The sequence below is a fragment of the Ruegeria halocynthiae genome, from assembly GCF_900106805.1.
In the GTDB taxonomy this organism is placed as follows: domain Bacteria; phylum Pseudomonadota; class Alphaproteobacteria; order Rhodobacterales; family Rhodobacteraceae; genus Ruegeria; species Ruegeria halocynthiae.
Genome location: NZ_FNNP01000006.1, coordinates 1 through 55,135 on the forward strand (window position 1 = coordinate 1; position 55,135 = coordinate 55,135).

The 55,135-nt window shown below is 57.1% G+C and carries 59 protein-coding genes (1 of these 59 cut by a window edge); 38 read left to right on the plus strand and 21 right to left on the minus strand.

Annotated features, from left to right (window positions below; all coding sequences use genetic code 11):
* Nucleotides 1-245 precede the first annotated feature (245 nt).
* The 3 genes from BLU89_RS14700 (at nt 246) to BLU89_RS14710 (ending at nt 3,905) form a co-directional block, all read left to right on the plus strand.
* Nucleotides 246-1,400, plus strand: a complete 1,155-nt coding sequence (locus BLU89_RS14700; protein WP_074737606.1) for a phosphoserine transaminase — start codon at nt 246-248, stop codon at nt 1,398-1,400.
* Nucleotides 1,401-1,456: 56 nt separating this feature from the next.
* Nucleotides 1,457-3,052 (plus strand): phosphoglycerate dehydrogenase, encoded by a 1,596-nt coding sequence (gene serA / locus BLU89_RS14705; protein ID WP_074737607.1) that lies wholly within the window; start codon nt 1,457-1,459, stop codon nt 3,050-3,052.
* A 124-nt stretch (nt 3,053-3,176) separates the two neighbouring features.
* Nucleotides 3,177-3,905, plus strand: coding sequence for a metallophosphoesterase family protein (locus BLU89_RS14710; RefSeq protein WP_074737608.1), 729 nt, complete (start codon nt 3,177-3,179; stop codon nt 3,903-3,905).
* Between the two features lie 3 nt (nt 3,906-3,908).
* Here the strand turns inward: BLU89_RS14710 and BLU89_RS14715 are convergent, their stop codons facing one another.
* The 3 genes from BLU89_RS14715 to BLU89_RS14725 all read right to left on the minus strand — a co-directional run bounded on the left by BLU89_RS14715 (nt 3,909) and on the right by BLU89_RS14725 (nt 7,568).
* The gene (locus BLU89_RS14715) at nt 3,909-5,426 is read right to left on the minus strand and encodes a malonate--CoA ligase (RefSeq protein ID WP_074737609.1); all 1,518 of its coding nucleotides are present in this window, start codon (nt 5,424-5,426) and stop codon (nt 3,909-3,911) included.
* A gap of 78 nt (nt 5,427-5,504) precedes the next feature.
* A complete protein-coding gene (locus tag BLU89_RS14720; protein ID WP_074737610.1) occupies nt 5,505-6,209 on the minus strand; it encodes a histidine utilization transcriptional repressor HutC in 705 nt (234 codons plus the stop codon).
* Between the two features lie 3 nt (nt 6,210-6,212).
* Nucleotides 6,213-7,568 (minus strand): formimidoylglutamate deiminase, encoded by a 1,356-nt coding sequence (locus BLU89_RS14725; RefSeq protein WP_074737611.1) that lies wholly within the window; start codon nt 7,566-7,568, stop codon nt 6,213-6,215.
* Nucleotides 7,569-7,649: 81 nt separating this feature from the next.
* Here BLU89_RS14725 and hutI point away from each other — a divergent pair, with 81 nt between their 5' ends.
* The 8 genes from hutI to BLU89_RS14765 all read left to right on the plus strand — a co-directional run bounded on the left by hutI (nt 7,650) and on the right by BLU89_RS14765 (nt 14,939).
* Entirely contained in the window at nt 7,650-8,855 is a 1,206-nt protein-coding gene (gene hutI, locus BLU89_RS14730; protein WP_074737612.1) for an imidazolonepropionase, read from the plus strand.
* The gene (hutH, locus tag BLU89_RS14735; RefSeq protein WP_074737613.1) at nt 8,852-10,387 is read left to right on the plus strand and encodes a histidine ammonia-lyase; all 1,536 of its coding nucleotides are present in this window, start codon (nt 8,852-8,854) and stop codon (nt 10,385-10,387) included. The genes hutI and hutH overlap by 4 nt, the downstream gene beginning before the upstream one ends.
* Nucleotides 10,387-11,178, plus strand: a complete 792-nt coding sequence (gene hutG, locus BLU89_RS14740; protein WP_074737614.1) for an N-formylglutamate deformylase — start codon at nt 10,387-10,389, stop codon at nt 11,176-11,178. Before hutH ends, hutG begins: the two co-directional genes overlap by 1 nt.
* A gap of 2 nt (nt 11,179-11,180) precedes the next feature.
* A complete protein-coding gene (hutU, locus tag BLU89_RS14745; RefSeq protein ID WP_074737615.1) occupies nt 11,181-12,863 on the plus strand; it encodes a urocanate hydratase in 1,683 nt (560 codons plus the stop codon).
* A gap of 69 nt (nt 12,864-12,932) precedes the next feature.
* Nucleotides 12,933-13,811 carry a phosphoserine phosphatase SerB gene (gene serB, locus BLU89_RS14750; protein WP_074737616.1) on the plus strand — a complete coding sequence of 293 codons (879 nt, stop codon included), beginning with the start codon at nt 12,933-12,935 and terminating at the stop codon, nt 13,809-13,811.
* Nucleotides 13,812-13,850: 39 nt separating this feature from the next.
* Nucleotides 13,851-14,180 carry an ArsR/SmtB family transcription factor gene (locus tag BLU89_RS14755; protein WP_074737617.1) on the plus strand — a complete coding sequence of 110 codons (330 nt, stop codon included), beginning with the start codon at nt 13,851-13,853 and terminating at the stop codon, nt 14,178-14,180.
* Nucleotides 14,168-14,596 carry an SRPBCC family protein gene (locus BLU89_RS14760; protein WP_074737618.1) on the plus strand — a complete coding sequence of 143 codons (429 nt, stop codon included), beginning with the start codon at nt 14,168-14,170 and terminating at the stop codon, nt 14,594-14,596. The genes BLU89_RS14755 and BLU89_RS14760 overlap by 13 nt, the downstream gene beginning before the upstream one ends.
* Before the next feature lie 22 nt (nt 14,597-14,618).
* On the plus strand, nt 14,619-14,939 hold the full coding sequence (locus tag BLU89_RS14765; protein ID WP_074737619.1) for a YciI family protein: 321 nt from the start codon (nt 14,619-14,621) through the stop codon (nt 14,937-14,939).
* Between the two features lie 3 nt (nt 14,940-14,942).
* Here BLU89_RS14765 and BLU89_RS14770 read toward each other — a convergent pair whose 3' ends face one another.
* Nucleotides 14,943-15,941, minus strand: a complete 999-nt coding sequence (locus BLU89_RS14770; protein ID WP_074737776.1) for an asparaginase — start codon at nt 15,939-15,941, stop codon at nt 14,943-14,945.
* A 178-nt stretch (nt 15,942-16,119) separates the two neighbouring features.
* Between BLU89_RS14770 and BLU89_RS14775 the strand changes: the two genes are divergently transcribed.
* The 5 genes from BLU89_RS14775 to BLU89_RS14790 all read left to right on the plus strand — a co-directional run bounded on the left by BLU89_RS14775 (nt 16,120) and on the right by BLU89_RS14790 (nt 19,594).
* Nucleotides 16,120-16,653 carry an invasion associated locus B family protein gene (locus BLU89_RS14775; RefSeq protein WP_074737620.1) on the plus strand — a complete coding sequence of 178 codons (534 nt, stop codon included), beginning with the start codon at nt 16,120-16,122 and terminating at the stop codon, nt 16,651-16,653.
* A 175-nt stretch (nt 16,654-16,828) separates the two neighbouring features.
* Entirely contained in the window at nt 16,829-16,999 is a 171-nt protein-coding gene (locus BLU89_RS21575) for a hypothetical protein (protein ID WP_176797713.1), read from the plus strand.
* A 157-nt stretch (nt 17,000-17,156) separates the two neighbouring features.
* Nucleotides 17,157-17,477, plus strand: a complete 321-nt coding sequence (locus BLU89_RS14780; RefSeq protein ID WP_083347769.1) for a lysozyme inhibitor LprI family protein — start codon at nt 17,157-17,159, stop codon at nt 17,475-17,477.
* 77 nt (nt 17,478-17,554) lie between these two features.
* Entirely contained in the window at nt 17,555-18,742 is a 1,188-nt protein-coding gene (rlmN, locus tag BLU89_RS14785) for a dual-specificity RNA methyltransferase RlmN (protein WP_074737622.1), read from the plus strand.
* 228 nt (nt 18,743-18,970) lie between these two features.
* Nucleotides 18,971-19,594 (plus strand): cytochrome P460 family protein, encoded by a 624-nt coding sequence (locus BLU89_RS14790; RefSeq protein ID WP_074737623.1) that lies wholly within the window; start codon nt 18,971-18,973, stop codon nt 19,592-19,594.
* A gap of 3 nt (nt 19,595-19,597) precedes the next feature.
* On the opposite strand, the gene BLU89_RS14795 is transcribed toward BLU89_RS14790, so the two are convergent.
* From BLU89_RS14795 to BLU89_RS14805, 3 genes are all read right to left on the minus strand, one after another.
* Nucleotides 19,598-21,250: a U32 family peptidase gene (locus BLU89_RS14795; RefSeq protein ID WP_074737624.1), complete on the minus strand. Its 1,653-nt coding sequence runs from the start codon at nt 21,248-21,250 to the stop codon at nt 19,598-19,600.
* Nucleotides 21,251-21,313: 63 nt separating this feature from the next.
* The gene (locus BLU89_RS14800; protein WP_074737625.1) at nt 21,314-21,658 is read right to left on the minus strand and encodes a hypothetical protein; all 345 of its coding nucleotides are present in this window, start codon (nt 21,656-21,658) and stop codon (nt 21,314-21,316) included.
* Nucleotides 21,655-22,572, minus strand: a complete 918-nt coding sequence (locus BLU89_RS14805) for a DnaJ C-terminal domain-containing protein (protein WP_074737626.1) — start codon at nt 22,570-22,572, stop codon at nt 21,655-21,657. Before BLU89_RS14805 ends, BLU89_RS14800 begins: the two co-directional genes overlap by 4 nt.
* 161 nt (nt 22,573-22,733) lie before the next feature.
* On the opposite strand from BLU89_RS14805, the gene BLU89_RS14810 reads away from it, so the two are divergent.
* Nucleotides 22,734-23,123, plus strand: coding sequence for a hypothetical protein (locus BLU89_RS14810; RefSeq protein WP_074737627.1), 390 nt, complete (start codon nt 22,734-22,736; stop codon nt 23,121-23,123).
* Here BLU89_RS14810 and BLU89_RS14815 read toward each other — a convergent pair.
* Both BLU89_RS14815 and BLU89_RS14820 read right to left on the minus strand, forming a co-directional pair.
* Nucleotides 23,118-24,218, minus strand: coding sequence for a cystathionine gamma-lyase (locus tag BLU89_RS14815; protein WP_074737628.1), 1,101 nt, complete (start codon nt 24,216-24,218; stop codon nt 23,118-23,120). The genes BLU89_RS14810 and BLU89_RS14815 overlap by 6 nt on opposite strands.
* Before the next feature lie 3 nt (nt 24,219-24,221).
* Entirely contained in the window at nt 24,222-25,064 is an 843-nt protein-coding gene (locus tag BLU89_RS14820; protein ID WP_074737629.1) for an LOG family protein, read from the minus strand.
* Between the two features lie 78 nt (nt 25,065-25,142).
* Between BLU89_RS14820 and BLU89_RS14825 the strand changes: the two genes are divergently transcribed.
* The 5 genes from BLU89_RS14825 to dapD all read left to right on the plus strand — a co-directional run bounded on the left by BLU89_RS14825 (nt 25,143) and on the right by dapD (nt 29,284).
* Nucleotides 25,143-26,054 (plus strand): threonine/serine dehydratase, encoded by a 912-nt coding sequence (locus BLU89_RS14825; protein ID WP_074737630.1) that lies wholly within the window; start codon nt 25,143-25,145, stop codon nt 26,052-26,054.
* Nucleotides 26,055-26,098: 44 nt separating this feature from the next.
* Complete coding sequence (locus BLU89_RS14830; RefSeq protein ID WP_074737631.1) at nt 26,099-26,698, plus strand: GntR family transcriptional regulator; 600 nt, start codon at nt 26,099-26,101, stop codon at nt 26,696-26,698.
* A gap of 120 nt (nt 26,699-26,818) precedes the next feature.
* Nucleotides 26,819-27,406: a biotin transporter BioY gene (locus tag BLU89_RS14835; protein ID WP_074737632.1), complete on the plus strand. Its 588-nt coding sequence runs from the start codon at nt 26,819-26,821 to the stop codon at nt 27,404-27,406.
* Nucleotides 27,399-28,364: a biotin synthase BioB gene (bioB, locus tag BLU89_RS14840; RefSeq protein ID WP_074737633.1), complete on the plus strand. Its 966-nt coding sequence runs from the start codon at nt 27,399-27,401 to the stop codon at nt 28,362-28,364. The genes BLU89_RS14835 and bioB overlap by 8 nt, the downstream gene beginning before the upstream one ends.
* Nucleotides 28,365-28,456: 92 nt before the next feature.
* A complete protein-coding gene (gene dapD / locus BLU89_RS14845) occupies nt 28,457-29,284 on the plus strand; it encodes a 2,3,4,5-tetrahydropyridine-2,6-dicarboxylate N-succinyltransferase (protein ID WP_074737634.1) in 828 nt (275 codons plus the stop codon).
* Nucleotides 29,285-29,384: 100 nt separating this feature from the next.
* Here dapD and BLU89_RS14850 read toward each other — a convergent pair whose 3' ends face one another.
* On the minus strand, nt 29,385-30,227 hold the full coding sequence (locus tag BLU89_RS14850; RefSeq protein ID WP_074737635.1) for an isocitrate lyase/PEP mutase family protein: 843 nt from the start codon (nt 30,225-30,227) through the stop codon (nt 29,385-29,387).
* 168 nt (nt 30,228-30,395) lie between these two features.
* Between BLU89_RS14850 and BLU89_RS14855 the strand changes: the two genes are divergently transcribed.
* Entirely contained in the window at nt 30,396-30,740 is a 345-nt protein-coding gene (locus BLU89_RS14855) for a hypothetical protein (protein WP_074737636.1), read from the plus strand.
* Here the strand turns inward: BLU89_RS14855 and BLU89_RS14860 are convergent.
* Nucleotides 30,737-31,795: a transporter substrate-binding domain-containing protein gene (locus tag BLU89_RS14860; RefSeq protein WP_074737637.1), complete on the minus strand. Its 1,059-nt coding sequence runs from the start codon at nt 31,793-31,795 to the stop codon at nt 30,737-30,739. The genes BLU89_RS14855 and BLU89_RS14860 overlap by 4 nt on opposite strands.
* Before the next feature lie 207 nt (nt 31,796-32,002).
* Between BLU89_RS14860 and dapE the strand changes: the two genes are divergently transcribed.
* From dapE to rnr, 3 genes are read left to right on the plus strand one after another with little or no spacing between them, the layout of a single operon-like run.
* Nucleotides 32,003-33,142, plus strand: a complete 1,140-nt coding sequence (gene dapE / locus BLU89_RS14865; RefSeq protein ID WP_074737638.1) for a succinyl-diaminopimelate desuccinylase — start codon at nt 32,003-32,005, stop codon at nt 33,140-33,142.
* 3 nt (nt 33,143-33,145) lie between these two features.
* Nucleotides 33,146-33,721 carry a TIGR04282 family arsenosugar biosynthesis glycosyltransferase gene (locus tag BLU89_RS14870; RefSeq protein ID WP_074737639.1) on the plus strand — a complete coding sequence of 192 codons (576 nt, stop codon included), beginning with the start codon at nt 33,146-33,148 and terminating at the stop codon, nt 33,719-33,721.
* Nucleotides 33,722-33,779: 58 nt separating this feature from the next.
* Nucleotides 33,780-36,038, plus strand: a complete 2,259-nt coding sequence (rnr, locus tag BLU89_RS14875; protein WP_074737640.1) for a ribonuclease R — start codon at nt 33,780-33,782, stop codon at nt 36,036-36,038.
* Here the strand turns inward: rnr and BLU89_RS14880 are convergent.
* The gene (locus BLU89_RS14880) at nt 36,029-36,415 is read right to left on the minus strand and encodes a DUF1801 domain-containing protein (protein WP_074737641.1); all 387 of its coding nucleotides are present in this window, start codon (nt 36,413-36,415) and stop codon (nt 36,029-36,031) included. The two genes, rnr and BLU89_RS14880, sit on opposite strands and share 10 nt — an antisense overlap.
* Nucleotides 36,412-37,110, minus strand: coding sequence for a glutathione S-transferase family protein (locus BLU89_RS14885; RefSeq protein ID WP_074737777.1), 699 nt, complete (start codon nt 37,108-37,110; stop codon nt 36,412-36,414). The genes BLU89_RS14880 and BLU89_RS14885 overlap by 4 nt, the downstream gene beginning before the upstream one ends.
* 82 nt (nt 37,111-37,192) lie before the next feature.
* Here BLU89_RS14885 and BLU89_RS14890 point away from each other — a divergent pair, with 82 nt between their 5' ends.
* On the plus strand, nt 37,193-37,900 hold the full coding sequence (locus BLU89_RS14890; RefSeq protein WP_074737642.1) for a helix-turn-helix transcriptional regulator: 708 nt from the start codon (nt 37,193-37,195) through the stop codon (nt 37,898-37,900).
* Between the two features lie 69 nt (nt 37,901-37,969).
* Nucleotides 37,970-39,286, plus strand: a complete 1,317-nt coding sequence (locus tag BLU89_RS14895; RefSeq protein WP_074737643.1) for a lytic murein transglycosylase — start codon at nt 37,970-37,972, stop codon at nt 39,284-39,286.
* 423 nt (nt 39,287-39,709) lie between these two features.
* On the opposite strand, the gene BLU89_RS14900 is transcribed toward BLU89_RS14895, so the two are convergent.
* The 4 genes from BLU89_RS14900 to BLU89_RS14915 form a co-directional block, all read right to left on the minus strand.
* A complete protein-coding gene (locus tag BLU89_RS14900) occupies nt 39,710-40,393 on the minus strand; it encodes a GntR family transcriptional regulator (protein WP_074737644.1) in 684 nt (227 codons plus the stop codon).
* 390 nt (nt 40,394-40,783) lie between these two features.
* Nucleotides 40,784-41,584 (minus strand): aminoglycoside phosphotransferase family protein, encoded by an 801-nt coding sequence (locus tag BLU89_RS14905; RefSeq protein WP_245709764.1) that lies wholly within the window; start codon nt 41,582-41,584, stop codon nt 40,784-40,786.
* Between the two features lie 121 nt (nt 41,585-41,705).
* Nucleotides 41,706-42,371, minus strand: coding sequence for a flagellar hook capping FlgD N-terminal domain-containing protein (locus tag BLU89_RS14910; RefSeq protein ID WP_074737645.1), 666 nt, complete (start codon nt 42,369-42,371; stop codon nt 41,706-41,708).
* A gap of 3 nt (nt 42,372-42,374) precedes the next feature.
* The gene (locus BLU89_RS14915) at nt 42,375-43,598 is read right to left on the minus strand and encodes a flagellar hook-length control protein FliK (protein WP_074737646.1); all 1,224 of its coding nucleotides are present in this window, start codon (nt 43,596-43,598) and stop codon (nt 42,375-42,377) included.
* Nucleotides 43,599-43,711: 113 nt separating this feature from the next.
* On the opposite strand from BLU89_RS14915, the gene BLU89_RS14920 reads away from it, so the two are divergent.
* From BLU89_RS14920 to BLU89_RS14945, 6 genes are all read left to right on the plus strand, one after another.
* Nucleotides 43,712-43,984 (plus strand): rod-binding protein, encoded by a 273-nt coding sequence (locus tag BLU89_RS14920; RefSeq protein WP_074737647.1) that lies wholly within the window; start codon nt 43,712-43,714, stop codon nt 43,982-43,984.
* Nucleotides 43,977-44,324, plus strand: a complete 348-nt coding sequence (locus BLU89_RS14925; protein WP_074737648.1) for a flagellar biosynthesis protein FlgN — start codon at nt 43,977-43,979, stop codon at nt 44,322-44,324. Before BLU89_RS14920 ends, BLU89_RS14925 begins: the two co-directional genes overlap by 8 nt.
* 211 nt (nt 44,325-44,535) lie before the next feature.
* On the plus strand, nt 44,536-45,783 hold the full coding sequence (locus tag BLU89_RS14930) for a flagellin (protein ID WP_074737779.1): 1,248 nt from the start codon (nt 44,536-44,538) through the stop codon (nt 45,781-45,783).
* 75 nt (nt 45,784-45,858) lie between these two features.
* On the plus strand, nt 45,859-46,233 hold the full coding sequence (gene flaF, locus BLU89_RS14935; protein WP_074737649.1) for a flagellar biosynthesis regulator FlaF: 375 nt from the start codon (nt 45,859-45,861) through the stop codon (nt 46,231-46,233).
* Nucleotides 46,233-46,634 (plus strand): flagellar biosynthesis repressor FlbT, encoded by a 402-nt coding sequence (flbT, locus tag BLU89_RS14940; RefSeq protein WP_074737650.1) that lies wholly within the window; start codon nt 46,233-46,235, stop codon nt 46,632-46,634. Before flaF ends, flbT begins: the two co-directional genes overlap by 1 nt.
* Nucleotides 46,631-47,428: a DUF1217 domain-containing protein gene (locus BLU89_RS14945; RefSeq protein WP_074737651.1), complete on the plus strand. Its 798-nt coding sequence runs from the start codon at nt 46,631-46,633 to the stop codon at nt 47,426-47,428. The genes flbT and BLU89_RS14945 overlap by 4 nt, the downstream gene beginning before the upstream one ends.
* A 137-nt stretch (nt 47,429-47,565) precedes the next feature.
* On the opposite strand, the gene BLU89_RS14950 is transcribed toward BLU89_RS14945, so the two are convergent.
* The 3 genes from BLU89_RS14950 to BLU89_RS14960 form a co-directional block, all read right to left on the minus strand.
* Nucleotides 47,566-49,137 (minus strand): DUF427 domain-containing protein, encoded by a 1,572-nt coding sequence (locus tag BLU89_RS14950; RefSeq protein ID WP_074737652.1) that lies wholly within the window; start codon nt 49,135-49,137, stop codon nt 47,566-47,568.
* Nucleotides 49,138-49,227: 90 nt separating this feature from the next.
* A complete protein-coding gene (locus BLU89_RS14955) occupies nt 49,228-49,929 on the minus strand; it encodes a winged helix-turn-helix domain-containing protein (RefSeq protein WP_074737653.1) in 702 nt (233 codons plus the stop codon).
* Nucleotides 49,901-50,188, minus strand: coding sequence for a hypothetical protein (locus BLU89_RS14960; RefSeq protein WP_074737654.1), 288 nt, complete (start codon nt 50,186-50,188; stop codon nt 49,901-49,903). The genes BLU89_RS14955 and BLU89_RS14960 overlap by 29 nt, the downstream gene beginning before the upstream one ends.
* Nucleotides 50,189-50,363: 175 nt before the next feature.
* Here BLU89_RS14960 and BLU89_RS14965 point away from each other — a divergent pair, with 175 nt between their 5' ends.
* From BLU89_RS14965 to BLU89_RS14980, 4 genes are all read left to right on the plus strand, one after another.
* Nucleotides 50,364-50,843, plus strand: a complete 480-nt coding sequence (locus BLU89_RS14965) for a hypothetical protein (RefSeq protein WP_074737655.1) — start codon at nt 50,364-50,366, stop codon at nt 50,841-50,843.
* Nucleotides 50,844-50,953: 110 nt separating this feature from the next.
* Nucleotides 50,954-51,571 (plus strand): ribonuclease HII, encoded by a 618-nt coding sequence (locus BLU89_RS14970; RefSeq protein WP_074737656.1) that lies wholly within the window; start codon nt 50,954-50,956, stop codon nt 51,569-51,571.
* 105 nt (nt 51,572-51,676) lie between these two features.
* Nucleotides 51,677-52,780, plus strand: a complete 1,104-nt coding sequence (locus BLU89_RS14975) for a site-specific DNA-methyltransferase (protein WP_074737657.1) — start codon at nt 51,677-51,679, stop codon at nt 52,778-52,780.
* Between the two features lie 140 nt (nt 52,781-52,920).
* Nucleotides 52,921-54,303: an adenylate/guanylate cyclase domain-containing protein gene (locus BLU89_RS14980; protein WP_074737658.1), complete on the plus strand. Its 1,383-nt coding sequence runs from the start codon at nt 52,921-52,923 to the stop codon at nt 54,301-54,303.
* Nucleotides 54,304-54,387: 84 nt separating this feature from the next.
* Here BLU89_RS14980 and BLU89_RS14985 read toward each other — a convergent pair whose 3' ends face one another.
* On the minus strand, nt 54,388-55,135 hold the 3' portion of the coding sequence (locus BLU89_RS14985) for an alkane 1-monooxygenase (protein WP_074737659.1). It continues 389 nt past the right edge of the window; 748 of the gene's 1,137 nt are visible here — the last part of the coding sequence; its start codon lies off the right edge, out of view; the stop codon is at nt 54,388-54,390.

The following is a 55,135-nucleotide window of genomic DNA, read 5'->3' on the forward strand; positions in this document are numbered from 1 at the left end:
CACATGCCCGCCAATGTCAGAATACGAAGACGCAGCTGAATAAAACAAACCATCAAACCCCCCGCCAATCAGGCAGGGGGGTTTTTAGCCAATCGGAAACCTCTGTTCCAAATGGCATCCCCTTTCGATGTCGTTTTCCACTGTCAAAGCGTCTTTTGTGCTTGCTGCAGGTGCGAAGGCCCCGTACGCCTGCCCGTGGGACACCCCTCCCCAACGAGGGGCGTGTATCTGGAAGGGTAGTACACATGAGCATTGAACAACCGGCGACGCGGCCGGCAAATCCGCGTTTTTCCTCGGGCCCCTGCGCCAAACCCCCTACATTTGATCTGACCAGACTGGCTGATGCCGCCTTGGGGCGCTCGCATCGTGCTGCCGTTGGCAAGGACAAGCTGAAAGCGGCCATCGAAGGCACACGCGAGATCCTTGGTGTTCCAGCGGATTACAAGATCGGCATCGTGCCTGCATCGGACACCGGCGCGGTTGAGATGGCGCTGTGGTCGCTGCTGGGCGAACGTAAGGTCGAGATGCTGGCGTGGGAAAGCTTTGGGTCCGGTTGGGTGACCGATGTGGTCAAGCAGTTGAAAATCGACGCTGAGATCAAAACTGCGGACTATGGTCAGATCGTTGATCTGGCGTCGGTCGATTTTGCCAATGATGTTGTCTTTACGTGGAATGGCACAACCTCGGGCGTTCGTGTTCCGGGCGGAGATTGGATTGCGGATGACCGTCAGGGTTTGACGATCTGCGATGCAACCTCGGCAGCCTTTGCGATGGATTTGCCTTGGGACAAGCTGGATGTGACCACGTTCAGCTGGCAGAAAGTGCTGGGCGGTGAAGCGGCACATGGGATGCTGATCCTCAGCCCGCGCGCTGTTGAGCGGCTGGAAAGCTACACGCCCGCATGGCCATTGCCGAAGATTTTCCGCCTAACCAAGGGTGGCAAGTTGATCGAAGGTATTTTCACTGGCGCGACGATCAACACGCCGTCCATGCTGGCGGTGGAAGATTACCTGTTTGCGCTGGACTGGGCGCGCTCGGTAGGCGGCCTGCAGGGGCTGATCGCCCGAGCAGATGCCAATGCAGGTGCGGTGCACGCGTTTTGCGCGCAGAACGACTGGATTGCGAACCTTGCAGAAGATGCAGCAACGCAATCGAACACTTCGGTCTGCCTGAAATTCACCGATGGGCGTATTCAGGACGGTGCGAGTTTCGCCAAGGCCGTGGCCAAGCGGCTTGAGCTCGAGAATATCGCGCTGGACGTCGGGGCTTACCGCGATGCGCCAGCGGGATTGCGCATCTGGTGCGGTGGTACGGTTGAGACCTCGGATATTGAGGCGATGTTGCCATGGCTCGCCTGGGCCTTTGAGGCCGAAATCGCGGCGCAAACCGAAGCCGCCTGATTTTTTACCGGGCCGCGCCAGGCCCGGACCTTCCATACAATTCAAGGACCAATAAAATGGCCCCCAAAGTACTCGTATCCGACAAGCTTAGCGAAACCGCCGTTCAGATTTTCCGCGATCGTGGCATCGATGTGGATTTCATGCCCGAATTGGGCAAGGACAAAGACAAACTTGCAGAAGTGATCGGCCAATATGACGGTCTTGCAATCCGTTCGGCCACCAAGGTCACGCCAACCATTCTGGAGAAGGCAAGCAAGCTGAAAGTCATCGGCCGTGCCGGGATCGGCACTGACAATGTTGACAAGGACGCGGCCTCGAAAAAAGGCGTGATCGTTATGAACACGCCGTTTGGCAACATGATCACCACCGCCGAACACGCGATTGCAATGATGTTTGCTGTGGCGCGGCAAATCCCAGAGGCCAGCACTTCGACCCATGCGGGAAAGTGGGAAAAATCCAAGTTCATGGGGATCGAGCTGACCAATAAGACCCTTGGCGTCATTGGCGCGGGCAACATTGGTGGCATCGTCTGCGAGCGTGCGTTGGGTCTGAAGATGAAAGTTGTCGCCTATGATCCGTATCTGGGTGAAGAGAAAGCCGACAAGATGGGCGTCGAAAAGGTTGAGCTGGACGAGCTTCTGACGCGCGCCGATTTCATCACCCTGCACGTGCCGCTGACCGATCAGACGCGCAACATTCTAAGTCGCGAAAATTTGGCCAAGACCAAGAAAGGTGTGCGTATCATTAACTGTGCCCGTGGTGGTCTGGTTGATGAAGGGGCGCTCGCCGAGGCATTGCAATCCGGTCAGGTTGCCGGTGCGGCCTTTGACGTCTTCAGTGAAGAACCTGCGAAAGACAACGCATTGTTCAACCTGCCCAATGTGGTCTGCACACCCCACCTTGGCGCGGCGACGACCGAGGCGCAGGAAAACGTGGCCTTGCAGGTGGCTGAACAGATTTCGAACTATCTGCTGACCGGTGCGGTTGAGAATGCGCTGAACATGCCCAGTGTCACCGCCGAAGAAGCCAAGGTCATGGGCCCGTGGATCGCGCTGGCCGGTCATCTGGGCAGTTTCATCGGTCAGATGACAGATGAGCCGATCAAGGCAATCAACATCCTTTACGATGGTGTTGCCGCAGATATGAACCTTGAGGCGCTGAATTGTTCAGTGGTTGCGGGGATCATGAAAAAATTCAACCCCGAGGTGAACATGGTCTCGGCGCCGGTTGTAGCAAAAGAGCGTGGGATTAAGATCTCGACCACCAATCAGGACAAATCGGGTGCGTTCGAAGGCTATATCAAAGTCACCGTTGTGACCGAAAAGCGTGAACGCTCGATCGGGGGGACGGTCTTCAGCGATGGCAAGCCGCGATTCATCCAGATCAAGGGCATCAATATCGATGCCGAGATTGGGGCGCACATGCTTTATACCACCAACGAAGATGTGCCGGGTATCATTGGTACTCTGGGACAAACCATGGGCGAGAGCAGCGTGAACATCGCAAACTTTACCCTTGGACGATCAGAAGCCGGTGGTGAAGCGATTGCGTTGCTTTATGTCGACGAACCTGTACCTGCCGAGGCGCGTGCGAAGCTCGCCGAGACCGGGCTGTTCACCCAGATCAAACCTTTGGAGTTCGACGTGGTCTGAGTACCGCTGTTGATATTCTGAGACAGGTTGATGCCCGTGCTGTTCCAAAGCACGGGCATCGCCTTTTCAAACTGCAGATATTGCGTCAGAACAGCGTTATTCGCAATTGCCCAAGGGGAAGTGGATGGCCTATCCGGTCTATGCAATTGGAGATCTGCACGGGCGTGTCGATGAGTTCGAGCGCGCCTTGTCTTTGGTTCAACGCGATGGCGGTGCGGAGGCCGAGATCGTGTTTCTGGGCGATTACGTCGATCGGGGTCCAGACAGCCGAGGTATTCTCGACCGGCTGATCGCAGGGCGTGACGCGGGCAAGCGCTGGGTCACTCTGCTGGGCAACCATGACCGGATGTTTTCATGGTTTCTCGAGGACGTTCCGCGTCATGATCCACATCTGCTGATCGGGTACCATTGGCTTCACGAGCGCCTGGGCGGTATCGAAACGCTGCAAAGCTATGATGTGTTCTTTGACCAGAAGACTCGTCTGGAGGACCTTCATGCCATTGCGCGGGGCGCGGTCCCGACCTCGCACCGGATGTTTCTGCAAGGGCTTGTGGCAATGCATCAGACGCCCGAGATCGCTTTTGTTCACGCAGGCATCCGGCCGGGCACACCGCTGAGTGAGCAACGGGAAAGCGATCTGGTCTGGATCAGGAACACTTTTCATAACCACCGCGATCCGCATCCGAAACTGATTGTGCACGGGCATACGCCGGTGGACCGGGCGACGCATTATGGCAACCGCATCAATCTGGACAGCGGCGCAGGCTACGGACGTCCGGTTGGCGTTGCCGTGTTCGAAGGGCGCGATTGTTGGCAACTGACTGACAAGGGCCGGTTGGTGTTGACGCCCTGAATCTCAGGCCTTGGTAAACAGGTCGTTGTACTTTTCGCGCAGAACGTTCTTTTGCACCTTGCCCATCGTGTTGCGAGGCAGCTCATCCAACAGGATCAACTGGCGGAGATGTTTGAACCGGGCGAGACTACCCCGGAGCGCGTTCATGATGGCCTCAATATCCGGTATTTGGCCGGGGGCGGGGACCAAGATGCCAACTGGGGTTTCGCCGAAATCCGGGTGGGGTAGGCCGATCACGGCGCTCTCTTGAACGCCGGGCTGTTCATCCAGCAGCAACTCAATTTCTTTGGGGTAGATGTTGTATCCACCCGAGATGATTAGGTCTTTGCCGCGCCCAACGATGTGGACATAGCCGTCTTCGTCAGTGCGACCCAGATCGCCGGTGATGAAAAACCCGTCTTCGCGCAGCTCGGCGGCGGTTTTGTCGGGCATCTGCCAATAGCCCTGAAACACATTCGGGCCGCGCACTTCGATGATCCCGATCTCACCAATGGGCACTGTTTCTCCCGTTTCGGGGTTCGTGACTTTCAGCTCGACATTCGGCAGAGGGTAGCCAACGGTTCCAGCCCGACGCGCGCCGTCATAGGGGTTTGAGGTGTTCATGTTCGTCTCAGTCATGCCATAGCGTTCCAGAATGCGATGGCCTGTTCGATCTTCGAACTGAATGTGCGTATCTGCCAGTAAAGGCGCCGATCCCGAAATGAACAGCCGCATGTCTTTTGTTAGCGCGCGGGTAAAACGGTCATCGCTCAGCAGCCGGGTGTAGAAGGTGGGCACGCCCATCATCGTTGTCGCCTGCGGCATCAGGCGCACCATGTCGTCCAGGTCGAATTTCGGCAGAAAGATCATCGACCCGCCCGAGGCGAGCATCACATTGGTGGCAACAAACAATCCGTGCGTGTGAAAGATCGGCAGCGCGTGCAGCAGCACGTCGCTGTTGGTAAAACGCCATTCCTGAACCAGTGTTTCCGCGTTTGATAGCAGGTTGGCTTGCGTCAGCATCGCCCCCTTCGAACGTCCTGTTGTGCCAGAAGTATAGAGTAACGCAGCCAGATCATCCTCGGATCGGTGAGCGGGTTCAAAGGCCGGAAGCATCCCCAAAGCGCGCCGTGTCAGGCTGCCAGAACCATCGGCGTTCAGCGTTTCCAACCGAGCGTCATTCTTCTGCGCGATCTCGGTAAGCCCTGTCGCGTTGGCCGCGTCGCACACAACCAAAGATGCGCCGCTGTTTTCGATGAAATAGCTCAGCTCTTGTGTCGTGTAGCCGGTGTTTAGCGGCAGAAAGATCAGACCCGCTTGTGCGCAGGCGGCATAGAGCGCCAATGCCTCGGCGGATTTCTCCACCTGCACCGCCACGCGGTCACCCGGCCTTAGCTCTAGTCCGGTCAGGGCGTTGGCCAGACGGGCGGCCATGTCCAAAAACGCGGCATGAGTCAGGACCTTACCATCGGAGAGGTGCAAAAACGGCGTGTCCTTGCCCGCATGGATGCCAAACAAACGATCATAGAGCGGGTTGCCCATCCCGATATCCTTTCCATCCGACACAGAAATATCGTGGCAAATCTGTCGTGGAAACGGCGAAGGGTAAAGACCGTATGATCAGAATTCGGTGGTCATTCGGTAGCCGGCCGCGAAATACATTTTGGCAAACGTCACCGGCTGTCCCTGCAGCCACGTGATGCGTTCGGCCGTAAAGACGGGTTCACCCTCTGTCACATCCAAGAATCCGGCCAGACTGGCATCGGCGCGGCTGGCCAGAAAGGTCAACTCGACATTGGTGAAAGGGACGGTTTGCACCAGCCAGTCATTGGGCCCGATGCTCGAGAAATCGGCCTGTTCCACTTGAGGTACGCTGTCGATTACGATCCAGCGGTCCTCGAACTGGAAGGGTGTGTTGCCGGAAAAGTGCATACAGCGGACATGCATCACGCTCTGATCAGGGCGCAAGGAAAGGCGAGCCGCCAGCCAATCCGGGGCATTTTGCGTTTCGTGCGATACCAGAGCGTAGCGATAGGTGCCACCTAACGCTTCGACCTCATCGCGCACCAGAGGGATTGTGAACCGCGCCTGGCGTTGCGGCGCGCTGAGAACCCGGGTGCCCGCCTTTCGCCGCCGTTCCAGAAACCCCTCATCTGCCAGTTCACGCAGCGCACGGTTGACCGTTGTGCGGGTGCACGAGAATTCGACGGCAAGCTTCTGTTCGTTGGGCAGCAGCGTGTCGGGTTGCAACTCACCCGAGCGGATGCGGTGCAGGACGGTCTGCTTGATGTCCTTGTAGCTGGTGGTGTCGCTGGTCTGAGTCATGTTTCAAAGGTCCGCCAGTAGGTTAGCCATCGCGGCACGATAGTTGGTCAGGATCGCATCGCGGGAAATGTGCAGCCCGCCACGCACCTGATGTCGTCCCCCAGACCACAGGTCGGTCACGGTTCCGTCTGGTGCCGCAAAGCAAAGCCCATCAAGCAGCTGATCATCGCGCAAGCTGCAAAGGGTCGGATGGTTGCGGTCGATCGCGACCAGATCGGCCAGTTGACCTACCGCGATCGTTCCGGTCGCGCGCCCCAGTGCCTGTGCGCCGCCCCGTGCGGCGCCGGTGTACAGCGCCTGTCCGACCGAGCCTTCGCCCTGCACCAGTACAGTGCGGGCTTTGTCGCGCAGGCGTTGAGAATACTCCAGCGTCCGCAATTCCTCGGGCAGTGAAATGCGCACATTCGAGTCTGATCCAACACCAAAAGCGCCTTGAGCGTCGAGGTAAACAGCCCCGTTGAAAATACCATCCCCCAGATTGGACTCGGTGATCGGGCAGAGACCGGCAACCGCCCCGGATCGGGCGAGGGCGCGGGTTTCATCATCGGTCATGTGGGTGGCGTGGATCAGGCACCAGCGCTCGTTTACGTCCGCGTTGTTCAGCAACCACTCCACCGGTCTCTGACCCAAAGTGGCTTCGACCTCCGCGACCTCCTTTTCTTGTTCCGAGATATGGATATGAACCGGGCCGTGAGGTGTCGCCTTAAGCACCTGCTGCAGATCATCCGGTGAGGTTGCGCGCAAAGAATGTGGTGCGATACCTATCTGGCTGTCTGCATGGGGCAGTATCGGTTTGCAGTCGTCGACAAGCCGCAGGAACCTGTCCACATCATTGCCGAACCTCAATTGCCCACCCGCCAGCGGCTGTTGCGCAACGCCGCCATAGGTGTAGAGCACTGGTAAATGCGTCAGACCAATTCCGGTTTGGTCTGCTGCCGAAAAGATGCGCTGGCTGAGCTCGGCAAGCTGCGCATAAGGTGCGCCGCCGGGTTGGTGATGGACATAATGGAATTCTCCGACCGAGGCATATCCGGACTCTTGCATTTCCATGAAAACCAGCGCGGCGATGGCTTCGATCTGCTCCGGGGTAAGGCGGTCCAGAAAGCGATACATTAAGGTGCGCCAGGTCCAGAAGCTTTCGCGCCCGGCTGCGCGGGTTTCGGTCATACCTGCCATGGCGCGCTGAAAGGCATGGCTGTGCAGGTTGGCCAGGGCGGGCAACAGGACATCGACACGCGTGTCGTCGGGTTGTGCGCCTTTCCCCTGTTCCAGCTTCGTGATCCGGCCGTGTTCAATTTCAACCCGAAGATCGCTGACCCACTTTGACCCTAACAAGGCGGTTTTGGCATGAACCGTCATCGCAATTCCATTTTGTGTAGACTTTATCTTTTTATACGTATACGAAAAAATTAAGCGTAGGGGGAGCCCAAAAGAATTACCATGACGAAAAAAACCGTTCTTTGCAGTAAACAGGTGGCCACCATGGGGGGCGACCAACTCTATGGGATGATCGATGATGGCGTGATCGCCGTCGAGGGATCGCAGATCGTCTGGGTTGGCCGTCAGTCCGAGATTCCGCAAACTTATCTTGAATGGCAGCGTATCGATTATGGCGACCGTCTGATCACCCCCGCGTTGATTGATGCCCACACTCATATAGTGTTCGGTGGTAACCGCGCGGTTGAGTTCGAAATGCGCCTGAACGGAGCGACCTACGAGGAAATCGCTCGCGCGGGCGGAGGCATCCTGTCGACCGTAAATGGCACACGGGCGGCCTCGGAGGATGAGTTGCTTGCAGGTGCTCTTCCTCGTGTGGACGCGCTGTTGGCTGAAGGTGTGTCCTGTATCGAAGTGAAGTCCGGCTATGGTCTCGATACCGAAACCGAACTGCGCATGTTGCGCGCAGCGCGTCGAATTTCTCAGGAGCGGCCTGTTCGAGTTAAAACCAGCTTTCTGGGTGCACATGCCGCTCCGCCGGAATATGCGGGCCGGGATGATGCCTATATCAATGAGGTCTGCATCCCCACCCTGCGTGCGGCCCATTCCGAAGGGCTGGTGGATGCGGTGGATGGGTTCTGCGAAGGCATCGCCTTTGACCCTGCCCAGATCGAACGCGTTTTTGTTGTCGCGCAAGAGTTTGGTTTGCCAGTAAAACTACACGCCGAGCAATTGTCCAATCTGGGCGGTGCTAAACTGGCTGCGGCCTATGGGGCCTTGTCTGCTGACCATATTGAATATCTGGACGCGGAAGGCGTTGCCGCGATGGCTGCCGCAGGGACGGTTGCTGTTTTGCTGCCCGGCGCGTTCTATACGCTGCACGAGACGCAGGCCCCACCCGTTGAACTGCTGCGCCAGCAGAAGGTGCCGATGGCGCTGGCGACAGATTGCAATCCGGGGTCGTCGCCCCTGACTTCTTTGCTTTTGACTATGAACATGGGGTGCACCTTGTTTCGGATGACACCCGAGGAAGCATTGGCTGGTGTCACCCGCGTGGCCGCCCGCGCTTTGGGTCTTGAAGACACGGGCATGATCGCAGCCGGGCTGCGCGCTGATCTCGCTGTCTGGGACATCTCCCATCCGGCCGAGTTGTCGTATCGCATCGGTTTTAACCCCCTGCACAAACGTATTTTTGGAGGCCAGGAATGACCACCCTACCGCTCACTCCGGGTCAGGTTTCGCTGGACCAACTGGCCCAGATCTATTGGACCGAGGCTGCAATTTCGTTGGACGATGCATGCCGACCGAAGGTCGATGCAGCTGCTGCCAGAATTGCGCGCGCCGCCGAAGGGACCGAGCCGGTTTATGGCGTGAATACAGGCTTCGGTAAGTTGGCGAGCCATAAGATTGCGGCCAAGGATACCTCGACCCTGCAGCGCAACCTGATCCTCAGCCATTGTTGCGGGGTGGGTCCGGCTGTGCCGCGTCGTCTGGCGCGGCTAATGATGTCGTTGAAGCTGCTGTCATTCGGGCGCGGAGCGTCTGGGGTCCGCTGGGAGCTTGTCAATCTGCTGCAGCAGATGCTGGAGCGTGGTGTGACACCCGTGATCCCGGCGCAGGGCTCGGTTGGTGCATCTGGTGATCTTGCGCCGCTGGCCCATATGACTGCAGTCGTGATTGGCGAGGGCGAGGCCGAGTTGAACGGCTCTGTTATGCCGGGCGCCGATGCCTTGAGAAAAGCTGGATTAGAGCCGATTCAACTCGGTCCAAAGGAAGGTCTGGCGTTCATCAACGGGACGCAGTTCTCAACGGCCTATGCCTTGGCGGGCCTGTTCGAAGGTTGGCGTGCCGCACAAAACGCGCTGGTGATTTCGGCGGCCTCAACGGATGCGATCATGGGCTCCACCGCCCCTCTGCAGCCCGAGATTCACACGCTGCGCGGCCATCGAGGTCAGATCGAAGCGGCAGCGGCGATGCGGGCTGTGCTGGACGGGTCTGAAATCCGCGAAAGCCATCGTGATGGGGATACCCGGGTCCAGGACCCATATTGCATTCGCTGCCAGCCGCAAGTGACAGGTGCGGCGATGGACGTGATCCGGCAGGCCGCCGCAACGCTTGTGATCGAGGCCAACGCTGCCACCGATAACCCATTGGTTCTGACCGACCCGGATGCCATTGTTTCGGGCGGAAATTTCCACGCCGAACCCGTGGGCTTTGCCGCCGATATGATGGCGCTGGCCCTGTCCGAGATCGGAGCAATCGCGCAGCGCCGGATCGCGCTGATGGTTGATCCGACGCTCAGCTTTGATCTGCCGCCGTTCCTGACGCCCGAGCCGGGGTTGAATTCGGGCCTAATGATCGCCGAGGTCACCACGGCCGCGTTGATGAGCGAGAACAAGCATCTGGCCAACCCCTGCGTGACCGACAGCACGCCCACATCGGCCAACCAAGAGGATCACGTCTCGATGGCCGCCCACGGCGCGCGGCGTCTGAGTCGAATGGTCGATAATCTGAACTACATTCTGGGGATCGAATTGCTCTGCGCCGCGCAGGGTATCGAATTCCGCGCGCCTCTTGCGACCAGCAAAACGCTGACCAATGTGGTTGGGCGGTTGCGCGAGGATATCCCGTCCTTAGGCGATGATCGCTATCTGGCGCCAGAATTGGAAACGGCGAAATCGCTGGTCGAATGCGGCGCAATATTGCAGGCGGCTGCTGTGTCAATGCCGGAGCTGTTGTGATGCCGGTGTTTAGAGTGCAGCGCGGCGATGGACCTATCGTGCTGGGCCAGCCTCATGGCGGCACGTTTGTACCCGACGACATAGCTGCGCGGTTGAATGCGAACGGGCAGATGCTGGCGGACACGGATTGGCACATCAATCAGCTTTATGACGGGCTACTGGCAAATGCGACTGTCGTGCAATCTCATGTCCATCGCTATGTCATCGACGCCAACCGTGACCCAGCGGGTGTATCGCTGTATCCGGGGCAAAACACGACAACTCTGGTGCCTTTGACCGACTTTGATGGTCAGCCGATATGGTCAGAAGGGCAGAATCCCTCAGCCGATGAGACTGAGGCGCGCCGAACTGCCTATCATGCGCCTTATCACAGCGCGCTTGAGCAAGAGCTTGAAAGAGTGCGGGCAAAACACGGGGTTGCGATCCTGTTTGACTGCCACTCGATCCGCAGCAAGATCCCGTTCCTGTTCGAAGGCACTCTGCCGGATATGAATATTGGCACCGATGGCGGCGTGACCTGTGCGCCCGGCATTGAGGCTGCGGCCCACGAATTTGCGCATTCATCCCCCTACAGCACTGTCCTGAACGGGCGCTTCCGTGGGGGCTGGACGACGCGGCACTATGGCCGGCCTGATGAAGGGCTGCACGCGATCCAGATGGAACTGGCGCAATCCACCTATCTGTCCACTGAGACCCCTCCGTGGGCGTTTGACGAGAAGAAAGCCAAACGTTTGCGCCGCTGGCTGGTGGATATCCTCGACGCCATCCAAGACACCGCATTGGAGCTTTGACAATGACTGATCCTCGCAAGAACACCCGTGATATTTATCCTCCCACCGGCCCCGAACTGAACGCAAAAAGCTGGGTGACCGAGGCGCCGTTGCGGATGATGATGAACAACCTGCATCCGGATGTGGCCGAAAACCCGCATGAGCTGGTGGTTTATGGCGGCATCGGTCGTGCCGCGCGGACGTGGGATGATTTTGATCGGATTGTCGCAGGGCTGAAAGATCTGGAGGAAGATGAAACCCTGATCGTCCAATCGGGTAAGCCTGTTGCGATCATCCGTACTCATAAAGATGCACCGCGCGTTCTGATCGCCAACTCGAATATCGTACCGCATTGGGCCAATTGGGATCACTTCAACGAACTCGATAAAAAGGGTCTGATGATGTACGGCCAGATGACGGCTGGCTCGTGGATCTATATCGGTACGCAGGGCATCGTTCAGGGTACGTATGAGACTTTTGCCGAAGCCGGACGTCAGCACTATGGCGGCGATCTGACTGGCAAGTGGATTCTGACGGGTGGTCTGGGCGGCATGGGTGGCGCACAGCCTTTGGCGGCGGTGTTTGCCGGGGCCAGCTGTCTGGCGGTGGAGTGCAATCCGGACTCGATCGATTTCCGCCTGCGCACCAAATACCTCGACGAAAAAGCCGAGACGCTGGACGAAGCGCTTGAGATGATCGACCGCTGGACCAAGGCCGGAGAGGCAAAATCCGTGGGTCTGTTAGGCAATGCGGCCGAGGTCTTCCCCGAGATTTACGCCCGTATGCAAGCCGGTGGTATGCGCCCGGATATCGTCACCGACCAGACCAGTGCGCATGATCCGATCAATGGGTATTTGCCGATCGGTTGGAGTATGGGGCAGTGGAAGGACAAGCGAGAAACTGATCCTAAGGCAGTGGAAAAAGCTGCCCGCGCGTCGATGAAACAGCATGTGGCTGCGATGGTCGATTTCTGGAACGCGGACGTGCCGACACTGGACTATGGCAACAATATCCGGCAGGTGGCGCAGGACGAAGGGCTTGAGAATGCCTTTGCGTTCCCCGGATTTGTCCCTGCCTATATCCGCCCACTGTTCTGCAAAGGCATCGGCCCGTTCCGCTGGTGCGCCCTGTCTGGCGATCCCGAGGATATCTATAAGACCGACGCAAAGATGAAAGAGCTGTTCCCCGAGAACGAGCACCTACATCGCTGGCTCGACATGGCACAGGAACGCATCGCGTTTCAGGGTCTGCCCGCGCGCATCTGCTGGATCGGCCTTGGGGATCGCCACCGGGCCGGACTGGCATTCAACGAGATGGTCGCCAGTGGCGAATTGAAAGCGCCTGTTGTTATTGGGCGAGATCATCTGGACTCAGGCTCGGTCGCCAGCCCGAACCGCGAGACCGAGGCGATGCTGGATGGCTCGGACGCCGTATCGGACTGGCCGCTGCTGAACGCGCTGATCAATACCGCCAGCGGTGCAACCTGGGTCTCGCTGCATCATGGCGGCGGGGTAGGCATGGGCTTTAGCCAACACGCCGGCGTGGTGATCTGCGCCGATGGCACTGAAGATGCCGCGCGGCGGTTGGAACGTGTTTTGTGGAACGATCCGGCCTCGGGCGTGTGGCGTCACGCGGATGCGGGGTACGAGATTGCCAAGGATTGCGCCCGCGAACATGGGCTTCGGCTGCCGGGCATTCTGGGCTAGGTCAAACTGCCTCTGGTGAAAATGCTGCACCTGCGATATCTCGCAGGTGCGCTAATCAGGAGGCCTGACATGTACGTAGCCACTCTGTTGACCAACCCGGCGACCCCTTCGCTGGACGCAACGCTGGTCGAGTCGTTGCGGAACGCTTGGGGTGGGGGTGATGCGAACTGGCTTAGCCCAGATGAGGCGGCGGAGTTCTCCCTACCAGAGGCCCCCGGCAATCGCTGGGATGTCTGGGCTGATCTGCAACAGATGGGTGTGGACCTGATCGTGCAGCTGGCCGAGGGACGCCGAAAAAAGATGCTGCTGGCCGATATGGACAGCACGATGATCCAGCAGGAATGCATTGATGAATTGGCCGATGAGGCCGGTGTGGGTGATCGGGTCAAGGACATCACGGCGCGCGCGATGAATGGCGAGCTGGATTTCGAAGGCGCGTTGACCGAGCGCGTTGGCTTGTTGAAGGGGTTGGATGAAAGCGTGATCGGCAAGGTTCTGGACGAACGGATCACGCTGATGCCCGGTGGCAAGGCTTTGCTGGCAACAATGCGTGCGAACGAAGCCTACGCCGCACTGGTGTCGGGTGGGTTCACCGCCTTTACCGCGCGGGTCGCCGAAGAACTTGGGTTTGATGAAAACCGGGCGAACACTCTGTTGGCAGAGGATGGAAAACTCACTGGCGATGTGAAGCGGCCCATTCTAGGGCGACAGGCCAAAATTGAAGCACTTGAACAGATCACGGACCGTCTGGGTATCTCAGAGACTGACGTGATCGCTGTTGGCGACGGGGCCAATGATCTTGGTATGTTGGGTCGTGCCGGAACGGGCGTCGCGCTGCACGCCAAGCCTTTGGTTGCTGCAGAATGCGACGTTAGGGTCAATCACGGTGATCTGACAGCACTGCTTTATCTGCAGGGGTTCAGCCGGTCGGAATTCCGCGACGCCTAAAAGGCTTCCATTTATTTAACATCAATGTTAAATAGGGTCATGAACACACTTCTGACCACGTTTTCTGCATTGTCTGACGCCACTCGGTTCTCGATCGTTGAGCAGCTGATGGAACAGGGCGAATTGCCTGTCGGAGACCTGATTGAAGGCAAAGGCATCTCGGGGGCTGCGATCTCGCGCCACCTGAAGGTTCTGCGCGAAGCAGGATTGGTACAGCAGCAGGTGCGCGGCACGCAACGGATGTATTCCGTGCAGCCCGAGGGACTGCGCGCGATTGCCGAATGGACGATTTCGAAACGGCAATTCTGGGAGAGCAGCCTCGACCGTTTGGGCGAACTCATTGAAAAGGAGAACTCATGGCCGACCTGAAACTGGAACGAGACTTTCCCGTCAGCCCCGAGACATTGTATGCATGGGTTAGCGACGGCGCCAAGCTGCTGCAATGGTGGGGGCCCGAGGGATTGCATGTGCCAAGGCATGATCTGGACTTCTCGCGGCTTGGGCCGTGGTATTCGGTGATGCAGAATGGTGAGGGTCAGCAATTTAAGGTGTCAGGGCATGTCACCCACATCGACCCGCCAAACTCGGTCGGGTTCACATGGGCGTGGCACGATGATCGGGATCAGCGTGGCCCGGAAAGTCATGTAACTTTCTCTGTCGCCGCCACCGACAGTGGCTCTCGGTTGGTTGTCGACCACCGCGAACTCGTCGATGCCGAGTCGGCGACAAATCATAACGAAGGCTGGACGTCTTCGCTGCGCAAGCTCGAAGCGCTTTGCAAATAGATTTTCATCAGGGAGAAGCGATATGCCTCAATTCTTGTTTGTTTATCACGGGGGTCACACCCCAACAGATCCGGCCGAGGTCGAGGCGACCATGGCCGCCTGGGGCGCCTGGTTTCAAGGCATAGGTACTGCGTTAGAGATACCGGGCAATCCTGTGGGTCAGTCTTATACAGTCAGCAGCGGTGGGGTCGAAGACAATGGCGGCGCAAATCCGGCCTCAGGCTTTACCGTCGTAAAAGCCGATAGCATCGAGGCAGCAACCGAGATGGCCAAGGGCTGCCCGATGGTTGTGAACGGTTCGGGCTCGGTCGAGGTGGCCGAGGTGCACGAAATCGAGATGTGAGCCTTAGTCGGGGAATCCCGGGGCTGGTTTGACAATGCCACATTCCAGCCCGCGACGGCTGTATTGTGTGGCGTTCATGAATTTGCGGGTGGCCGGGTGATCGGCCTCCAGCACACCTAGGCTCACCAGTATCGCTGCTATCGCACATTCGCTGGCCCGCGTTGTGCCATCAGTGATTTTCAGCGCAACGCCCATCCGTCTTTCAGGGATGATGGCAACAAAAACCGCCTCGGCCCCTGTCTTTATGGCGACGCGCCCGTTCATCGCCCGCATCAGCTCGGTACAGGCGCGGGTTTCACCTGCAACAAGTTCTGGGTGCGCCATCATCGCAGCTGTGAGCTGCACCGCCGCTTCGCTGGCGCGGTCTGATCGATCTGCGGCTGAGGCAAACCATGCCATTGATCGCGCAAGCCCCACCAGCGACGTCGCAAAATTCGGGGCCGAGCAGCCATCTATTCCGTAAGTTGGGCTGGTCTCTCTTGTGGTTTCTTCGATTGCGGAAAGACTGGCCTGCTGAACCGGATGATCAATCTCAAGGTATTCGGGCCCTGCACCCATATGCTGAGCAACGGTCAGAAAGCCGCAATGTTTGCCTGAGCAGTTGTTGTGAATTTGGCAAGGTGTGTCGTCTGCCAGGATCAGCCCGTCGCGCGCCGCCATGTCCTGAGGTTCCTGCGGGCCACAACGCAGATCAGGTTCGGACAGGCCAAGGTGGTCCAGCCACGCTGACACGCGGTCAGTATGGATATGTGCGCCGTTGTGCGAGGCGCAGGCCAGTGCCAGATGTTCAGAGTTCAGACCATATTTCGCAGCCGCGCCCGATGTGATCAATGGCAGGGCTTGGATCATCTTGGCCGAGGATCGGGGATAGATTACCGCGTTCGGATCACCCCAATTGAGCACGATTTGACCGCTATCGTCACAGATCACAGCATGGCCAAAATGCAGGCTTTCCAACAGTGATCCGCGCCAGAGTTCTGTCATTGGTACGGCTTGTGTCATGTCCACCCCATAATTCATGCGCAAAAATCTGCCAATCGCCCTTTCGCCTGTGGCGAAACCTGCGTTAGTGTGTGTATGTCGACAATCATCGGAATACGCAACTAACAGACGAACTGGCAGAGTTCGCACGCATTTCCGATGGGTATGAGGTATTAGGTCGGGCTAGGAGGCTGGACAGATGGGATTAAAGCTCGTCCGCGTAATCGCGGGCCTGTGCGTGGCAGGAATGGCGACTGCGGCAATCGCTCAACAGGCGACCAGTACAAATCGCGTCGCGGCAAAGACCGATTGGAGCGTGTTTGTCGAAGAAGACCCGACCGAATGTTGGAGCGTTTCTGCCCCGAAGGAGACGGTAAACACACGCGGTGGACGGGTGGTTTCCGTGCGGCGCAGCGATATTCTGTTGTTTGTGTTCTATCGCCCGAACGCCGAGGTCAAAGGCCAGGTGACCTTTACCGGCGGCTATCCGTTTGCCCCTGGGTCGACCGTCAATCTGGTTGTTGATGGCAGTGAGTTTGAACTGTTCACCGATGGTGAATGGGCATGGCCTGCAACGGCCTCGGACGACACCAAGATAGTCACAGCCATGAAACGCGGAACCGAGGCAGTGCTGACCGCACGCTCGGAACGTGGCACGCAGACCAAGGATACATTCTCGTTGCTGGGCTTTACGGCTGCGATTGAAGACGCCGAAAAGCGCTGCACGAATTAAGCCACAAGCTGATCGGATCACGAAACCCCGCTTTCCGGCGGGATTTTCTACGTTTGGGCTGGTTTTTGTGTTTGTCGGTAATTTACCCGACGTCGAAATGTTTTTTTGATCCGTGTCAAAGCCAATTCCTTAGATTTCTGAACTAATCGGTTCAGAACAAATCAAGGAGTTGGCAATGAACTCAAATAAATACCTGTCCGCACTTTTAGTGGCGTCTGCGGTGATTCTCGCGGGCTGTGAGAAGGGGTCGGAAACCTATCCGGTCACCGGCGAGCAATGTGGTCCAGAAGATCCAGTAAAAACCCTGGATGCAGAGGATTGCTATATCCCACCAGCCGTAAACTGAAGTTGCCGGGCCGTTGGGGTTTCTTCCTTGGCGGCCCGACTTGATTGGGCGCGCGTTTTGATCTGTGTTAGACAGATGGCTCTGTCTGGAGGACTGATTGATGCGATGGACGTTTGTTTTACTACTATTTCCAATATCTGCAGTCGCGGACCCAACAATGGAGTGTATCGACGCCGGATCGCAGGTGGAGATTGGGTCTTGTGTTTCGGACATGGAAACGCGCGTAAGCGCCGCGATTGAATCCAGCTATTCCCTTGCACTTGGCGCTGCGAAAGAACTGGATGACGTCACCAGTCGCGTTGTAGCCACGCCCGCGCTGCAGACCTCGCAAAACACTTGGATAGCCTATCGCGATGCGCAGTGCGAAGCGGTGGGTGCTTCGTTCGGCGGAGGATCAGGCACCGGCATCGCCATTACGGCCTGCCGCGTTGATCTTGGCCGGGCTCGTGTTGATGAACTGTTGCGCTACGCAAACTGAAACACGATTTCTTTTGATCTTTGCCCGCGTTCCTATATAGAGGCGCATCCCAAGCCAGAATCCACTGAGATAGACACATGTCGCCCAACGCGCCGATCACTCAAGACGTCATGACCATCCCCCGCAAGCTGCCCGAGGGGAAGGTGAACCTTGTTGGTTTGACCCGCGATCAACTGCGCGAAGCGCTTATTGAACACGGCACACCCGAGAAGCAGGCCAAGATGCGCACCGGCCAGATCTGGCAGTGGATTTACCAATGGGGCGTGCGCGACTTTGCTGAGATGACAAATCTGGCCAAGCCCTACCGGGCGCAACTGGCCGAGAACTTTGTGGTTGAAATTCCCGAGGTTGTGACCCGCCAGGTGTCCGAGGACGGCACCCGCAAGTATCTGTGTCGTATCGCAGGTGGGCACGAGGTTGAGGTGGTGTACATCCCCGAAGAGGATCGCGGCACGCTGTGTATCTCGTCTCAGGTGGGTTGTACGCTGACTTGTTCCTTCTGTCACACGGGTACGCAGAAACTAGTGCGCAATCTGACCGCGGCCGAGATTGTCGGGCAGGTCATGATGGCGCGCGATGACCTTGATGAATGGCCGACTCCGGGCGCTCCCAAGGACGAAACGCGCCTTTTGTCGAACATCGTACTGATGGGGATGGGCGAGCCGCTTTACAACTTCGAAAACGTCCGTGACGCGATGAAGATCGCCATGGACCCCGAAGGGATTTCTTTGTCTCGTCGTCGCATCACTCTTTCGACTTCAGGAGTAGTGCCCGAGATTGCACGCACGGCTGAGGAGATCGGCTGCCTGCTGGCAATCTCGTTCCACGCGACGACCGATGAGGTGCGCGACGTGTTGGTGCCGATCAATAAACGGTGGAATATCGAAGAGCTGTTGCAAGCGCTGGCCAGCTATCCCAAAGTTTCGAATTCAGAACGGATCACGTTTGAATACGTGATGCTGGATGGTGTGAACGACCGCGATGAGGATGCGCACCGACTGATCGAACACATCAAACGCCACAACATCCCGGCCAAGATCAACTTGATCCCGTTCAACGAATGGCCCGGCGCGCCGTATAAGCGCAGTTCCAACAACCGCATCCGCGCCTTTGCGAATATCATTTATAACGCTGGCTATGCGTCTCCTATCCGCAAGACGCGGGGCGAGGATATCATGGCAGCCTGTGGGCAGTTGAAATCGGCCACCGAGCGTGCCCGGAAATCGCGCAAACAGATTGAGGCCGAGGCTGGCCTGAACCGTTAGGTTCGACAAGTAAGCCGCCATCGCGAGAAACTTAATGAATTGATTGCTGTTTCAGCATTCAAAATTTGTTATGTTTGATGAACGCCCGCTCTGGTTTGGGGACCTCACCGGCATACACAAGGTGGTGAGATTATCGGGGTGGTGCTGGCAACACCATTTAGGACCGCTATTATTTTTTTCAATTTACAGCGGCATTTCGGCGAACTGATCACTCAGGGAGGCCACAGAATGATTAAAAGGCACTTGCATGTTGGTGGGATCATGGCGGGTATCACGGTATTCGGGCTCGTCTCGGTTGCGGGGTTCGCGCAAAGCATCGATCAAGACGCTCATCTTGCAATAGAAAATCCGGCGAATCTGTCCAAAGAGGATGCTCAAAGCCACTACAGATCTCTGTCCCGCCGCATGGAGCGAGGGTACGCAGCAGCTCAGTTGGACCTGCTTATGAACTATCAGGCGTGGCCGCTGTTCAACGATGCGCCCTATATTTCGGCCACCCATGGGCAGCGCTATGTCAACAGCTACGCCAACCGTATGGCGCATAATTACGGAACCCTGCAGGAGGGCGAGGTTTTGCCTGTGGGTTCGGTTCTGGCCAAAGACAGCATGACCGTCACCGACGAAGGCAATGTCCATCCCGGTGCCCTGTTCGTGATGGAGAAGCTACCCGCAGGCAGCAATCCTGACACCGCCGATTGGCGCTATATCATGGTGATGCCGGACGGCTCGCTGTTTGGCGACACAATGGGTTTCCGCGCGTCCGAGGTTGAATATTGCCATGTTTGCCATGAAGCCGTCGCGGATCGGGACTATACCTTCTACGTGCCTGAAGAGTATCGCGTCGAGAACTGACCGTCAGCTTGCTGGCAATGTCAGTTCGGTGGCTTCGCGGCGGCTGAGCTGTTCACCCTGCTTGCGTTTGGACAGAACATCGCGGGCGAGGGCATATTTGTCGTCCTGCCAGAAGATCAAGCAACCGTTGCATCCTTTGCCGCAACAGCCCTCGGTGCCGATGCGGTTGGTCTTGAAGCGGCGTTCGTTGCCGTCTTCGCCGATTTTCTCAACCAGTTCATCGCGGCGACGCGCATAAGCATTGGCGTTGTCACGGCCCGAAGTTTCCAGCCCCTGTACCAGCTTGTCGAACCGAATGCGGCTCCAGTGTTCGTCGGTCAGGGCGCGTTCTTTGCGCAGGACCGAGTAGACCGGGAACCGGGCGCGCAGATCGTCGGTATCCTCGTGATCGAACAGGGTGAAGGGCAGGCGGATTATGGTTTTGGTACTGCCATGCACCACATCCAGCCGCACGCCGTCATGGGCGCGTTCGAAATCATAGACCCGCAGCAGGACTGTATCGCGCGAAATCGGAGAGACGAAATCCAACACATCCCCCGGTTCCAGCTTGTTTTTCACCTCGACCAGAAAGGCATCCCCGGTCACTTCGGTGACGATCCCCGCGTATTCCCACTGCGCGGTGGCGGCCGTGTGCTCGTAATCATGTGCATAATTGGTCAGCCGCCCTTCGTGGAAGGCCAGCGTATAGCCCCGGTTCCCCACGGTTTCGAGTTCACGCATATAGGGCTTGGGGTTCCAGTTCTCGGGGTCGGCGTGGTAGTCATCAATCGCCATACGATACGCCCGTGCGACGATGGCGGCATAGTATTCCGATTTACCGCGACCTTCGACCTTCAGACTGTCGACGCCGATCTTCAGGTATTCATCCAGCTTTGGCATGATGCAAAGGTCGCGAGAATTGAGGATGTAGGAACCGCGATCATCTTCTTCGATTGGCATCAGATCGCCCGGGCGGCAGCCTTCTTCCAGCAGGAATTCGAATAGATCAGCGTTTTCCTCGGTGATGCGTAGTTCCTGATGTGTGCCGTCCTTGAGGCGCAATTTCACGCCATAATTCCAGCGACAGGAGTTGGCACAGTTGCCTTGGTTCGCCCCACGCTCGGCCATGAAATTCGACAGCAGACAACGGCCCGAATAGGTCATGCACATAGCACCGTGCACAAATGCTTCTAGTTTGATGTCAGGGCATTTCTCGCGAATTTCCACCAATTCGGGGTAGGAAACCTCACGAGCCAGGACTACAAGCTCGGCCCCCTGATCCTGCCAGAACTTCACTGATAGCCACGAGCAGATATTGGCCTGGGTTGAGATATGAAGCGGCAGTTCAGGCGCCCGTTCGTGGACGTATTGGAACACGCCGGGATCAGCGATGATCAGCCCGTCGGGCTGCACCTTGCGCACCGTGTCGATGTATTCATCCAGTTTCGGGATGTCTTTGTTATGCGAAAATAGGTTCAGCGTCAGATACGCACGACGGCCATGTTGGTGGCAGAACTCGACCCCTTCGATCACCTCTTCCAGTGAAAACTCGGACTTTGTGCGCAGTGACATATCGGGCGTGCCCAGATAAACGGCGTCGGCCCCATAAAGGATAGCGAGTTTCAACTTGCGCAGATTGCCCGCAGGCATCAGCAATTCGGATCTGGACTGGGTCATGAGGCTACCGGGCAGAGGATCAAGAGCGCCTTTTACGCCAAATCCCCAAGGCCCAAAACCCCGTTACCTGCGACTGAACCGCGCTGTGCCGATGACTTCGATCAGTTGCTGGCGGACAGGTTCTGGTTGCTTCTCCACAGCGTTTAGAACTTCGCGCAGTTCGGCGCGCAGTCCGTGCATCTGGTCGATCAGAGAGATCATCATCGACAGCGCGTCAGCTTCCATATCGTATTGGTCATGCAGTTCGCAGGCCAGTTCCAGTCGTGCTACGTCGATGCGCTGATATCGCAGACCTTGGTTCGATTGCTCGGGGATCACAATCTCGGCGGCAAGATATTCGGTCAGTCGATCCGAGGTCAGGCGGGCGATGGCTTCGATCAGTTCGGCTTCAGTCAATGTGCGGCTCATGACGGCATTCCTTTGCGCGGATCATAGCTGTGGGTTTCGCGCCACGTCTCCATGAATTGCTTCAACTCATCATCTACCTTGTCTGGCATCGTGACGGTCAGCTCGATCAACTGATCGCCCCGTTCGGATGCGCCACGTTTCTTGACGCCTTTGCCACGCAGGCGCAGGGTCTTGCCGCTGCTGGTGCCAGCCGGGACGCTGACATTTACGCCGCCGTCGATGGTAGGTGCCGGAACTTTGCCGCCCAATACGGCCTCATCAATGGAGATGGGTAACGTGATGTGGATGTCATCGCCCTGACGATCAAACACCGGATGATCCGCAACCGAGATGGTGACCAGCGCATCGCCTGTAGGACCTTCGCCATATCCCGGAGCCCCTTTGCCGCGCAGTCGTATGGTCTGTCCAGTGGTGATGCCCGCCGGTATCTTCACTTCGATCCGGTTGCCATCCGGCAGGGTCAGTTTTTGGCTGGCGCCAAAAACAGCATCCAGAAAACTTATCTGTAGTGAATAATTCAGGTTGTGGCCCGGCGCGTGGAATTCCTGCGTTCGCTGGCCATATCCACCCCGCCCGCGCATGAACTCGGCAAAGATGTCGGACATGTCATCCTGCTCGGTCGAGTGCCCGCGATAGGGGTTCCCTGCCGCTTCGGCATAGTCGCGATAGTATTGCTGCTGCGGGCGTTCCTGACCCGAGGCATCGATTTCGCCATTGTCATAGCGTTTGCGCGTTTCCGGGTCTTTCAGAAGGTCATAAGCGGCGGCAGCAGCTTTGAACTTGGCTTCGGCCTCGGCATCGCCAGGCTTGAGGTCCGGGTGACACTCCTTGGCAATCTTCCGGTAGGCCTTCTTGATCTCGGCATCGCTGGAGTCTTTGGCGACGCCAAGAACGGAATAAGGATCGTCGCTCATCTTGCCTCTCATCAATGTAGGGTGTGGTCTGGCCTTGATGAAGGTATTTTATCATGCGATTTCAACAGGTCAAAATTTCTTAAAGGCCGAATTGCCTCGTAAAACTCATTTGTCCTGCTAATATCTGCATGTTTCGAAGTGTTGATTGCCGGAGATTGTCCATGTCGCGCAGAATAAAGTCCGCCCTTGCTTTGTTGGCCGGGAATGCAATCGGGTTGTTGCTAGCGGCGCTGCTGCTGGCGGGCTTCGCGATCAAACCGATCTCGTTCATCGTTGTGGTGATAGTCTTCACGCTGGTTCAGGTCGTGGCCGAGCCGCTGATCCTGAAGCTGGGCGAGAAGAAGGCCCCGGCGCTGAAAGGCGGGATCGCGTTGATCGTCACCTTCGTGGGTCTGCTGGCGACCGATCTGATCACCGCAGGGTTGACGGTTGGCGGAATTTCCAACCTGCTGGCCGCGACATTGCTGGTTTGGTTAGGCGCATTGATCGCCAGCATCGTGCTGCCGATCTATGTATTCACCGAGCTGCGCGCGCCCAAGAAGAAATCATAGAGCGTTCAGGCTGGCTTCGATCGCCTGCCATAGCTCATCAACCGGTTCGCACCCGACGGACAGGCGAATGAAGGCCGGATCAACCGCGTCGCCCCAGCGTGCGCGCCGCTCGGCTGAGCTGTGGACGCCGCCGAAGGATGTGGCGGGGCGCAGCAGAGGGCAGGCGTTGATAAACTGTTCAGCTTTGGCCTCAGTCTCCAGCGTGATTGTCAGCAGAAACCCGAAACGTTCAGTCTGTGCTGCGGCCAATGCGTGCGATGGATCACCGGGCAGACCAGGATAGCGGATGTGCTTCACGGCCGGATGCGTTGCCAGCCGCTCGGCCAGAACCTGTGCCGAGCTGCACATCCGATCAAACCGCACGTCCAGCGTTTCCAGGCCGCGATGCAGCAACCATGCCTCATGTGGACCCGGTATTGCACCAGATACGCGGCGCCATTCCTCGATCCGTTCCATGATCGCGGTATCGCGGCTGGCGACGTGACCCATCAGCATGTCCGAATGCCCGCCCATTGCCTTCGTATCCGAACTCACCACCACATCGACGCCAAGATCCAGCGGACGTTGGCCCAATGGCGTCATCGTGGTGTTGTCTGCGATGGTGATGCCACCGGCCTCACGAACAGCCCCTGCGATTGCGGGCAGATCAAGCATGTCCAGGCCGGGATTGGACGGGCTTTCCAGAAACACCACATCGAAACCGTCAAAGCCGCCATCCGCGAAGGCTGTGGTTGGGCGTTCAACGACCGATACGCCCAGATTTGACAGGAACCGGTCTGCCAGAAGGCGGGTCACATAATACCCGTCGGACAGGATCAGCAGACGGGACCCCGCTTTGACCGTCGCGAACAACGCAGCCGAAATCGCACCCATACCGGACGGAAAGCTGAGGCACGGCGCATTTTCGAGATGCGACAAGACGTGCTCCAGATGCGCCCAAGTCGGATTGTCGACCCGGCCATAGCTGGCGTGTCCGTCTGGCGCGCCCGGTAGGTGGAACATGCTGCTCTGGGTCAGAGGCAGAGCTACTGGATCGCCTTTGTCCAGAGCGTTCCCGCGCAGGTGAAGCATCTCGCCAGTTTTGGGCTCCGTCATCACTTAGCGTCCCGGGATTTCGTCGCGCGGCGGTGCGGGTTCCCAGTTCTCGATGATCTCAACCGCCTCCTGTGCGGTGTCGACAAAGCGGAACAGGTCCAAATCTTCGTCCGAGATTGTGCCCGCATCAGCCAGCGCCTCCCAGTTGATGACTTTCTCCCAGAACGCACGCCCGAACAGAAGGAAGGGTACGCGCTCCATCCGTCCGGTTTGGATCAGGGTCAGGGATTCAAACAGCTCATCCATCGTGCCGAAGCCACCGGGAAAGATGGTGATGGCCCGCGCGCGCATCAGGAAGTGCATCTTGCGGATGGCGAAATAGTGAAAGTTGAAACTGAGATCAGGCGTCACATACAGGTTCGGGGCCTGTTCGTGTGGCAGCACGATGTTCAGGCCGATCGAGCAACCGCCCGCATCCTGCGCGCCACGATTCCCAGCTTCCATCACTCCTGGGCCGCCACCGGTGACGATCACGTTTTCGCGGCAGCCTGTCTGGTTAGATTTCTCGGTCATCAGACGCGCAAACTCGCGCGCCTCATCGTAGTATTTCGACAGCCCGGCCAGGGTCTCGGTCCGCGCCTTATGTTTCTGTGAAGGCTCCGGAATGCGTGCACCCCCGAACATGACGACGGTCGAAGTGATCTCGCGCTCGGTCATGATCATCTCGGGTTTTAGCAGCTCCAGTTGTAGTCGAACTGGGCGCAGCTCATCCCGGCACAGGAAATCATCATCAGCAAAGGCAAGGCGATAGGCCGGAGAGCGCGTTTGCGGCGTGTCCGGCACTTCGCTTGCGGTCGAGCGGTCAGTTTGTGCGTCGCGAAAGGGGCTGAGGCGGTCTTCTCTCATAAACGGGGTTCCCGGCTTGCGTGTTTTCCAAACAGCTATAGGGTTCGCAGGCAGAGTGCCAGTCACGGAAAGACAAGAATGGATTGGAAGAGTGAAATATTGGCAGCGCGGGATCGCATTGCCGGACATGCACAAGTCACCCCGGTGATGCAGAGCCACGCGCTTGGATATCCGATTGAGCTGAAGCTGGAGCATATGCAGCACACGGGCAGTTTCAAGGCGCGCGGCGCGTTCAACACCTTGCTCAGCATGGATGTAACTGCCGCAGGCGTGGTGGCGGCATCGGGTGGAAACCATGGTGCGGCCGCAGCCTATGCGGCGCAGGCATTGGGCCACCCAGCCAAGATTTTCGTGCCCGAGCTTGCAGGGTCGTCCAAGATTGCGCTGATCGAAAGGATCGGTGCCGATTTGAGCGTGGTACCGGGTGAATATGCCAATGCCCTGACCATGGCGCAGTCGCATGAGGTTGAATCTGGTGCAATGCAAATCCACGCCTATGACGCGCCCGCAACCGTCGCCGGGCAAGGAACGTGCTTCGCCGAGTGGGATGCGCAGGGTTTACAAGCGGATACCGTTCTGGTCGCCGTCGGTGGCGGCGGCCTGATTGCAGGAGCCCTGGCCTGGTTTCAAGGTGCGCGCAAAGTTGTCGCTGTTGAGCCGGAAACCTCCTGCGCGCTGAACGCTGCGTTGGCAGCGGGTGAGCCAATAGATGTCTCAGTCTCGGGGATTGCGGCGAATGCTTTGGGCGCACGTCGCATTGGAGAGATTTGTTTTGGCTTGGCGCAGGGAATGACTTCGGTACTGGTCCTCGATGAGGCGATCGCACAGGCCCAGAAATTGCTGTGGCAAACCCACCGCATTCTTGTGGAACCAGCCGGGGCTGCTGCATTGGCTGCGCTGATTTCGGGTGCTTATCAGCCCGAGCCTGATGAGCGGGTCGCGGTCCTGATCTGTGGCGGGAATATTGCGCCGGATCCGCTGATCGGTTGAATTAGCCGCTTGTAGAAACGAATTTTGAATTTTATCTATAATCTATGACTGCGACAATTGCCGACACAATTTATCAGACCTTGAGCCAGCAAATCATCACCGGCGATTTGATTGCTGGTGAGAAGCTGCGTCAGGACCATATCGCACGCGCTTTCGAAACCAGCCATGTACCAGTACGTGAGGCATTGCTGCGTCTCGAAGCACATGGTCTGGCAATAAGTGAACCACGAAAGGGTATGCGCGTGACCGCGCTTGACCCTGCCGAGGTGCGTGAAGTGATCGAAATGCGTGTCGCACTCGAAACGCTGGCATTGCAGCATTCGGTGCAAAACATGACGCCGGCTGCTCTGAAAGCGGCTGACCAGGCGCGAATGGCCTGCGATGAGGCTGACAACATGCCGCAATGGGAGGCGCGGAATAGAATCTTTCACCGAGCCATCCTGACGCCGTGCAGGTTACCGCGTCTGCTGCATACGATTGATGATCTGCATATCGCCAGTGCACGCCATCTGTTTGCGCATTGGCGGCCAAAATGGGTGCAGCGGATTGATACGGATCACGCAGCAATAATTCAGGCGCTAAAAAGCAAAGATGTGTCGGCGGCGACATCGATTCTGGTGCGCCATATTCGTCGCGCAAGCTAACCCTTTTCCGGTCTGCTCAAAACAATTTTCATGGCGCCAAAAATTTCACTTGATTTTTAATAGATAAAAATGATGCTAAGTGATGAATCAAGAAATAATTATCTATAAAAAGGAAATAATATGAAACCCATGCTGCAATCCGCCTTGCCTGCCACTGGCGCGCTTAGTCCTGCGGGACAGATCATCCGTGTCGTAATGGGCATTCTATTGCTGACTGCCAGCGCAAAGGTTCAAGTACCGTTCTGGCCTGTGCCAATGACCCTGCAGGTCGCGGCCATCATGGCGATTGCAGCGGTCTTTGGGATGCGCCTCGGGTCTGCAACGGTGATTGGCTATATGGTCGCCGGGGCCGTGGGCTTGCCAGTGTTTGCCGGGACGCCGGAAAAAGGCATCGGGCTGGCCTATATGTTGGGCGGCACGGGGGGGTATCTGCTGGGATTCGTGGTCGCCTCGATCATTGTCGGCTGGGCGGCGGACAATCTGCGCAAACTGCTTTTGATCCCTGCCATGCTGTCCGGCCTTGCGGTTGTTTATGCGCTGGGCCTGGGATGGTTGGCGCAGTTTGTACCCGCAGACAAGGTTCTGGCTTATGGTTTCAGCCCGTTCATCGTTGGTGATCTTGTCAAGATCGCACTGGCCGCGGTTGTGGTGATCGGATTGCCCGAAGGCCTGACACAGAAAATCCGCGGGGCGGAAATGGATGCTTGATACTGGACAAGACATCCGCAGTGACTGGACCGTAGACGAGGTGGAGGCGCTGTTGCGCCTTCCCTTGTTGGATCTGGTAGGCCGGGCAAACAGCATCCACAGGATGCATCACGATCCGAGCGACATCCAGAAGGCCAGCCTCTTGTCGATCAAAACCGGCAGTTGCCCGGAGGATTGTGCCTATTGCCCTCAGTCTGCACATCATCGTGAAGTGGAACTGACCAGGGAAAAACTGATGAATCCCGGGCACGTCGTTTCACTTGCAAAACGGGCCAGAGATGCGGGGGCGGCGCGGTTCTGCATGGGGGCCGCGTGGCGTCAGGTGCGAGATGGGGAAGAGTTCAACAACGTTCTGGAAATGATCCGGGGCGTGCGCAATCTTGGCATGGAAGCCTGCGTGACATTGGGTATGCTCAAGCCGCATCAGGCCCAACGGCTGGCCGAAGCAGGGTTGACGGCCTATAATCACAACCTCGATACCTCGCCGGAATTCTACAGTGAGATAATCGGGACACGCACCTATCAGGATCGATTGGAAACTCTTGGTTATTGCCGCGATGAAGGCATCGATCTGTGCTGTGGAGGCATCATCGGCATGGGCGAAAGCCTGAGGGATCGCGCTGCGCTGCTGCAAGTGCTGGCAAATTTCGACCCGCACCCTGAAAGCGTTCCGATCAATGCGTTGGTCCCGATAAAAGGCACACCTCTGGAACATCGTGACAAGGTGAGCATATTTGATCTGGTGCGCATGGTTGCGACCGCCCGGATCACTATGCCGGAAACAAGAGTGCGCTTATCGGCGGGCCGATCGGACTTTTCGACCGCAGAGCAGGCGTTGTGCTTTCTGGCCGGTGCAAACTCGGTTTTTTACGGAGATGTTTTGCTGACCGCACCCAATGCGGGCACACAAAATGACCAAGACATGTTTGCAGCCCTTGGCGCCGTAGCCGAAGGTTGACGCAAACAGGGATGCCTGCGTCGCATTGCGCCGTGGGCCTAGCTTGCGTATAGGCCAAACCAACGTGAACAGATTCTCTAGGGAGACGCCCCATGTCCAATGCGCAACTGGAAGCCGCCATCGAAGCCGCCTGGGAGGCACGTGACACCATCACCCCCGCGACCACAGGCGAACAGCGTGAAGCGATCGAGGATACGCTAAACGCATTGGACAGTGGTTCGCTGCGGGTTGCGGAAAAGCTGGAAAGCGGCGACTGGCACGTGAACCAATGGGCCAAGAAAGCGGTTCTGCTGGGCTTTCGCATCAAGGACATGGAAATCCAGAATGGCGGCCCGCAGGCCGGTGGCTGGTGGGACAAGGTGGACAGCAAGTTCGCGGGTTGGGGTGAGAACCAATGGCGCGCCGCGGGCTTTCGCGCTGTGCCAAACTGTGTGGTTCGCAAATCGGCCTACATCGCGCCGGGCGTGGTGTTGATGCCGTCATTCGTGAACCTCGGCGCCCATGTGGAAGAGGGCACCATGGTTGACACCTGGGCCACAGTCGGCTCTTGCGCGCAGATCGGCAAGAACGTGCACCTGTCAGGCGGCGTCGGCATCGGCGGAGTTCTGGAGCCCATGCAGGCCGGGCCCACTATCATCGAGGACAACTGTTTTATCGGTGCCCGTTCCGAAGTGGTCGAAGGCTGTATCGTCCGCGAAGGCTCGGTTCTGGGGATGGGCGTGTTCATTGGCAAGTCGACCAAGATCGTCGACCGTGAAACCGGCGAAGTCACCTATGGCGAAGTGCCGCCATATTCGGTTGTTGTCGCTGGCTCGATGCCGTCGAAGAACAATGTCAGCCTGTACTGTGCCGTGATCGTCAAGCGCGTCGATGAAAAGACCCGCTCGAAAACCGGGATCAACGAGCTGCTGCGAGACTGAGCACAACAAACAAACCCAACGATCAGGGCTGCAAGGCGAGCTTGCGGCCCTTTTTTATGGCATCACCGTTCGGCAGTGCCTTTGACCGCAGGTGGAAACATCATTCCCGGCCACTGCATTTTTCCTGAGCCATCAGACTGCTGATCTCGGAACCGGGCATTGCGTCTATGGAATAGTCAAAGCTACCATGTGCTTTGACTTCTTCCGCAGCGCGCTTCAATGCGCCCAACGCTGCGCGGGCAAATGATCCACCAACGCTGATGCGGCATACCCCCGCCTCTGACAATTCAGACACAGTATAGAGCGGACCGGTAAGCCCCATCACTACGTTTACAGGTTTGTCGACTTCAGCGCAGACGGTTCGGATCGCCTCGATGTCAGGCAGTCCCGGGGCATAGAGTACGTCGGCCCCGGCTTCTGAAAAGGCCTGTAGGCGCTTGATCGTGTCGGTCAGATCGGGCCGGCCCGACAAATAGTTTTCGGCTCTTGCGGTCAAAAGGAACGGCAGGTCTTTTGCAGCCTCCGTCGCGGCCTGAATGCGTTCAGTTGCAAGAGAGAGATCATAAATGGGCGCGTCCGGGTCTCCGGTGGCGTCTTCGATCGATCCGCCGATCAGACCGGTTCGGCTTGCCATGCGAATGGTTTGTGCACAGATGTCCGGGGCCTTTCCAAAACCGTCTTCAAGATCAGCGGAAACCGGAAGATCGGTGGCTGCGACGATTTCAATCGCATTTTCAAGAATCTCATCCCGGCCAAGCGCCGCAAACGAATCTCTTTTACCCTTCGAGAACGCGTATCCCGCGCTGGTAGTTGCAAGGGCGTCGAACCCCAAACTCTGAAGTAGGCGGGCAGAGCCTGCGTCCCAAGGGTTTGGAACCACAAAGGCGCCTTTTTTGGTATGAAGATCTTTGAAACGCTGAAACTGAACCTGTTGTTCTGGCATGATGTGTTCCTTGGGCCGGTCAGGCAGAAGTGTATATCGGAGGGGAACGTAAAGCGAACAAATTGTGCAGGGCCGGGTTTGTCAGGCTTTGCCGCAGGCTTGTAGATTTCCATCAAGACTGCGGCCTCGGCCTTGACCAAACCCCGACGCGTCGCTAAGGCCCGCGCTATGGAAAAACAAAAGAAACCCTCTCGTCAGCAAGTCTATACGCTGCTTGTGCAGATCGGCCGCAAGGATGGCGACGGCCTGCCCGAAGGCGCGACCGGGGCGGCGCTGATGTGTTTTGCCAGCGGTGTAGATGAGGCCGAAGCTGTGCGCGAAACCGTGGCCATTCTGAAGCAGGCCGATACTGCGCCGCTTGATGTCACCGGATACGGTACACTGGCCGAACGTGAGGCGCAGGGACACGAGATCGACCCCGATGAGAGGGCTTTGATGCAGCGGGCGCTGGATGAAAATGCAGTGATTGTCGCACAGATGACGCCATTTTTCGGCGACGAGAAAACGCTTTAGTTCCGCGCTCCGAACCATTTGCGGTAGATTTCGTCATAAGTGCCGTCTTCGCGCAGGGAAAGCAGCGCCTGATTGACATCTTCGACCAGCGGCGATCCGGTCGGAAATGCGATCCCGTAGTTCTCACGCAGGAAAACGCCGCCGGTCATAGATGCAATTCTGCGCCCTTCGTGGGCGGCAAAATAGGACAGAATAGGGGCGTCGAATACAACCGCATCCAGTTCTTTGTCGGTGAACGCCGTCAGCATGTTTTGCAGGTCGCTATAACCCGTGAATTCGACCTCGCGCCGGTTCAGAAAGTTCGCCGCTGTTGAGTCAGATATGGTTCCGACCTGCTTGCCATAGAGGTCATTGACCGAATTCACACTGCCGGTAATTGCATCTACCGTCATCACCGATGTGATCCGGGCCGTAAACACCGATACGATGAACAGCGAAGAAACCACCAGCACAACGCCCAGAATGCGCCCAAACGGCGTACGGGGCATCCGCTCTTCAAATCCACCGTTGACCACCAGATTGAGGGCCCACCAGAACGAGGGAAACCATGCCTCGTTCAGATTCCGGTCGAAATAGGGTTGCGCGCGTTTCTCGAAACCCCACATCAGCATCCCGCCACCCAATAGAATGGCAAAAGCAAGGCCGATAGCGATGAACAGCTCACGCGACAGTAGCGCATGCAGCAAAGACGGTTGGCGCGCCGCCTCAGACGGAACCATGATCTGCAACCCGGCTTCAAAGATGGGTTGGGTGAAGTCCATGCGGGTTTCGCGCATGGCGGTGATCGAGATATTCGCGATGGCCAAATCGGCCGAGCCGTCCTGAACGGCCCCCAGCATATCGCCGAAACTCTCGACCCGGTTGACCGAATACTCCCAACCCAGCGATTCAGACAGTGCCGCCAGCAGATCCATCGAGAATCCGGTCTGGGCCCCGTCCTCGATGAACGAGAACGGAGGGCGGGTCACAGTCGTCACCGTGAGGGACTGTGCCTGGCTTTGTAGCGCGAGAGTCGCGAAAGTCAGGCAGATCAATGCGAAGAAGGCACGCTTCATTTGGAATCACCTGTTTCGCGGCGCTCTAACGCAATTCAGGGTGGCGCGGCAAGGCAGCCGCTAGGTCAATGCTCATGTTTTGTGGGGGCGCTAAAACGGCAGGTTTTGGGATTTGGGTTGGAAAACTGACTATTCGGGGTTGGCAAGCCGGGCAATTCGTTGAATCTGTGCGCGAACACCGGCATTCATCAGAACAAGAGGCCCGTCATGACCGATCCAGTTGAGCTTACTGCTAATCTGATCCGTTGCCCATCGGTCACACCCGTGGAAGGCGGAGCGCTGGTTTTGCTGCAACGGGAGTTGGCGGATGCCGGCTTTGAGTGCACCCGCGTGGATCGCGGTGACGTCAGCAACCTATTCGCCCGCTGGGGTCAGAAAGGGCACACCCGCAGCTTTGGCTTCAACGGCCACACGGATGTTGTTCCGGTAGGGGACGAGGCCGCCTGGACAACGTTGCCCTTCGGCGCTGAAATCCGCGATGGGGTGATGTATGGCCGGGGCGCGACGGATATGAAATCGGGTGTGGCAGCCTTTGTTGCTGCGGCCATTGACTTTGTGCGCGACACGCCTCCCGACGGGGCAGTAATCCTGACCATCACAGGTGATGAAGAAGGCGACGCGCTGGATGGAACGGTTGCTCTGCTGGATCACATGGACGCGACGCAGGAGCGGATGTCGGAGTGTCTGGTGGGAGAGCCGACCTGCCCGAATACGATGGGCGAGATGATCAAGATAGGGCGCCGCGGTTCAATGACAGCCTGGTTCACCGTGACTGGGGTGCAGGGCCATTCTGCCTATCCGCATCGGGCAAAAAATCCATTGCCAGCAATGGTGCGTCTGATGGATAGACTGGCCAGTCACGAACTGGATCAGGGGTCCGATCATTTTGATGCCTCGACCCTGGCAGTGGTTACGATTGACGCTGGAAACCCGGCGACGAATGTCATCCCGGCGCAGTGCACCGGGACAGTAAACATCCGGTTCAATGACCTGCATTCCGGAACCAGCCTGAGCGACTGGTTGAAATCCGAGGCAGACGCGGTTGCCGAGGCGTTTGGTGTTGATATCGAAATCAGGATCAAGATCTCGGGCGAGAGCTTTCTGACACCGCCCGGCCCGCTGTCTGATCTGGTCGCACAGGCCGTCGAGGCGGAAACAGGTGTATGCCCCGGGTTGTCAACGACTGGGGGCACCTCGGATGCCCGGTTCATCAAGAGCCACTGCCCGGTGGTTGAATTTGGTCTGGTTGGGCGGACGATGCATCAGGTTGATGAATGTGTTGAGGTTGCGCAAATCCAACAGCTCAAGATGATATATACGCGTATTCTGACGGACTATTTTGCCTGATTCATGCATAAAACGCTGGTGATCATGGTGAAGGAACCGCGCCCGGGGCGGGTCAAGACCCGCCTGGGTCGCGACATCGGCATGATCGGCGCGGCCTGGTGGTTTCGGCATCAAACGCGATCTCTGATCCGGCGCCTTCGCGACCCACGCTGGCGGATTGTGCTGGCGGTCTCTCCGGATCAGGAAGGGATGAACAGCCGTGTCTGGCCACTTGACCTGCCGCGTGTGGCACAGGGTCGCGGCGATCTGGGCGATCGCATGGGGCGGAGGCTGCGCGGAGCCCTCAAAGGGCCAGTTTGCTTGATCGGCGCGGATATTCCGGGGATCACACGCGGTCACATTGCCCGGGCTTTTGGTGCGTTGGGTCGGGCTGAATTGGTGTTCGGGCCAGCCCCTGACGGTGGCTATTGGTTGGTTGGCGCTCAGCGCTATGGTGCTTTGCCGCCGGGGCTGTTCAAAGACGTGCGCTGGTCGACAGAGTACGCGTTAGCTGACACGCTGACTTCGGCCGCCGGGTGTCGGGTGGCGTTGCTGGATCATCTGCGTGACGTCGATACCGTGGCCGATCTGCACGGCTGATCCGATGTGCCGCTTTTTTGGTCATGACGCGGTCGTATCCTCGTGCTAGGCCAAACCCATGACACGCATTCCGACGAAGCAAGAGGTCCTCGACTGGATCTCGGCGAACCCCACCCTCACATCGAAACGCGATATTGCCAAAGCTTTTGGCATCAAGGGTGCGGATCGGATTGATCTGAAGCGTATCCTGAAAGAGCTTGAGGTCGAAGGGCATCTGGAAAAACGCAATCGCAGCTATCGCGATCCCGACCGGTTGCCGCCGGTCAGCGTGTTGCAGGTGAAGGCGCCCAACGCGGATGGCGATCTGTTCGCGCGTCCATTGGAATGGCATGGCGAAGGTGTTGAACCCATCGTTCTGATCGTTGCCCGGGCCAGTGATCCGGCTTTGGGCGAAGGCGACCGCATTCTGGCGCGCCTGACAGTGGTCCACGAAGAAGACCACAACTACGAGGCCCGGCTGATCCGTCGCATCGGAACCAACCCGCGTAAGATTGTCGGTATCTTCCGGAAAAGCGCAGAAGGTGGCCGGATTGTACCAATCGACAAGGCCGGCCAGAACGAGTGGCTGGTTTCTGACGGAGCGGTTCACGGCGCGAAGGATGGTGAACTGGTCGAGGCGGAACAAGCCGGCCCCAAGAACCGCATGGGTCTTCCGCGTGCGCGTATCGTCGAACGACTGGGCGATCCGTCGGCACCCAAGGCCGTCTCGTTGATCGCCATTCATCAGCACGGTATCCCGGATGATTTCCCGGACAAGGTGATCGAAGAGGCCGACGCAGCCAAACCCGTTGGGTTGAAAGGGCGCGAGGATTTGCGGGACATGCCCTTGGTGACCATCGACCCGTCGGACGCGCGCGACCACGATGACGCGTGTTACGCACACGAAGACGACGACCCCAAAAACAAGGGTGGCTACGTGATCTGGGTCGCCATTGCTGATGTTGCCGCCTATGTTCAGCCCGGTACAGCACTGGATCGTGAGGCGCGCAAACGTGGCAATTCCAGCTACTTCCCTGACCGCGTGGTACCGATGCTGCCGGATCGTTTGTCAGGCGACCTGTGTTCGTTGCACGAGGGTGTCCCCCGGGCCTGTATCGCCGTTCAGATGCAGATTGATGCTGAAGGCAACAAGATTGACCACCGTTTTGTGCGTGGTCTGATGCGGTCTGCCGCCTCGCTGCATTATGGCGAGGTGCAAGAGGCCATTGACGGCAACCCCAACGACCGCACCGGGCCGCTGTTGGAGACGGTTCTGAAACCGCTCTATGCCGCCTATGCCGCGCTGAAAAAAGCACGCGCGGTACGTCAGCCGTTGGAACTGGATCTGCCTGAACGCAAGATCGTGCTGAGCGATACCGGAGAGGTTGCCAGCGTCGCCTTCCGCGACCGGTTGGATGCGCATAAGTTGATCGAGGAATTCATGATCCTCGCCAATGTCGCAGCCGCCGAAACGCTAATCGCCAAACAACGCCCGCTATTGTTCCGCGTGCATGAAGAACCCGCGCCGGAAAAGCTGGAAAGCTTGCGGGAAACGGCTCAGGCAGCGGGGCTGAATCTGGCCAAGGGGCAGGTGCTGCAGACCCGGCATCTGAATGCTTTGTTGAATGCTGCCGCTGGAACCGAAGACGCAGAACTGATCAATCTATCGACTTTGCGGTCCATGACGCAGGCCTATTACAACCCTGAAAATTTTGGCCATTTCGGGCTGGCTCTGCGGAATTATGCCCACTTTACCTCACCTATCCGGCGCTATGCGGACTTGATCGTGCACCGTGCCCTGATCTCGGGACATGGTTGGGGCAAGGATGGGCTGACCGAGGATGAGATCGGCCGCTTGGAAGAGACGGCAACCCATATCTCGGACACCGAGCGCCGGTCCATGATGGCCGAGCGCGATACGACCGATCGCTATCTGGCCGCTTTTCTCAGCGAGCGGGTGGGCAATGAGTTCACCGGCCGCATCAGCGGCATCGCCCGGTTCGGCGCCTTTGTGAAGATGGACGAGACCGGCGCGGACGGTCTGGTACCGGTGCGGTCTCTGGGGCGTGAATTCTTTCATTTCGACCGTGAGGCTGGAACGCTGATGGGCTCGGATACCGGCCTGATAATTGCCATTGGTCATCGTGTCACCGTGCGCCTGACCGAGGCGACACCGGTGACCGGTGGGCTGGAGTTGGAGTTGTTGTCCATCGATGATCAGGCCCTGCCGAGCGGACGGGGGGGCAGCAAACGCGGATCGCGGCGCAAGGCCGTCAGTACCAAGCGCAAGAAAGACAAAATCAAGCGCAAGGTTGAACGCAAACGCCGTCAGAGGTGATAGGTTAACGCACGCGCAATCAACCAGCCATGCCGTGTGGGATCAATCTGATCGGGCGTGTCGAACAGTACGGCGCGATTGCCGTCGATTTGATCCTCACCGGGAAAAGCGAAGGTAAATTCCCCCATTAACCGGCTTTGGCAGTGCACGAACAAAGCAAACCGAGCCGTCTTGTGCGCGCCCAACCGGATTGTTGAGCCTTTGGGTGCCAAATATGCTGGCTGACCCCACCGCAAGGCCTCTTCCAAAGGCTGGGCACTTGGTATTGAAGCTGCAGTTTCGAAGATCAGCTCGCGCAGCGTTAGTGCTCCTGCGCGAGTCTCTTCCGGCAGCGCCTCATAAGCTGCGGCGACTTTTTTGTCCTCAAAGGGTGTCATGACAGTGGGATCGCCTGTTCCATTCGGTCGATATAGCTGTTGAGTAGCTTATCCTGTTTGATCCGACGGGTCAGGGGGGTGTCTGATGGTGTAGCGCGCATGGCGGCCAGCATTGGACCGACGCTCATATCCGCCGAGGTTGGATTTTCACCCATCAGATAGGGTGATTGCCAAAGATAGGCCGAGATCGCCTCGAGGTCGCGCTCCAACCGGTCCTGTCTTTCGGCGGGTGAGAACCGGGAAACACCTTGAAAAGCCAGCCCTTTGACAACGGATTTACGGATCGAATTTGAAACCGGCTTGCGGATCAGCGCGGGAATGACCGTGAAGAACGTATCGCGCAGGATTGGCCAGACGTCATCATTTGCCCAGCGGTCCTGCACGACATGAAAGTACAGATGTTCCTCGGCCATGCGGATCAGCGCGCGCGATTGCGCCTTTTGCAGATCACTCAGGCCGGAATCGAAATCGGCACCCTGTGCTTCCAGCCACTCGCGGATCAGGTCGCTGTCGGGAACCAAACGCTCGGGCGTGCGCAGAACTGGTAGTTTCTGGTGTGGCATCTTGCGGGGGTCTAACATGTCGGACCGCTGCCATTGCTGGCCCGCGCGTTGAAGCATCAGCGCTGTTTTTACACAGAACGGGCTAGCACTGAACAGGCCGAAGGCAGAGGGAAAGGTAAGAAGGGTCAGCATCATCAACTCCAAAATTGGGACGTCCGATGGATACCTTCGGCTAATGACAGTTTCTGACATTAGGTTTAAACTAATATGCAGCATGTCTCGTACCGCTCGCCTGTTTCAGTTGATGCAAGCCCTGCGCTCTGGTCCGTCGCCCAGGACGTCGGTTCAGTTGGCGCAGGATTTGGGCGTTTCACCGCGTACGGTACATCGGGATATCGATGCTTTGCGTGGTCTGGGGGCCGTGATCGACGGAGAGGCCGGATTTGGTTTCACGCTGATCGAAGACGCAACTTTACCGCCGCTGGGCTTCACCAATGACGAGCTTGAAGCGTTGGTTCTGGGTTTGCGCGAGGTACAATTGATCGGAGACCCGGCGCTGTCTGATGCCGCAAGCGAGGCGTTGCGAAAGCTTCAGGGACGGTTGCCTCAGCGTCAGTCACACCGGTTGAGTCACGCGGTTCTGACAGCCACGCGGTTCAACCGACCTGCGATACCAACGATTGATGTTGCTGATCTGCGCCAAGCAGCATGGGATGAACGCGTGGTCGAGTTCGCCTATACAGATGCCAAAGGCGCGGATACTCGGCGCCGGGTTAATCCGCTGAGCATCGTTTACATGGATCGCGCCAGTGTTTTGCTTAGCTGGTGTCACCTGCGACAGGATTTTCGCGTATTCCGGCTGGATCGTATGCAAGCCATGGATGTGTCCGAGGAAAGCTTCAGACCCAAGCGCGTACCACTGCTGCGAGAGGCGATAGCCCGAATTCGTGCAGAACGTGAGGCACAGGATCAAGAAACCTAGCGCTCGACGCTTTGTGAAAACGCAATTTTGCGCTATCATTGATCCTGAGCAGTAATCAGGAAAAACGGAATGCGTAAGTGCGTAGGTGGCGTCATGACCGCCGCATTATGGGCATCCATCGTGCAGGCGGATACAACAGAAAAATCGATACGGCCTTTGGCCCGACCATTGGTCGAAAACGTTCAATTGGCCTCGGCGGATGTAACGGTTTCGGTTCGGCCTGTGCGGCGCCCTAATGTCGAGGTGCATCGCATCTCAGCAGAAGGAAATGCCCGCTTTCAGGCTTGGCTGGGGGCGTTTCGTGCGAGGGCGCAGGTTCAGGGCATCTCGGTCAACACGCTGGATCGCGCTTTGGCCGGAGTGACCTATGACAGCGACATCATCAAACGAGATCGCAATCAGGCAGAATTTTCCAAGCCGATTTGGGAGTATCTGGATGGGGCCGTATCAAAAGCGCGGATATCGAACGGTCGCGCCGGACTGGACCGACACCAAGACATACTGACCCGGATCGAGGCGCAATATGGCGTTGAGAAAGAGGTTGTCACTGCGATCTGGGGCCTTGAGACCTCGTTTGGAACCTATCGGGGCAGCAAGCAAACCATCCGGTCGCTGGCAACTCTGGCGTTTGATGCCCGTCGGGCAAGCTTCTTTGAAACCCAACTGATAGCGGCCCTTCAGATCCTGAAGGCCGGGGATGTTGATGCCGGGAACATGACCGGCAGTTGGGCCGGAGCGATGGGGCATACGCAATTCATGCCGACCTCATTTCTGGATCATGCGGTAGATTTCAACAGGGATGGGCGGCGCGATATCTGGTCCGATGATCCAACCGACGCCTTGGCCTCGGCCGCCGCATACCTGGCAAAGCATGGATGGACCAAAGGCCAGCCTTGGGGGGTCGAGGTGCGCTTGCCGTCCGATTTTGACTATTCCGTCGCGCGACGGGACTTTATTCTGATGCCGTCAGAATGGGCCGCCCGAGGTGTTCTGACACATATGGGCCAGGCGGTGCCGGACCATGGAAAGGCGGCGATCCTGTTGCCGGCTGGTGGACGTGGTGTCGCTCTGATGATCTTCGACAACTTCAAGGTGATTGAGACATACAATGGCGCCGATGCGTATGTGATTGGAATCGGGCACCTGTCTGACCGGCTTGCAGGCGGTCCTCTGTTTCAAGCCGATTGGCCGCGCGGTGACCGAATACTCAGCTTTACCGAACGCAAGGAATTGCAGCATAGGTTGACGCAGGCTGGCTTTGACACGCAAGGGATCGACGGGCGGACAGGGCCGAATACGATCAATGCGGTTCGTGCCTTCCAGGTCGCGCAAGGTTTGGTGCCGGATGGGTATCCGTCGCTCAGTTTGCTGGAGCGGATGCGCTGAGTGTCAAGGCGATCCAAATGAGTAGACTTTGCCATTTGGATCAGGACGCAGGTGTCATCAGGCCTTTTCGTTGAATTCGACCAAAGCATTTTCCAGAGATTTGAGAACGTGCACAATTATCTCGTCGATCTCAACCGAGGTTTTGACTTAGAAGAGATCACCATTCGATCATACCCGCAACCTATGCCTCGCTGACAAGCGGATGTTAGGTCGGCGCAATGACCGGAGAATGACGAAGGCATTGCAATAGGGCAGCTCGTTCCGGCCATACCGGATATTCACACTCCACTGGCCATGCTATCCGGAATGTCATGCCCTTCGCCGCCAGCCAGATCTACGCCCTTGGCGTGTGGGATGCTCCCGCAAACGTTGTTGTCGAATTGAGTATGATCAAATTATGGATTTCCATCGAAACGCTGGAACCTAGGCGTTGATCAGGGCATCTCCCATCATTCCCATACCCTGCTCAATATCCTGAGCCGTTGCCACAGCAGCCTTTTCCGCATCCCGTTCACGTAAAGCTGAAATGATGTCCTTATGCCGGTCGGGCAGGCATTGAGTGCCGAAGCGGCCACCAACGATCCGGAGCGAGGGGCCGAATCTCAACCACAACCTCTCGGCCAGATCGACAAGAATTGGAGCATCAGCGTGCGAGTAGAGCGCCTGATGAAACGCATGGTTCAAACGCAGATAACCACCCACATCCCCATCCGCGATCATTTGGTCCAATCGTTGATCCAGCCTTTCGAGATGGTCAATATCGGCAACTGTGAGGTTCTTGGTGGATCGCCTGGAAAGCTCTGTTTCTATTGAAATTCGTGCAAAAATCATTTGTTCAATGTCGCTGGCCGTCATCGGCGGTATACTGACCCGGCGATTGCCCTGAAAAGTCAGGGCGCCGTCTGAAATCAGGCGTCGTATCGCCTCACGCACAGGGGTCATGCCGACGCCCAGAGAATCGGTTAGCCCCTGAATCGTAACCGGTTGACTGGGCACAAGGTCGCCAAACAGGATCTGCGATTTCAGGGTGCGATAGACCTGCTCATGCGCCGGGCGTTTCTCATCATCTGCCGACTCTGTATTTGCCTTTTTATTGATCAAATCCAAAAGGTTTGCCCCAATCCGAGTGTTTATGAAATGTCAGTTTCTGCACCTCTTCCGAGCATAGGTGAAACAGCAGGGAAACGCAAAACTTGATCAAATCCAGGGAGGTAAAATTAGTCACCCAGTTACAGGGAGGTATCGTGAAACACAAAACACTTGGGACGATGGCGATTGTCGCATTGGGGACTGCGATCGCATTTGCCTAGGAGGTACCCGTGGCTCCGGCAGGTGCAGACTTGGACTACAATTCTCATGACAAAGACGACATCGCCAAAAAGGAAGAAGTGTTTGCGGTTGCCAGAGCCCATGTCAGCAATTGCCACAGCTCGGATTCCCGAAGGTGCGCAAAACATCATTGATTTCAAGCGGGGCGCGCAGAACGTGGCGGCGGCATCACATAGCCGCGATTTCAAGCTCATATGCCGGGGCGTAATCCGGTGCGCCGGTCTCGATCCGCCACAGACAATATGCGGCCATGCGCCAGGCGAGCCAAGGGCGTAGCACCCGATAACGTTCAGTAATTTCAGGCTGGCCGTAAGCCGCCAGAAACTGTGTCACTTCGGCTTCTGACAAGGGTGCGCCGCGATAGAGTTGCTGCATGGCGGGTGACAGAAACATCGCTAAATCTTCACAGGGATCACCCAGCGCCGGGCATTGCCAATCGATCAGCGTCAAGCCAGCTGCGGATTGCAGGATATTCCCCGCGACGGGATCGCCATGGATCAGACACAGATCACCTATCGGTGGGATATGCCCTTGCGGTCGCATCGCAAGCAGTGATGCCTTTTCCCCCGACCGGCAGGTGGACAATATCCGTTGCGCGTGCTGGTCCAGATCATCGCTGCCATTGCAGCCATTTGGAAGATTCAAACTGACAGGAATTTGGTGCAGTTTCCTAAGCAGAAGGGCGACGCCATCAACGTCATCCCGCCACGGGGCACCCGGTGCGTGGTCATAGTAGACCCAGCTGTCGTTTCCAAACGAACCGGCTGCACGCAGATTGGGGACGAAGCCAAAGCTGCCAAGCGCGCGCAGGCAGTTTGCCTCAAGCCGCGCGTCATTGCGGAACAGCGGGTTGTGAAACCCGGTGCAATAGAGCTTTAGAACGGAGTCGTTTTTGCCGGACAAGACCTTCCAGACCCGATTGGTTCGCCCACCATACTGCACCTCGAAGCGCACCGTGGGATCAATCAACCCTCGGGTGCGCAGCAGGGCAATAAGATCAGGTGGAGGTTGGTTTCGATCAGACAGGGGTTATACCGGATTTGGATGTGAGTCGCGTTTTGCCAAGCTTTGGCCCGCGCCGCGCCTCAGATCAAGCACCTGTGCGGATTTGCGTAACCCTTTCGACAGGTACTTCGACCCCGCTGTCCAGCTTCAGTATGACCGCACCCTCGCTGACCTGCGCCTCGACTACACGACCGAAGACGGAGGCGGGCGTATTGGACAACAGCTTGCCATTTTTGTAACTGTCCAAAGATGCCGCGTAGGTGCCGGCAGGCAATGGATCACCTGCGCCGTTCACCCCGGCCCATTCGAACTCGGACTTGTCAGTGGGTACCGTGATCCGGTCAACAACCGCACCTTGATCGTCTTGGATGACCAGCTCTGCCCGATCTGCGTCAGGCTCGGCCTGCGCCGAGATAGCAATCGCCTGATCCTCAAAGCGGAACGGCGCGGTGGTCTGGACATTCATTCCGACCCACCCGGTGAGCTGATTCAAATTGACCGCCCCCAAAGTCACCGCCAGGCCGGATAAAAGTTCATTGGCCTTGACCTGTTGTTCGACCATCGAAAACTGTGCCAACTGTGACGCGTATTCGGATGAATCCAACGGCTCCAATGGGTCTTGATTGCGGGCCTGTACCGTCAGCATTCGGAGAAAGGTTTCAAAATCCGAGGTCAGAGCCGAACGTTGTGTGTTGCTGCCTGCATTCGGTCCTGCGGCTGTCGCAGCCGCTGAGTTAGTCGGTGTGATCATCGATTAAAGCCTCATATCAAGGCCCCGATCAGGACCGATTGTGATCGTTGGCGCCGCTTGATCAGCAGCACTGGTCATTTCGACCGGATCCGGGGTTGGGTCAGGCTCTGGTGTCTCGTCGCGCTGTCCTGTGCCTCCGGACATGCCAAGATCGAGTGACAATTCTCCGTATCCAAGCTTCTCAAACTCGGCAGACAGGATCGCGATGTGGCGTCGCATAAGGTCAAGCGTCTCGGGCCGTTCGGCTGCGATTGTCAGATGCAACCCGTCTTCTCGACCGTTGAGCGTGATGGATATGCGGCCAAGCTCTTCGGGGTTTAGGGCGATTTCCACGCCACCAGTGCCAGGTCGGGCTGAAATCACGGCGGCCAACTGCCCTGCGATCGCGCGAGCTGGTTCCGCGCGAGCGGTGGTGATGGGCGCCATTGTCGACGTGTCACGTAAGGTTTGGCCCGCTATAGCATCCTTGATCGTGAACATATCCTCGGGTTCCGAAGTAGACGCGATATCAGCCATGCCCTCGTCCGTTGTCAGGCCAGTTGTCTGAACGGGTGATGGGGCCTTTGCGGTTGCAAGAATATGAGTTGGTTGAGTTGTTCGCTCTCCCGCAGGCGCTGCCGGGCGGGCACTGAAATGTGCCTCTGGATCGGATTTGAGATGCATTTGTCTGGGCGCTGCATCACCGGTCATGTTCGGTAAAGCAGGGGCGAGGGGCTGAGCCGCGGCTTTGTTGTGGCTATCGTCAGGTTTTTGAACCGGGTCAGGGACTTGGTGTATATTTTCAACCGGTGCGAACGCAGCAGGGCCCAGGGCGGTCGCGTGGTGAACCTGTGCCGCATTGCCCGCAACCAAAGGCAGCACCTGAGCCTTTGGTTCAGGGGGAATGGCGGTCGCATTTGTCTCGCGCTCCGTTAAATTCACCGGAGTGTCACGCGCAGTCGGTGGCTGTTGCAATGCTGCCGGAGCATGGACCGCCCCCTGTCCATCAGGAAATTCCTCCTCGGATGTCTCGGCTGAGGTGAAAACCTCGGCCTCTGATGGCTCAGGCGACGCTGCGGGGTCAGCCGTGGGCACAAGCAGATCTTCCACTTCTGGCTGTTCGGCGTTTTCGTTCAGCACGTCCTCAAAGGCAGACCCGCCCCTGATCTCTCGCTCTTTCCCTTGGGGCGAGTCAATCTTGGCGCCGGTGGAATATGAGGCCGTGATAAGGGGCAGCGGGTTGGGCATTTCTTGCTCTGGCTCCGTTTGTCTGGCCCGCACTGTGCCCACAGGAAGTTACATTTATTTTAACTGCTTTCCTCTTTGATCCAGAAAGTTCGAAGCAATTTTCGGAGAAACCGATGATGATTACAGCGACCGGGCCAGCCGTACCTGCCGCAGGAATTCCAAAAAAACTAAAAGCCGCATCTGTTGAACTCGAAGCCGCTTTTATGGCCGAGATGCTCAAGTCTGCGGGCCTCGGGCAGGCGCGCAGTTCTTTTGGGGGCGGCGCGGGTGAGGATCAGTTCGCCTCATTCCTCGTTCAGCAGCAAGCACAGCAGATGGCCCGGGCCGGGGGGATCGGTCTGTCCGAGATTTTGTTCAATGCAATGATGGAGAGTTCCGATGGATAACGATCCGATTCGGGCATTGGAAAACCTTCTGGATCTCGAACGTTCTGCTCTGGTTCAGGGGGAATTGAGCGATCTGGGCCGACTTGCACCGGAAAAGGAAAATCTGATTGGAGTCATAAACGACCTGCATGTGCTGGAAAGCGATGACCTGATCCGGGTTCAGAAAAAGGTCATGCGTAACCAAGCCCTGCTGAACAGCGCGGCCGAGGGGATTCGTGCGGTGGCGGACCGAATGTCCGAGCTGCGCCGGGTTCGGCAGGAATTCAGCACCTATGATGCCTCGGGTCAGCGAAGCGGGTTTGCTTTGCGCCGTCAGGCAAAACTGGAAAAACGGGCATAGAACCCGGTTTGATTCAAATCCGAGATTTTGGATTTTCCTGTCTTAGCACTCCGTTAGGGGATGGCGGTCAAATGTAGCTCTGCACCTGAAACAGCAGGTGGCGCGAAGGCCGCAGGGTACGACGCACAGGTCAGAAAGACAGAATGCCTGCCGGCTCGGTGGGTCCAACATGGGCGTCAAATGCGCCCTAACGCAAACAAGGATGACAAAGATGTCCAGCATTCTGACAAACAATGGCGCAATGGTAGCGCTGCAAACTCTCAAATCGGTCAACAAGAACCTGGCGGCGACGCAAAATGCGATTTCGACCGGTAAGGATGTAGCGACTGCCAAGGATAACTCTGCCGTTTGGGCCATCTCCAAGGTGATGGAATCGGACGTAAAGGGCTTCAATGCCATCAAAGACAGCTTGGCATTGGGTGAATCCACTGTAGCGGTTGCGCGGAACGCTTCGGAAACGGTGACTGATCTTCTGAACCAAATGAAGGGTAAGATCGTTGCAGCACAGGAAGACAACGTTGATCGTGCCAAGATCAATGATGATGTGACAGCACTGCGAGACCAGATTGCCTCGGTTGTCGGCGCAGCGCAGTTCAATGGCCTGAACCTTGTCGATGGATCGGCAGGCACCGCATCCATTCTCGCCTCGCTGGATCGCGATAGCTCTGGAAGTGTCACGGCTTCTTCTATCTCGGTTGCAAGTCAGGATCTGTCGACTGGTGGTTATACCTCTAAGGGGGTTCTGGCGGGGTCAGATAACGTGACCACCGACAATGATGCTGCAGGCTTTACGATGGACAAGTCCGGGGGTTCGGGCGATATCGTAATTGATAGTTCGACCGACAACTTTGCCGCGGGTGACAAGGTATCGATCACCATCGGCGACAAAGTTGCGTCGTACACGGTTCAGGCTGGTGATTTGGATCCATCGGGTACTTACGACTCGGCTTACACCGATGCGATTGTTGCCGTCGGGTTGAAGAACCAGATTGACGCCTTGGGCATCACCGGTGTGGCGATCGACTATGACTCCGGCTCGGCTGGCACGCTATCATTTGTTACCGGAACGGCCACTGCAGGTGCTGACGCAGATCGCGACGTGACTGTATCGGCGCAGTTCACCAACGCCGGGGCGGGTGGTTTAGGCGCCCTGTCTTCGATTGATGTGTCGACCGATGCAGGAGCCGCCGCGGCACTTGGAACAATCGAAACATTGATTGATTCCGCGATTGATGCGTCAGCCGCCTTTGGTTCGGCGCAGGGCCGGATTGAGACCCAGAAGGAATTCATCTCGAACCTGTCTGACTCATTCAAATCCGGAATCGGCTCGCTGGTTGATGCCGATATGGAAGAAACTTCGGCCCGTTTACAGGCCCTGCAGGTGCAACAACAGCTGGCGACGCAATCGCTGTCGATCGCAAACCAGGCACCACAATCCATCCTGTCGCTGTTCCGCTAACTCAGGAACTGAACCGGGGCGTGTGTTGCGCCCCGGTCATAGTCGCCCGTTGATGGACAATTGGAAGGATTTCAAGTGACACCGCAAACGATCGCACAACGCGCATACGCGCAACCTGCCGCACCAACGCGAACACCACGGGACACGGAATATGAGGCGATATCCAGAATCACGCACCGGCTGAAGGCCGCCGCAGCGCGTAAGGCGACCGATTTCGGAGAGTTTGTACAAGCCTTGCACGAGAACCGTCGCCTGTGGAGTGTACTGGCGACAGATGTTGCCGACGCTGACAATGCGCTGCCGAACAATCTGCGTGCCCGGATATTCTATCTCGCCGAATTCACCGAACAACATAGCAGCCAGGTATTGGGGAACAAGGCGACGATAGAGCCGCTGCTTGAGATCAATATGGCCGTCTTGCGCGGGCTGCGCCAAATGAGGGGCAACTGATGGGAGGTCTGGTTCTAAAGCTCGCCCCGAAGGAGCGGGTTCTGATCAACGGAGTTGTCATAGAAAACGGCGATCGCCGAAGTCGGTTTTCGATCATGACGCCCCAGGCCAATGTCCTGCGCTTGCGCGATGCGATACACCCCGAAGAGGTCAATACGCCTGTGCGCCGTGTCTGCTATGCCGCTCAATTGGTTCTGTCGGGTGATACCGAACCTGATCAGGCGCGTCAGCAATTGTTGCGACGTGTCGAAGAATTGAGCCAGGTTTTTACTGATGCCGACAGTCGCCAGGTCTTGGCCGATGCAACCGAAGCACTGGTGGCTGAACAATACTATAAGTGCCTGAAGGCGCTGCGCTCGCTTTTGCCGCGTGAAGAACGTCTAATGGCGTATCAGGTGTGACCTTCCAACCGGTCATACCATCAGGGGGGCTGGTTGGCTGGCGCTTTCTGCAGCGCACATATGATGCACAACTTCAAAGCTATTCTGCGTCGGGGATCAACGAAAGAGAATCCAGATACTTTCTAGAAAACATCGGAAAAGTCCGGTCAGCAGAAGACCTGGTTTCGGACCGGCGGTTGTTGCAGGTGGCATTGGGCGCCTTTGGTCTGGAAGGGGATCTCGACAATCGGTTCTTCATCCAGAAGATTTTGTCTGATGGTACGCAGGCACGAGATGCATTAGCGAACAGGCTGGCAGATGGCAGGTATCGTGAGTTTGCCAATGCATTTGGATTGGGGCCGGGTGATGTTCCCAGGACTGGTTCCGCCCAAGCCATGGAAGAGGTTGTTTCCGACAATTTAGTCGCCCGCTTCGAAATCTCGGTTGGCGACGCGGATGAAACGATGCGTATCGCCTTGTACGCGCAGCACGCTCTGCGTGACATAGCGACACAGGATGGCACCGAGGATAGGAAATGGTTCGATCTGATGGGATTGCCACCCCTGCGCAGCATGATGGAGACGGCGTTGGGTCTGCCAAACTCATTCGCGCAGTTGGATATCGACAAACAGCTTGAGGTGTTCAAAGACCGGCTGAATCGTGCAACTGGTTCGTCTGATTTAGCCCAGTTTACTGAAAGTGAGACCTTAGAAAAACTGACGGATACTTATCTGGCACGCAACCAGATCAAGCAAATCCAGCAGGTAACGTCGCCAGCACAGACGGCGTTGATCCTGCTTGGTGGTGGATTTTGAGCCGGATTTCTCAATACCGTTCTAAGAATGCGTGGCTGGTCATGAATTTGAGAGCTCCAAGCCTATTTACCCCGATGGTCCTGTGCAGATGAAAGGTGGGCAGGTCATGCGACGACGCCCATCGATCTGCCTGCCCCTTACGCATCAAGCAGGGCATCTGCAGCGGTCTTCAGCGCAAAGGACCTAACGGGCTGCGAGACATTGTGCAGCTTGATTTCACCCAGTGGGATGGCGTGGTTGCAGGCTGGCTCAATATCCTGCGAGACAACGATTCTATGACCGACGGTCTTGCCGTATTCACCCAATCTGGCAGCGATATTGGCCGCTTGTCCGATCACGGTAAAATCCAACCTCTCACGAGAGCCCACATTGCCATAGGTCACGCGACCATAGGCGACACCGATTGAGCAATCGCAATGGTGTTCATTTTCGTCGCTGCGTAATTCAGCCAGCTTTTCCACTATCTCAATCGCCGAGCGTTGCGCGTTGGATCGGGCCTTGGCTGCGTCGTCGCCTGCCGGGAAAACGGCCAACACCGCGTCGCCAATGAATTTCAGTACCTCGCCGTCGTGATCATGTATGATCCCCGAGACAGTTTCAAAAAACGCGTTCAAAACGGTGATGTAATCATCACGGCCCAATTGTTCTTCCAGCGCGGTCGAATTGCGCAGATCGCAGAACATGATCGCTGCATCGATGTCATCGCCATCGCCCCGGCGGATTTCACCCCCAAGCACACGCGCGCCCGAGCGTTTGCCGACATAGGTTTCCAGCAAAACCTGCGCGTTCTCACGCTGCATGAATACCTCGTAGAAGCGCGCGATAACGGACGAGCATTCGAAGACCAGACCAAGGTTTTCAGTCGTGAAACCGTCCGGGTGATCGCAGGTCAGGGTCAGGACATTTGTCCGGCCGTCCGAAAAAGGCAACGGCATTGCAACGTAATCGGTAGCTCCTTTTGCGCGCAGGTCCTCGATGATCGGAAAACTGTTGTGTGGATTGTCGTCGGTCAGACGTTGGCGCACGCCCCCCAGCCCGTTCGAGACGTGGCGCAATGGGCTATTAGTAAAAGCCGGGTGATCGTGGATTTCATAGGACGGGGTATGGGTCGAAATCTCGGACGCGCCCTTTTCCCAGATGTAATGCTTGCCAGCGATCAGGGGATGCAGTGACCAAACCAGAATGCTGAGGCGTTGAATGGCAATGCCGTGTTCCAGCATTTTCCCAGCCAGCGCTTCGGTAAAGACATCGGGTGAGTCTATTTCTGAGGCACCGCGCATCAGCCAGTCGATCAGCGGTCCGCTGATATTGCCGTCATCAGGTTGGCGCAGTTGGTTATCGCCAAGATCGATCCGCGTTGCAGTATTCGGCATGAAACCGATATGGCCTTGAATGGCCGCGCTTTCAGGAATGGCGTCCTCATAGGCCCAGATTGAGTTTGTCAGGCGCTCTTCCGGCAGGCTTATGTCGTGATAAGTCGCAGTGCCTTTGAAGGGGCAAAAGGTCTGCAGCTCAGTCTCGGGGCTGAGGTCTACGCACAGGTCTTCGCGCGGCACATAGATCGCGGGCGGCAGCCGTGTTTCGTACATAACCTTTGCGTTATGGCTTTCGGCCAACAGGATATCACCACGATAGATCGCGATCCGTCCCAGCAACGGTTCAACGGAAATCCCATAGCCTTTGATATTCGGTGTGGCATGGACGTTCATTTGCAAACTCCCTTGGCCAAGCCCTTATATGATGGGCCTTGAGAGCGACAATTCCAAGGTGTGCACACAGATTTTACCGTAGAAGCAGCTTTAGACCATTTGAATAACGTCTTTTTCGATCGACAGCATATAACCCTTTTTGGTTATATTTTTCACCAGCAGTTCACTGACCATTTGATTGCCAAGTGCGTCGCGTAAGCGCTTGATTCGGGTGGCACCAGCCGCTTCTTCGCAATCGACCACGTTCCTGCCCGAGATCATCGATTCGATCTGCGCTCCCGACAGAACTTCGTCATCCAGACGGGACTCGGCCAGAATCGACAGAGTTTCCATTGCTGCGGGTGTGAGCTTGAAATCCATGTTGTTGAGGTAAACCGTGTTTTCTTCGCGGCTGATAAGCAGCGAGGTCACCTGAATCCCCGTCCGCTCGATCTGTGCCATGCGGCGGTTTAGCAGCACAAGCATGACCAAAAACACCAGCGCGGTGATCAGCATGGCGCTGGCAAACACCAACAGCACAAAGATAACCATGCGGTAGCTGGACAGGGTGTCGGCAAACGCAGTGCCGGATTGGGCGAGAATTTCCAGCAGGCGGATTTCAGACTGCGAAGTCAGATCAGCCTCGACAAACAATCGTTCGACACGGGCGTTGAACGCGTTTGCATCGGGCAGGGTCCAGAACAGGAAAACTGCCGCGGTTACCAGGATCGCAACAATTGCTGCGATTCCCAGGCCAACCAATCTAACCCCCGAACGGCGGGCCTCAGTAACGGAGATAGAAATTTCCGGCATTGGCCTTCCTTTGATCCAATCCTTCTGGCCCAAATACGGACATGATGTTCAGCAAGGTCCATCCGTTTGACTTCAGTCGCGTTGTGACCTCTTTCCGTGCTGCACCAGCATCGCAGTCCGATACCTGCATCACGCCGTAATGCAACCGCAAAGGATCGTCCTGTTTGGCCTTGTAGTCGGCATAACACTCTGCGGTCGAAGCGGTCGCGTTCAGCGATATCAGGGCTGCCACGGCCAGAGAAGAGAAGATCTGTTTCATGGGCTGTATCCTGCGCATGGGTTCGCAGGATATTCAATAACCTAAGGGGGTTCGAGGGCCTGATATCGAATAACATGCCGCCGTTATTGCTTGTCTGATTGGGGCTGACCCAGTGTTTGATTATCGAATTCGCGGTTCCTGACGGGATCGCCAAATATCCGAAAGGACAGGTATCATGCATCAAAAATTTATTGCCCTGATCATCGCTACGGCTGTTTTTATCACCGGGCTTTCTGCGTCGCAGGCGCGTGCCGCCGACACCAGAGACATCCTTGGCGGGCTCGCTGCAATTGCGATCATCGGTGCCGCTGTCAATCACTATCATCAGGAGAAAAAGCGCGACGAAGAAGCAGAGCGCCGCAAGAGGCACAAACGGGCGGAAGCCAAGGCCAAGAAGGCCAAAAAAAAGCACAAGGTGCGCCCGTTGCCCAACCGCGTCGCGCGCTATGATCTGCCCTATCGTTGCTTGCGCACGTTTAACACCTATTCGCCCGATCGGCAGTTGTTGGGGCCGAAATGCCTGAAAAAGCATTATAAATACGCAGATAGCCTGCCACACCAATGCAAGGTTGGTTTTTGGAACGGTAAAAAGGTAAAACGGGCATACGAACCCGCCTGCCTGCGCCAGAATGGATACCGTGTCGTTTATCAGTAATCGGTTTCGAGCAGGAGTGGCGCCAAAGAAGCGCCGCGCGGGAGAGGGTGGCGCAAGCTGCCCTCTTCTTTTTTCTTGCGTAGAACGCTGAAACGCGGTTTGCAAATTATATGTCGATACCAGATTTTGAACTCGAACGAGCTTTGCTGGCGCGCGGATATCTCCGAATTGCCGGAGTAGATGAGGTCGGGCGCGGCCCATTGGCGGGGCCGGTGGTTGCCGCAGCCGTCGTGCTGAACCCAGATGACATTCCCGATGGGTTGAACGATTCCAAAAAACTGACTGCCAAACGCCGTGTTGGTTTGGATACTGAGTTGCGGGATCGGGCGCAGGTGGCCATTGCCGAAGCCTCGGTTGCTGAGATTGACGAGCACAACATCTTGCGCGCCTCGCATTTGGCGATGGTGCGCGCGGTTTCTGTATTGGATCCGGCACCGGATTTTCTTCTGATTGATGGCAACCTGCTTCCGCGCGGGATGAAACTGCCCTCTGAGGCGGTGGTGAAAGGCGACGCGCGGTCGGTGTCGATTGCAGCAGCGTCGATCATCGCAAAAAACTGGCGCGATCAGCTGATGGTGGATTTGGCGCAACAGCATCCCGGCTATGGGTGGGAGGCGAATGCGGGTTATCCCACCAAACAGCACCGCGACGCGCTGCAAAATCTTGGCGTGACCCCACACCATAGACGTTCGTTCAAACCGGTCCACAATATCTTGTATCAAGAGTAAATCGTAAGCTGCTGATTCAAAAAAGAAATTGACGGCGAATCATCTTTGACTCATCCTTGTCTCAACCAAATGAGCGCAAATGCGCCGTGGAACTGAGGCAGTGATATGACCACAATCAAGACAAAGGGCGCAAACGCGCTCCCTTTAAACACGATTCTATCAGGTGATTGCATCGAGGCGATGAACAGTCTGCCCGAGGCGTCGGTTGATCTGATTTTTGCGGATCCGCCGTATAATCTGCAATTGAAAGGTCAGTTGCACCGGCCTGATAACTCGCAGGTCGATGCGGTGGATGATCACTGGGATCAGTTTTCCAGCTTTGCGGTCTATGACAAGTTCACGCGCGAATGGCTGAAGGCGGCGCATCGGCTGCTGAAACCCAATGGCGCGATCTGGGTGATCGGGTCGTACCACAACATCTTCCGTGTCGGTTCGGCGTTGCAAGATGCAGGTTATTGGATTTTGAATGACGTGGTTTGGCGCAAGTCGAACCCGATGCCGAATTTCCGGGGCAAACGCCTTACCAATGCACACGAGACAATGATCTGGGCTTCAAAACGTGAGGGCGCCAAATACACATTTAACTATGAAGCTCTGAAGGCACTGAACGAAGGCGTGCAGATGCGCAGCGACTGGGTGCTTCCGATTTGCACCGGGCATGAGCGTCTGAAGGATGAAAACGGCGACAAGGCACATCCGACACAAAAACCGGAATCTCTGCTACACCGTGTTCTGATTGGCTCGACCAATCCGGGCGATGTCGTACTTGACCCTTTCTTCGGCACCGGCACGACGGGTGCTGTTGCCAAGATGCTAGGTCGTGAGTTCATCGGGATCGAGCGCGAGGAAAGTTATCGCAAGGTGGCCGAGAAGCGCATCGCCAAGGTTCGCAAATTTGATCGCGAAGCTCTGGAGGTCAGCGCCAGCAAACGGGCCGAACCGCGTGTCCCCTTTGGACAACTTGTCGAACGCGGGATGCTGCGCCCGGGTGAGGAACTCTATTCCATGAACCAGCGCCACAAAGCCAAGGTGCGGGCCGATGGCACGCTTGTGGGCGATAACGTCAAGGGTTCGATCCATCAAGTTGGTGCGCATCTGGAAAACGCTCCGTCCTGCAACGGTTGGACCTACTGGTGTTTCAAGCGCGATGGTAAAACGGTGCCGATCGACGTGTTGCGCCAGCAGATCAGGGCCGAGATGCACAGCTGAATTCATCAATACCGCCGGTGCCTGTGGCCTGACACAAGGCACTACGCCTTGCCCCGCCGTGTTCGGCGGGGTCTTTTGTTTTTACCTCAGAGGTGATTGCATGGGGCAGCCCCTGACAGCCCTTTTGGGAGAAAAAGGCAATGACCGAGATTACCGTCAGCCAACCCCGCCCGAGCAGATTTTTCGTTACACAGCCAGACAATTTCGATCTCGATAACAAGTACACCGAGGCGGCGTTGGAGCGAAATAAGCGTGAAGGGCTTGAGCTGGCCGTTCGGGCGCGTTGGATCGCGATGGCGTTGACGGCGATGTTGCTGATCTACCTGAATCCTCAATGGGAGGTTCTGTGGTATCATTTCATCCTACTGCTGATCTGCGCCAATGGCTGGCTGATCCGCCGGGCGGGACGCGTAGGCCAATCCCGGATTGAGCTTCTTCTGATTTTCTTTGATCTGCTGATCATGACATTGGGAATGATCGTTCCAAACCCGTTCAGCGACGACGTGCGGCCGCTGGCAATGCAGTACCGGTTCGACAACTTCCAGTATTTCTTCATTATTCTAGCGGCGGGAACTCTGGCCTATTCCTGGCGCACCGTCATCGCGATTGGAACATGGACCGCTGGGATGTGGACGGCAGGCTGGATCATTGCTTGGTGGGTCGCGACCCCAATACCGGGGATCAGTGAGGAGATCGCTGAGGCATTGAAAGAGTATCCGGCGGTGGTTGAGATGCTTGATCCTAACAGTTTCATGCCGACCTTGCGTATCCAGCAGGTTATCGTCTTTGTCATGGTCGCGGTGACGCTAGGGGTTTCGATGCGCCGCCTCAATCGCCTGTTGATGTCAAATGCCGGGCTTGAGCGCGAGCGGGCGAATCTATCACGTTATTTTTCACCGAATGTGGTTGATGAACTGAGCCAGAATGACGAGCCGCTGAAACAGGTTCGCAAAGAAGACATTGCGGTTCTTTTCATTGACATCGTTGGGTTCACCAAATTTTCTGCCGGGCGCGATCCGTATGAGGTCATTGAGGTGCTGCGCGGATTTCATGCCCGGATGGAGACTGAGGTGTTTCGCCATCATGGAACGCTCGACAAGTATCTAGGAGACGGGCTGATGGCTACGTTCGGCACTCCGATGCCGAGTGAATTGGATGCGAGCAATGCACTGGCTTGTGCCCGGTCTATGGTTGAGATGATCGAACGCTGGAACCTAGATCGCAAACGCACGGGAGAGCCAGAGATACAAATCGGTGTTGGGGTCCACTATGGCTCAGTCGTCTTGGGTGACATAGGCGCCAATCGACTGGAGTTTGCCGTAATCGGCGATGCGGTGAATGTCGCTGCAAAACTAGAGGCCATGACGCGTGATCATGCTGTGCACATTATTGTCAGCGATGCATTGCGCGCTCAGGCTATAAAAGAAACGCCAAACGCAGAAGATTCGATGGCAGGATTTGAGCTGCGATCGGATCAGACAGTGCGGGGTGTCGCCACTCTGATGGATGTCTGGGTGCTCTGACAACCGAGGCTCCCGCCTGTCAGAACCGCATCAAAGATGCGATCCTTCCCGTTGGGCCGGGCAGCGCGCTGATGCGCGCTGCGGTCAGGTGCGGGGGCCTGGATTCTGTGCTTTGTTATAGGGATGCCAGTTGGTGATCTCGGGGTAGTATTGGCGTCGCCACGCCCGGACCTTGGGGTTCATGATACGCCGCCACAAGGGCGGAATCATCGCGGCAACGGTCATGACCGGATACCCATGTGGCAACTGTGGGGCAGCGTCCTGCGAATGGTGTTGAAGCAACGGAAACCTACGGCTTGGTTTGTAGTGGTGATCCGAGTGCCGCTGCAGGTTGATCAGCAGCCAGTTCGACGCCTTTTGTGATGCATTCCACGAGTGGCGCGGGCGGACGTGTTCGTATTTGCCATCGCCCAGATATTTGCGCGTCAGGCCGTAATGTTCAACATAGTTGACCAATTCCAGCTGCCAGATGGCGGTGCCCGCCTGTACGGCAAACAGGCCCAACCCGGCCCACCCTCCGATCAGAAATGCAAGTAGCAGCATTGCCCCTTGTAAGGCCCAATAGCGCCAGAACGGGTTTGCCGGATCGGTCCAGGGGCGGTCTTTGCGGGCTAGTTTGTCCTTTTCTGCGTGAAATGCCGATTTCAGGCTTTGGCGCAGGACGCGCGGATAGAATCGGTGGAAGCCCTCGTTGTAGCGTGCGGTCACCGGGTCGCGCGGGGTGCCAACATAGCGGTGGTGAACCAGCAGATGCTCGGACCGGAAATGGGAATACAGTACCATCGACAACAGGACATCGCCCAACCAGCGTTCCAGTTTACCTTTCTGGTGC

Excerpts from the sequence above, each read along its gene's own strand:
- BLU89_RS14700 (WP_074737606.1), top strand. The coding sequence starts at position 246 with ATGAGCATTGAACAACCGGCGACGCGGCCGGCAAATCCGCGTTTTTCC.
- serA (WP_074737607.1), top strand. The coding sequence starts at position 1,457 with ATGGCCCCCAAAGTACTCGTATCCGACAAGCTTAGCGAAACCGCCGTT.
- BLU89_RS14710 (WP_074737608.1), top strand. The coding sequence starts at position 3,177 with ATGGCCTATCCGGTCTATGCAATTGGAGATCTGCACGGGCGTGTCGAT.
- BLU89_RS14715 (WP_074737609.1), bottom strand. The coding sequence starts at position 5,426 with ATGGGCAACCCGCTCTATGATCGTTTGTTTGGCATCCATGCGGGCAAG.
- BLU89_RS14720 (WP_074737610.1), bottom strand. The coding sequence starts at position 6,209 with ATGACTCAGACCAGCGACACCACCAGCTACAAGGACATCAAGCAGACC.
- BLU89_RS14725 (WP_074737611.1), bottom strand. The coding sequence starts at position 7,568 with ATGACGGTTCATGCCAAAACCGCCTTGTTAGGGTCAAAGTGGGTCAGC.
- hutI (WP_074737612.1), top strand. The coding sequence starts at position 7,650 with ATGACGAAAAAAACCGTTCTTTGCAGTAAACAGGTGGCCACCATGGGG.
- hutH (WP_074737613.1), top strand. The coding sequence starts at position 8,852 with ATGACCACCCTACCGCTCACTCCGGGTCAGGTTTCGCTGGACCAACTG.
- hutG (WP_074737614.1), top strand. The coding sequence starts at position 10,387 with ATGCCGGTGTTTAGAGTGCAGCGCGGCGATGGACCTATCGTGCTGGGC.
- hutU (WP_074737615.1), top strand. The coding sequence starts at position 11,181 with ATGACTGATCCTCGCAAGAACACCCGTGATATTTATCCTCCCACCGGC.
- serB (WP_074737616.1), top strand. The coding sequence starts at position 12,933 with ATGTACGTAGCCACTCTGTTGACCAACCCGGCGACCCCTTCGCTGGAC.
- BLU89_RS14755 (WP_074737617.1), top strand. The coding sequence starts at position 13,851 with ATGAACACACTTCTGACCACGTTTTCTGCATTGTCTGACGCCACTCGG.
- BLU89_RS14760 (WP_074737618.1), top strand. The coding sequence starts at position 14,168 with ATGGCCGACCTGAAACTGGAACGAGACTTTCCCGTCAGCCCCGAGACA.
- BLU89_RS14765 (WP_074737619.1), top strand. The coding sequence starts at position 14,619 with ATGCCTCAATTCTTGTTTGTTTATCACGGGGGTCACACCCCAACAGAT.
- BLU89_RS14770 (WP_074737776.1), bottom strand. The coding sequence starts at position 15,941 with ATGACACAAGCCGTACCAATGACAGAACTCTGGCGCGGATCACTGTTG.
- BLU89_RS14775 (WP_074737620.1), top strand. The coding sequence starts at position 16,120 with ATGGGATTAAAGCTCGTCCGCGTAATCGCGGGCCTGTGCGTGGCAGGA.
- BLU89_RS21575 (WP_176797713.1), top strand. The coding sequence starts at position 16,829 with ATGAACTCAAATAAATACCTGTCCGCACTTTTAGTGGCGTCTGCGGTG.
- BLU89_RS14780 (WP_083347769.1), top strand. The coding sequence starts at position 17,157 with ATGGAGTGTATCGACGCCGGATCGCAGGTGGAGATTGGGTCTTGTGTT.
- rlmN (WP_074737622.1), top strand. The coding sequence starts at position 17,555 with ATGTCGCCCAACGCGCCGATCACTCAAGACGTCATGACCATCCCCCGC.
- BLU89_RS14790 (WP_074737623.1), top strand. The coding sequence starts at position 18,971 with ATGATTAAAAGGCACTTGCATGTTGGTGGGATCATGGCGGGTATCACG.
- BLU89_RS14795 (WP_074737624.1), bottom strand. The coding sequence starts at position 21,250 with ATGACCCAGTCCAGATCCGAATTGCTGATGCCTGCGGGCAATCTGCGC.
- BLU89_RS14800 (WP_074737625.1), bottom strand. The coding sequence starts at position 21,658 with ATGAGCCGCACATTGACTGAAGCCGAACTGATCGAAGCCATCGCCCGC.
- BLU89_RS14805 (WP_074737626.1), bottom strand. The coding sequence starts at position 22,572 with ATGAGCGACGATCCTTATTCCGTTCTTGGCGTCGCCAAAGACTCCAGC.
- BLU89_RS14810 (WP_074737627.1), top strand. The coding sequence starts at position 22,734 with ATGTCGCGCAGAATAAAGTCCGCCCTTGCTTTGTTGGCCGGGAATGCA.
- BLU89_RS14815 (WP_074737628.1), bottom strand. The coding sequence starts at position 24,218 with ATGACGGAGCCCAAAACTGGCGAGATGCTTCACCTGCGCGGGAACGCT.
- BLU89_RS14820 (WP_074737629.1), bottom strand. The coding sequence starts at position 25,064 with ATGAGAGAAGACCGCCTCAGCCCCTTTCGCGACGCACAAACTGACCGC.
- BLU89_RS14825 (WP_074737630.1), top strand. The coding sequence starts at position 25,143 with ATGGATTGGAAGAGTGAAATATTGGCAGCGCGGGATCGCATTGCCGGA.
- BLU89_RS14830 (WP_074737631.1), top strand. The coding sequence starts at position 26,099 with ATGACTGCGACAATTGCCGACACAATTTATCAGACCTTGAGCCAGCAA.
- BLU89_RS14835 (WP_074737632.1), top strand. The coding sequence starts at position 26,819 with ATGAAACCCATGCTGCAATCCGCCTTGCCTGCCACTGGCGCGCTTAGT.
- bioB (WP_074737633.1), top strand. The coding sequence starts at position 27,399 with ATGCTTGATACTGGACAAGACATCCGCAGTGACTGGACCGTAGACGAG.
- dapD (WP_074737634.1), top strand. The coding sequence starts at position 28,457 with ATGTCCAATGCGCAACTGGAAGCCGCCATCGAAGCCGCCTGGGAGGCA.
- BLU89_RS14850 (WP_074737635.1), bottom strand. The coding sequence starts at position 30,227 with ATGCCAGAACAACAGGTTCAGTTTCAGCGTTTCAAAGATCTTCATACC.
- BLU89_RS14855 (WP_074737636.1), top strand. The coding sequence starts at position 30,396 with ATGGAAAAACAAAAGAAACCCTCTCGTCAGCAAGTCTATACGCTGCTT.
- BLU89_RS14860 (WP_074737637.1), bottom strand. The coding sequence starts at position 31,795 with ATGAAGCGTGCCTTCTTCGCATTGATCTGCCTGACTTTCGCGACTCTC.
- dapE (WP_074737638.1), top strand. The coding sequence starts at position 32,003 with ATGACCGATCCAGTTGAGCTTACTGCTAATCTGATCCGTTGCCCATCG.
- BLU89_RS14870 (WP_074737639.1), top strand. The coding sequence starts at position 33,146 with ATGCATAAAACGCTGGTGATCATGGTGAAGGAACCGCGCCCGGGGCGG.
- rnr (WP_074737640.1), top strand. The coding sequence starts at position 33,780 with ATGACACGCATTCCGACGAAGCAAGAGGTCCTCGACTGGATCTCGGCG.
- BLU89_RS14880 (WP_074737641.1), bottom strand. The coding sequence starts at position 36,415 with ATGACACCCTTTGAGGACAAAAAAGTCGCCGCAGCTTATGAGGCGCTG.
- BLU89_RS14885 (WP_074737777.1), bottom strand. The coding sequence starts at position 37,110 with ATGCTGACCCTTCTTACCTTTCCCTCTGCCTTCGGCCTGTTCAGTGCT.
- BLU89_RS14890 (WP_074737642.1), top strand. The coding sequence starts at position 37,193 with ATGTCTCGTACCGCTCGCCTGTTTCAGTTGATGCAAGCCCTGCGCTCT.
- BLU89_RS14895 (WP_074737643.1), top strand. The coding sequence starts at position 37,970 with ATGCGTAAGTGCGTAGGTGGCGTCATGACCGCCGCATTATGGGCATCC.
- BLU89_RS14910 (WP_074737645.1), bottom strand. The coding sequence starts at position 42,371 with ATGATCACACCGACTAACTCAGCGGCTGCGACAGCCGCAGGACCGAAT.
- BLU89_RS14915 (WP_074737646.1), bottom strand. The coding sequence starts at position 43,598 with ATGCCCAACCCGCTGCCCCTTATCACGGCCTCATATTCCACCGGCGCC.
- BLU89_RS14920 (WP_074737647.1), top strand. The coding sequence starts at position 43,712 with ATGATGATTACAGCGACCGGGCCAGCCGTACCTGCCGCAGGAATTCCA.
- BLU89_RS14925 (WP_074737648.1), top strand. The coding sequence starts at position 43,977 with ATGGATAACGATCCGATTCGGGCATTGGAAAACCTTCTGGATCTCGAA.
- BLU89_RS14930 (WP_074737779.1), top strand. The coding sequence starts at position 44,536 with ATGTCCAGCATTCTGACAAACAATGGCGCAATGGTAGCGCTGCAAACT.
- flbT (WP_074737650.1), top strand. The coding sequence starts at position 46,233 with ATGGGAGGTCTGGTTCTAAAGCTCGCCCCGAAGGAGCGGGTTCTGATC.
- BLU89_RS14950 (WP_074737652.1), bottom strand. The coding sequence starts at position 49,137 with ATGAACGTCCATGCCACACCGAATATCAAAGGCTATGGGATTTCCGTT.
- BLU89_RS14955 (WP_074737653.1), bottom strand. The coding sequence starts at position 49,929 with ATGCCGGAAATTTCTATCTCCGTTACTGAGGCCCGCCGTTCGGGGGTT.
- BLU89_RS14960 (WP_074737654.1), bottom strand. The coding sequence starts at position 50,188 with ATGAAACAGATCTTCTCTTCTCTGGCCGTGGCAGCCCTGATATCGCTG.
- BLU89_RS14965 (WP_074737655.1), top strand. The coding sequence starts at position 50,364 with ATGCATCAAAAATTTATTGCCCTGATCATCGCTACGGCTGTTTTTATC.
- BLU89_RS14970 (WP_074737656.1), top strand. The coding sequence starts at position 50,954 with ATGTCGATACCAGATTTTGAACTCGAACGAGCTTTGCTGGCGCGCGGA.
- BLU89_RS14975 (WP_074737657.1), top strand. The coding sequence starts at position 51,677 with ATGACCACAATCAAGACAAAGGGCGCAAACGCGCTCCCTTTAAACACG.
- BLU89_RS14980 (WP_074737658.1), top strand. The coding sequence starts at position 52,921 with ATGACCGAGATTACCGTCAGCCAACCCCGCCCGAGCAGATTTTTCGTT.